The sequence below is a fragment of the Aminobacter sp. HY435 genome, from assembly GCF_027568395.1.
GTDB lineage: Bacteria > Pseudomonadota > Alphaproteobacteria > Rhizobiales > Rhizobiaceae > Aminobacter.
Genome location: NZ_JANKZL010000003.1, coordinates 111533 through 165715, shown reverse-complemented (window position 1 = coordinate 165715; position 54183 = coordinate 111533). Strand labels below are relative to the sequence as shown.

The following is a 54183-nucleotide window of genomic DNA, read 5'->3' as shown; positions in this document are numbered from 1 at the left end:
TTCTTCGCTCAACATCGCCCAGGCCGTGCTGCTCATGTCTTACGAGTGGATGAAGTCGGGCCTGGAAAGCGAGACCCAGACCAATTTTTCGGGTCCGGAAATGGTTCCGGCGACCAAGGAGCAGTTGCAGGGGCTGTTCGATCACCTCGAATCGGCGCTCGACGCACGCGGCTATTTCCGCCCGGCGCCCAAGAAGCCGAAGATGATCGACAATCTTCGCGCGGTGCTGACGCGCGCCGGGTTCTTCGAGCCGGAACTCAAGGTGCTGCGCGGCGTGGTCGCCTCGCTCGACTATTTTTCGCCCAAGGAACCGCGCGGCAAGGGCTATCCCGATCGCAAGGCCAAGGTCGACCAGGCCGCCCATTCGGGCAGCGCAGGCGTAGACGACGGCGAGGAGCCGCCGGTTGGCGGCAAGGGGCTCGACAATGACTGACCGGCCGATCCTGATGTTCGATTCGGGCATCGGGGGCTTGACGGTGCTGCGCGAGGCGCGCGTGCTGATGCCCGACCGGCGCTTCGTCTATGTCGCCGACGATGCCGCCTTTCCCTATGGCAATTGGGAGGAGCCGGCGCTGAAGGAGCGCATCCTCGGCCTGTTCGACGAGTTGCTCGAGCGCTTCAAGCCGGAGCTGTCTGTCATTCCATGCAACACCGCCTCTACGCTGGTCATCGAGGCAATCCGCGAGCGTTTCCCCGGCCATCCGTTCGTCGGCACGGTGCCGGCGATCAAGCCGGCGGCGGAGCGCACGCGCTCGGGCCTTGTCTCGGTGCTGGCAACGCCCGGCACGGTCAAGCGCCAGTATACGCGCGACCTGATCACCCAATGGGGGTCGAAGTGTCACGTTCGCCTCGTCGGCAGCCACCGGCTGGCAGCTCTGGCCGAAACCTACATGCGGGAAGGCTTCGTCGACGAAGATGTGGTGGCCGAGGAAATCGCGCCATGTTTTGTCGAGCAGGACGGGCGCCGCACGGACATTGTCGTGCTCGCCTGCACGCACTATCCGTTCCTGGTCAACCGCATGCGCAAGACTGCCCCTTGGCCCGTCGACTGGATCGATCCCGCCGAGGCCATTGCCCGCCGCGCCCTGTCGCTGCTCAAGCCACGCGATGGTTCGTCGCGCAACGAGGCCCCGGCCTTTGGCCGCGACCTCGCCATCTTCACCTCGGGCAAGCCGCATTTCGCCACGGCCCGGCTGATGCAAGGCTTCGGGCTCAGCTTGGCCTGACCGCGCCGACAAGAGCGATTTTCATGGTGGTTTCTCCATTTCGCCCGCTTTGCCTTGGGCTGCCTGACCGCGCAGGAATCGGAATGCGCCACAGCCTGTGCGCGCCTAGTCTCCGTGGTGGTCGAGGCAAGGAGCGCATCGGATGGAAGCAGAGTTGATTTCGGAGAGTATCGATTGGCAGCGCGTGTTCGCCGAACTCGACGAGTTCGGGGTGGCTCCAACCGGGCCGCTGCTCGACCGCGAAACCTGTCGCCGCCTGCGCTCGCTCTACGCCGCCGACGAACATTTCCGCAGCCGCATCGTCATGCGGCGCCATGGCTTCGGCTCGGGCGAATACAAATACTTCGCCGATCCGCTGCCCGACACGATTTCTGCGCTGCGCCGCAGTTTTTATGGCCGACTCGCGTCCTTCGCTACCAGTTGGAACGAGCGCATGGGCATCGACAGGTGCTATCCGCCCGATCTCGACTCCTTCCTGGCCGAGTGCCATGCAGACGGCCAGACGCGGCCGACGCCGCTGCTGCTCAAATATGGCGCCGGCGACTACAATTGCCTGCACCAGGACGTCTATGGCGCGCATCTCTTCCCCGTGCAGCTGGTGATTCTGCTGAGCGAGCCGGGCGAGGAGTTCGACGGAGGCGAGTTCGTCATGACCGAGCAGCGGCCGCGCATGCAGTCACGCGCCGAGGTCGTGCCGCTGCGCATGGGCTGTGGCGCGCTGTTTGCCGTCAACGACCGGCCCAAGGCTGGAAGCCGCGGCGATTACAGGGTCAAGATGCGCCATGGCGTCAGCCGTATCCGCTCCGGCGAGCGCTTCACCCTCGGCATCATCTTCCACGACGCGAAGTGAGCCGGCTGCGGGCGCGAAGCGTTGACATTCCGGCCCGTTTCCCCTAGTTAGCCGCCAACGCCGGGCCGAAACGCCCGGTGTTTCATTTGACGTGTCCCGTGGACCTTTTCCGCAAAGCGTGCGTGGAAGGTCCTGTCAGGCTCCGAAAACGGGGGCCAGAGGAGGGCGCGTTTTCCTCGCCTGGAACGTGAAGTTCCGGGTGCAACTTTTTGAAGGGAAATGCGATGAGCAAGCGCGAATCCGCTAAGTACAAAATCGATCGCCGTCTTGGCGAAAACATCTGGGGCCGTCCGAAGTCCCCGGTCAACAAGCGTGAATACGGCCCCGGCCAGCACGGCCAGCGCCGCAAGGGCAAGCTGTCCGACTTCGGTCTGCAGCTGCGCGCCAAGCAGAAGCTGAAGGGTCACTACGGCGACGTTTCGGAAAAGCAGTTCCGCAAGACCTACGAAGAGGCCAACCGCCGCAAGGGCGACACCTCCGAGAACTTGATCGGCCTGCTCGAGTCGCGCCTGGACGCCGTCGTCTATCGCGCCAAGTTCGTGCCGACCATCTTCGCGGCCCGTCAGTTCGTCAACCACGGCCACATCAACGTCAACGGCAAGCGCACCAACATCGGTTCGTACCGTTGCAAGGCCGGCGACGTCATTGAAGTTCGCGAGAAGTCGAAGCAGCTGGTGATCGTCCTCGAGTCGGTCGCTCTCGCCGAGCGCGACGTTCCGGACTACATCGAAGTCGATCACAACAAGATGGTCGCAACCTTCGCTCGCGTTCCCGGCCTGTCGGACGTTCCGTACGCAGTGCAGATGGAACCGAACCTCGTCGTCGAATTCTATTCGCGCTAATCCATTCGGATACAGCATCGAATTCCAGAGAGCGGCCGGAAACGGCCGCTCTTTTCGTTTGCGGGCGCAGCCCGGCGCTTACGCCGCCTTGCACCCTGCGCGATAATGCGAAATATGCCGTTCGGGCTGGATGGCGGGCACAGGTCCGCAATCGCCGGCTGGTAAGGAAGGCCTTCATGGGTATTCACGAAGCAGATGCGCTGGCCGAGCCCGCCGAAGGCGCGTTCCCGCTTTACCGCGACGCGCCGTCCTCGGTGGAGTTCAACAAACTGCGCAAGCGCCTGCTCAGGCAGACGCGCCAGGCCATCGAGGACTACGCCATGGCCAGGCCGGGCGAGCGCTGGCTGGTGGCGCTGTCGGGTGGCAAGGACTCCTACGGTCTGCTCGCCGTGCTGCTCGACCTCAAATGGCGCGGCCTGCTGCCGGTCGATCTGCTCGCCTGCAATCTCGACCAGGGCCAGCCGAATTTCCCCAAGAACGTGCTGCCCGACTACCTTGACGCCAATGGCATCGCCCACCGCATCGAATACCGCGACACCTACTCGGTGGTCACCGACAAGATCGCCGAGGGCAACACCTATTGTTCGCTGTGCTCGCGCTTGCGTCGTGGCCACCTCTACCGCATCGCCCGCGAGGAGGGCTGCTCGTCGCTGGTTCTCGGCCACCACCGCGAGGACATCCTCGAAACCTTCTTCATGAACCTGTTTCATGGTGGCCGTCTCGCCGCCATGCCGCCCAAGCTGCTCAACGACGAGGGCGACGTCATGGTGCTGCGGCCGCTGGCCTTCTGCGCCGAGGCCGACATGGCCAAGTTCGCCGACGCCATGAAGTTCCCGATCATCCCCTGCGACCTCTGCGGCAGCCAGGAAGGGCTGCAGCGCAATGCCATGAAGGCAATGCTGGACGACATCGAAAAGCGCATGCCGGGCCGCAAGGACACGATGCTGCGCGCCCTTTCCAACAGTCGTCCGTCGCACCTGCTCGACCGCAAGCTGTTCGATTTCGCCGCGCTGTCGCTGGGTTCCTGATCGGCGAGCGATCGGCGCGAAGCGTTGGTTCTCGGCCCAATGAAAAACCCCATCCCGATGTCTTCGGAATGGGGCTTTTTTGTCTGAAGCGCTGAGGCTTCAGTGTGGTTTCGCCGGAGCGCCCGGAGCGCCGAACAGCTTGCCGCGTTCGGCGATCAGCACCATCACCAGTCCCAGAAGGGCCACGCTGACATAGCCGGCCGCCAGCGGCATCACCGTCCCGTCGAACGACTGGCCGATGAATGCGCCGATCAGGCCGCCGCCAACCGTCTGCATGAAGGCCTGCACGGACGAAGCCGTGCCGGCGATGTGGCCCAGCGGTTCCATCGCGATGGCGTTGAAGTTCGAGCCGATCCAGCCGAACTGGAACATCGCCGCCGCAAACAGCGCCACAAACACCGGGAAGGGCACCCAGCCGGTCAGCGACCATGCGAACCAGATGGCGCTTACGGCGGTGAAGCCAATTAGCGCCCCGTGCGACAGACGCCGCATGCCGAGCTTGACGACCAGCCGCGAGTTCAGGAACGACGACACCGACATCATCGCCGCGATTGCTGCGAAGACGAGCGGGAACCACACGCCGAGCCCGTAGATGCCGACATAGACCTGCTGGGCGGAGTTGATGAAGCCGAACAGCGAGCCGAAGATGATCATCGAGGCGAGCGTGTAGAAGAGCGACACGCGCGTGGTCAGCACGATGCGGAAGCCCCGTGCGATGGACATCAGGTTGAGCGGTCGCCGGTCCCGCGGATGCATCGTCTCGGGTAGCCGCAGCGCCGTCCAGATCGTGATCGCCAGTGCGGACACCGCCATGACCACGAAGATCATGTGCCACTCGGAAAACAGCATCACGAGCTGACCTATGCCCGGCGCCAGCACCGGGATGATCATGAACACCATGAACACCAGCGACATGATCTCGGCCATCTGCCGGCCGCCGTAGCGATCGCGCACGACCGACACAGCAATCACTCGCGTCGATGCCGCGCCGATGCCTTGAATGAAGCGCAAGGCAAGCAGCGTCTCGAAGGTTGGTGCGAAGGCGGCCGCGAAGGCTGCGAGGATGTAGATGGTGAGACCGAACAGCAGCGGCACGCGCCGGCCGAATCTGTCGGACGCCGGGCCGTAGAACAGCAGCGCCAGGCCCATGCCGGCGACATAGGCGGTAATGACGAACTGCCTGTGGTTTTCGCTCTCGACGCCGAGGCTTGCGCCGATCTGCTGCAGGGCCGGCAGCATGATGTCGATGGCAAGCGCGTTGACCGCCATCAGCGCGGCGCAGATGGCGATGAATTCCCAGCGCGGAAGAGGGAACAACGCCTCTATGGCGTCGTCGGGAGTTTTCTGTTCCATTCGATTTTCGGTCCAAACGAAAATGCGCCGGACGGCCGGCGCATCTCAAATGCTGTGAGCCCCGAATGGACCGGAGCCGGTGGTCTTGTCAGGTGTCAGGCGGCGCCCTTGACGCTCACGCCCTTCTCCTGAAGGAACGACTGCAGCTCGCCGGCCTGGAACATCTCGCGGATGATGTCGCAGCCGCCGACAAACTCGCCCTTGACGTAGAGCTGCGGGATGGTCGGCCAGTTGGAGTAGTCCTTGATGCCCTGGCGCAACTCGTTCGAGGTGAGCACGTTGACGCCCTTGTAGTCGACCCCGAGGTAATCGAGGATCTGGACGACCTGACCGGAAAAACCGCACTGCGGGAAGCCGGGGGTGCCCTTCATGAAAAGCACGACGTCCTGGCTCTTCACTTCGCTGCCGATGTATTCGTTGATTCCGCTCATGGCGTCATAAACCTCAATCTGGCCGGAGTGACGCTCCGGCAATATCCGCTAGTCTGCTAGCATTTGCCACTATGTGGTTGCAACTGTCGAGCATTCCAAGCCTCGCGTCGACCCGAAACCGGGAAAAGTGATCTGCGGCGGTCTCGTCGGGGCCTGAGGCCGCGCATCAGGCGCGGCGACGTACCTTCGAGCGCGATCGAACGGTGCGCTTGCGGCTCGTCTGCTTCCTGGCTGGCCTCAAAAGCTTCTCGATCTGGCGCAGCGTGGCCGAGCTCGACGAGGTCGCCGCGCGCTTGCGCCGCCGCGTGCGCTTCGACGTGCCCGTGGTCTTGCGAAGAATGTCCTTCAGGGCGCCGTCGACGACACCTTGCACCAGATCGGAGATCAGCGACACGTTACAGTCACTCCGGTATGCTGGTCTGCAGGGCGAGCGCATGCAGCACGCCGCCCATGTTGCCCTTCAACGCGTCGTAGACCATCTGGTGCTGCTGCACGCGGCTCTTGCCGCGGAAGCTCTCCGACACGACCTCGGCGGCATAGTGGTCGCCGTCGCCGGCGAGATCGCGGATCGTCACCTTGGCGTCCGGAATCCCGTCCTTGATCAGTTTTTCGATGTCGTGGGCGTCCATTGCCATGTCGGTATTCCTGCTCAGTTATCCATGAACCGAGGGAACCAGGATTCGTGAGCCGAGGTCAACTCGTCGACGCTCACGGCCCGTGCCTCGCCCAGCTTCAGTTCCTTGCCGCCGGTCGTCCCGATCCACGGGGCGTGGATGCCGAGCGCCTTGGCTTCGTTCCACAATTCCTGCATCTCGGCGGACTGCGGGTCAAGCTTGACGGTGACCAGGTAGCGTCCCTGGTCCTCGCCGAAGAACACCGGGATCGGGTTGGTGCCGCTGAGGCCCGGAACTGTGGCACCAATTCCGGAGGCCATCGCCATCTCGGCCAGCGCGGTCGCCAGGCCACCATCCGACAGGTCGTGCACGGCGGTGGCCGTGCCGTTGCGGATCAGCTTGCGGACGAAGTCGCCGACCTTCTTTTCGTGCTCGAGATCGACCGCCGGCGGCGGGCCGTCGGTGCGGCCATGCACGTCGCGCATGTAGATGGACTGGGCGAGGTGACTGCCCCACTGGGCGGGGCCGCCAACCAGCAGGATCACTTCGCCTTCCTTGGCGAAGCAGGCCTTGGCCATCTTCGACCAGTCGTCGATCAGGCCGACGCCGCCGATGGTCGGCGTGGGCAGGATGCCCTGGCCGTTGGTCTCGTTGTAGAGCGAGACGTTGCCCGACACGATCGGGAAGCCGAGCGCGCGGCAGGCATCGCCGATGCCGGTCACGGCTTTTACAAACTGGCCCATGATCTCGGGGCGTTCGGGGTTGCCGAAATTGAGGTTGTCGGTCGCCGCCAGCGGCAGGGCGCCGGTTGCGGTCAGGTTGCGCCAGCATTCGGCCACGGCCTGCTTGCCGCCCTCGTAAGGATCGGCCTCGCAATAACGCGGCGTCACGTCGGACGAAAACGCCAGCGCCTTGGTGGCATGGCCCTCGACGCGAACCACGCCGGCGTCGCCGCCGGGGCGCTGCAGCGAGTTGCCCTGGATCATCGTGTCGTACTGCTCGTAGACCCAGCGGCGCGACGACAGGTCCGGTCCGCCGAGCATCTTCAGCAGCGCGTCGGCGACATCGGACTGGGGAACGTCGTCGGCGGCCAGCGGCGCGCGCTTGGCCGGCTCGACCCACGGACGATCATATTCGGGCGCCTCGTCGCCGAGTTCCTTGATCGGCAGGTTGGCGACTTCGACGCCTTGGTGCAGCACGCGGAAGCGCAGGTCGTCGGTGGTCTTGCCGACGATGGCGAAGTCGAGGCCCCACTTGACGAAGATCGCCTCGGCTTCTTCTTCCTTTTCAGGACGCAGCACCATGAGCATGCGCTCCTGGCTCTCCGACAGCATCATCTCGTAGGCGCTCATGCGCTCTTCGCGCACCGGCACCTTGTCGAGGTCGAGCTCGATGCCGAGGTCGCCCTTGGCGCCCATCTCGACGGCCGAGCAGGTCAGGCCGGCGGCACCCATGTCCTGGATTGCGATGACCGCACCCGAGGCCATCAGCTCGAGGCAGGCTTCGAGCAGGCACTTTTCGGTGAACGGATCGCCGACCTGCACGGTCGGACGCTTCTCGTCGATCTTGTCGTCGAATTCGGCAGAGGCCATGGTCGCGCCGCCGACGCCGTCGCGGCCGGTCTTGGCGCCGAGATAGACCACCGGCAAGCCGACGCCCTTGGCCTGCGACAGGAAGATGCCATCGGTCTTGGCGAGACCGGCGGCAAAGGCGTTGACCAGGATGTTGCCGTTGTAGCGGGCGTCGAAATTGACTTCGCCGCCGACTGTTGGCACGCCGAAGGCATTGCCATAGCCGCCGACGCCGGCGACCACGCCCGACACCAGGTGACGGGTCTTGGGATGGTCGGGCGCGCCGAAGCGCAGCGCGTTCATCGAGGCGACGGGCCGCGCGCCCATGGTGAAGACGTCGCGCAGGATGCCGCCGACGCCGGTCGCGGCCCCCTGGTAGGGCTCGATGTAGGAGGGGTGGTTGTGGCTCTCCATCTTGAAGACCACGCAGTCGCCGTCGCCAATGTCGACCACGCCGGCGTTCTCGCCGGGGCCCTGGATGACGACGTCGCCCTTGGTCGGCAGCGTGCGCAGCCACTTCTTCGATGACTTGTAGGAGCAGTGCTCGTTCCACATCGCCGAGAAGATGCCGAGCTCGGTGAAGCTCGGTTCGCGGCCGACGAGATCGAGTATGCGCTGATATTCGTCTGGCTTGAGCCCATGCGCGGCGATGAGTTCGCCGGTGATCTTCACATCGTTCTGAATGGTCATCGGTTTTCCCGTCAGTTCGGCCTTGCGGCCTTCCTAAAGCCTGAAATGCCGTGGTCTGCAACAGCGCTGCTGTCGCACGGCATGGTACTGGATGCTGCTATGCGAGGCGGTGGCGTCCGGCGCCACACCTCAGGCTGCGGCGGCGCAGGACGAGTCGCCCGAACGCCAGCGCGTGATATCCGAGCCGATACGTGCGCCCAGCGGCTCGCTCATCAGCGGGCCGAACACGTCGACCTGGCTGGAAGCGCCCTGCGCCTGCACCACCAGCAGCGGCCGCGCGCCATACTGCTTGGCGGGTACCAGCAGGAAGCGCGGCGTGCCACCGAAATTGTTCAGCTCATTGGCCATCTGATACTTCTTGAAGGCCGGATCCTTGCTGGCGAACCAGCATTTGTGCGCCGCAATCGCCACCTGCTCCATGGCGCGCAGCGAAGCACTCTTGCCCGAAGTAGCCGGCGACGGCGTCTTCGGCCCCGAATTGCAGGCGGCGAGGCCGATGACAGCGGCAGTTGCCGCCAGAATCCGCAGTGACTTCATTCGCCGATGCCCGCCTTTCGCAATGGATGACCTGATGGAGTTCGGAAGTGTCGCTCGTTCAGGCCGCCTTGGGCAGCCCGAGCGCGCTTTCGAACAGGGCACGGCCGTCGCTGCCGCCATGCGCCGCCTCGATCAGGTTTTCCGGATGCGGCATCAGGCCGAGCACGTTGCCCCTGTCATTGATGATGCCGGCGATGTCGTTGATCGAGCCGTTCGGATTGGTGCCCTCGGCATAGCGGAACACCACCTGGCCTTCGCCTTCGACGCGCTTCAGCGTCTCGGGATCGGCGAAATAGTTGCCATCGTGATGCGCGACGGGGCAGCGAATGACCTGGCCGGCCGCATAGTTGCGGGTGAAGGCCGTGTTGGCGTTGGCGACCTCGAGCTTCACTTCGCGGCAAACGAACTTCAGCGAGGTGTTGCGCATCAACGCGCCCGGCAGGAGGCCCGCTTCGACCAGGATCTGGAAGCCGTTGCAGACACCAACGACCTGCACGCCCTTGGCGGCCTTTTCGGCCACGGCGCGCAGCACCGGCATGCGGGCGGCGATGGCGCCGCAACGCAGGTAGTCGCCGAAGGAGAAGCCGCCGGGAATGGCGATCAGGTCGACATCGGGGATTTCGGTGTCGGTCTGCCAGACGGTGACCGGTGCGGTGCCCGAAATCTTGGTCAGCGCCGCGATCATGTCGCGGTCGCGGTTCAGGCCGGGGAGGAGGACGACTGCTGATTTCATTTCGGTTCGTAAGGCCTCTGAGGTTCGGCGAGTTCACGCAGTTCCCAACGACGCTCGATGCGCTCGAGCCGTTCGTCGTGGCGGTCTAGTCGGCGGTTCACGCCAGCCAGCGCTTCTTCCGCACCGGTCATTCTTAGCTTGATCTCCTGGAGGTCGAACTTCATCTCCGAGAGATCGCCGTGCACGCGTTTGAGCAATTCGTACATCAGGTCGTTTGTGACTTGTGCCATTCGGAACCTGCTTGCTCAGGCGCTAAGCGCCTGGACCGCCGCTTTCGTTCTTCAATCCTTGTTCGCCCTTCGGCGAGCTCGATGTTTGTAGTCCGGAGAAGTCTCGATGTCTCCGAAAACGCCAGCTGCAGATCGTCGAGACGAGACTGAAGCCGTTGCAGTTCCTGGAAGAGCATCTCCTTGGTGACTTCCGTCACTGCATCCTCCGATGCAACCTCAGATAAGCGTCACACTATAATTCTCAATCACGGTGTTCGCCAGAAGCTTCTCGCACATGGCGTTGAGGTCGGCTTCGGCCTTGGCCTTGTCGGCGCCTTCGATTTCGACGTCGAAGACCTTGCCCTGGCGCACCGAGCCGACGCCGCCGAAGCCGAGGCCGTCGAGCGCATGTTCGATTGCCTTGCCTTGCGGGTCGAGCACGCCGTTCTTGAGGGTGACGGTGACGCGGGCCTTGATCACGGGCATTTCACTCCGGAGCAGAATTGGAAAACAGTCGGGCGCGAAATTACTCGCGCCCGTGCTTGGATTTGTCAGTGCTTGACGAGAACCGGTCCGGTCGGACGGGGCGTCTCGTTCTCGTTCATGATGCCGAGGCGGCGCGCCACTTCCTGGTAGGCCTCGACCAGCCCGCCCATGTCGCGGCGGAAGCGGTCCTTGTCGAGCTTGTCCTGGGTGGCGACGTCCCACAGGCGGCAGCTGTCCGGCGAAATCTCATCGGCAACCACGATGCGCATCATGTCGCCCTCGAACAGGCGGCCGCACTCGATCTTGAAGTCGACGAGCTGGATGCCGACGCCCATGAACAGGCCGGAGAGGAAGTCGTTGACGCGGATGGCGAGCGCCATGATGTCGTCGATTTCCTGCGGGCTTGCCCAGCCGAATGCCGTGATGTGCTCTTCCGAGACCATCGGATCGTCGAGCGCATCGGCCTTATAGTAGAACTCGATGATCGAGCGCGGCAGGACGGTGCCTTCCTCGATGCCGAGGCGCTTGGCCAGCGAGCCGGCGGCGACGTTGCGGACAACGATCTCGAGCGGGATGATCTCGACTTCCTTGATCAGCTGCTCACGCATGTTGAGCCGGCGGATGAAGTGGGTCGGGATGCCCATCCGGTTGAGATGGTTGAAGATGTGCTCGGAAATGCGGTTGTTGAGCACGCCCTTGCCGTCGACAACCTCGTGCTTCTTCTTGTTGAAGGCGGTGGCGTCGTCCTTGAAAAACTGGATGAGGGTACCCGGCTCAGGTCCTTCATAAAGGATCTTGGCCTTGCCTTCGTAAATGCGTCGGCGTGACTTCATTTGATTGTTTCTCTGGTTGGAAGGGTAGACGGCAACCTACCGGTTCCCTTTCTCACGCCGCAAAGCCGCGGCGGCTGTGGGTTTCAAGGCCGGTCTCTACCTCAATCGGGGCCATTGCTCAATCGCCAATTCCCTGCAATCAACGCCTTTTGGTACGGAAATGCCGCACTGCAACAGCCAAATTGTGCGAAAGAGAGATATTGACCGGGGCACGGGCTTTTGGTTTGAGGAGCCCAACAATAGATACATCGCGTATCGAATCGATTTCCAGCTCGGAGGATTGCCATGAGCAGCATGAAGGACCGCGAAGAAGGCTTCGAGCGCAAGTTCGTCTTCGACGAAGAACTGCGTTTCAAGGCAAATGCGCGGCGCAACAAGGCGTTCGGCCTTTGGGCCGCCGAAAAGCTTGGCAAGTCGGGCGCCGATGCCGACGCCTACGCCAAGGAAGTCGTGGTTTCCGACATCGAGGAAGCCGGCGACCATGACGTGTTCCGCAAGGTTCGCGCTGATTTCGATGCCGCCGGCGTCGACCAGTCGGATCACCAGATCCGCCGCACCATGGACGAGCTGATGGCGCAGGCGATCGAGCAGATCAAGAACACCTGATCCTTCCTGCAGGACAGGGTCCAGTTTCTGGACCAATCAGCCGCCCGGATTCCGGGCGGTTTTTGTTTGCGCAGATGCCTGCTTCCGGTTGAAATGGGCGTCGATTGAAGGAGATCAGCAATGTCGCTTGCTCAGAGACTGCACGCCAACGAGACGATCATCACCGCGTGGTCGGGGGTGCCGGATGCGTTGACCGTCGAAATTCTCGCAGGGCAGGGCTTCGATGCCGTCACCTTGGACATGCAGCATGGCGGGCACAATGAAGACAGCGTTCTGCGTTCATTGTCGACTGTGATGCGCGCCGGCAAGCACGCGCTGGTCCGCGTCCCCGTCGGGCGCTTCGACATGAGCAGCCGCGCGCTCGACTTCGGCGCCGAGGCGGTCATCGCGCCGATGGTCAATTCGGTCGAGGACGCCCAGCGCTTTGCCGCATCGATGAAATATCCGCCGCTCGGCGAGCGCTCCTGGGGCCCGACCTTCGCCGCCCCGCGCCACGGCAGCAAGGATCCGGTCAAATGGCTGCGCGAGAGCAATGCCCGTACCGTGTCCTTCGCCATGGTCGAGACGCATCAGGCGGTGGCCGTCCTCGACGGCATCCTGGCCACGCCTGGCATCGACGGCATCTTCGTCGGGCCGGGCGACTTCTCGATTGCCTGGACCAAGGGCGAGACGGTCAACGCCACGCTGGAAGCGATGATGGAAACGGTGGCCGACATTGCCCGGCGCACGCGCGCCGCGGGCAAGCACGCCGGCATCTATGTCACCGACCCGGCCGTCGCCGGTCGCTTCGTCAGGATGGGTTTTCAGCTGCTGGCCACCGGCTCCGAGCACCAGCTGATCGCCGCGGGCGCGTCCAGCCTGCTCGCCGATCTGAAGAAGTCGATCAGTTAGCCTTCGAGCCGCGACAGGAACTGCGCGAACACCATCGACCCTTCCGGCCACGGTCCATGGCCGGAATCGGCGTTGATGTGGCCTGAATCCCCCGCATTGATGAACAGCGAACCCCAGGCGGCGGCGATGTCTTCGGCAACGTCGAGCGCGCAGTAGGGGTCGTTGCTGCTGGCGACGACGACCGAGGGAAACGGCAGCGGATCGCGCGGGTAGGGGCCGAAGGTCATCAGGTGCTTCGGCTTGATCGCTGCGTTCGACACATCGGGCGGGGCGACGAAAAAGCCGCCCACGACACGCTTCTTGAACCCTGGGATGGCGTGGATGGCGGTCGGGATGCCGAGCGAGTGGGCCACCAGCACCACCGGCTTTTCGGCTGAATTGACGGCGTCGATGACGCGCGCGGTCCAGTCCTCGCGGACGGGCTTCGACCACGCGTCCTGCTCGACGCGGCGCGCGGTCGACAGCTTCTCTTCCCAGCGGCTCTGCCAGTGGGCTGGACCCGAATTGGTGTACCCGGGAACGATGATGATATCGGCGTCTCTTACCTTCATGCCGCGCATGTAGCGTTCCGGTCGGGCCGGTGCAACTCCTCGCTCGATTGTCATGGATTGTCGAACGACCTGTTCGATCATTGCCGGCTTGTGTCAACGATTGCCATCGCCGATCTAGGGAGGGACAAACGCAACAGCCGTGTTGGCCGGAGTGGATTTTGGAACTGACACGACGCAAATTGATTGGCGGCGCTGCATTGCTCGCATTGGGTGCGAATGCCGGCGTCGGCCACACGGAGCCAAGGATGAGCAGGATTCCCTTTGCCGCAACGACCCCGACCAGCGTGTCCCGCGTCGGCCTCAAGGCGCGCGATGCAAATGTGCTGGCAGGCTTTTACCGCGACGTCGTCGGCCTGCAGGAACTCAGGCGCGACGGCGAGACGATCACGCTCGGCGCCGGCAGCCGTGCTTTGCTCGACATCGAATCCGACAAGGCCGCCAAACCGGATGATCCCCGCAGCGCCGGCCTGTTCCACACCGCGTTCCTGCTGCCCGGCCGTGCCGATCTCGGGCGCTGGATCAAGCACGCCATCGACAGGCGTATTCCTGTCGACGGCGCGTCCGACCATCTGGTCAGCGAGGCGCTCTATCTCACCGATCCCGAGGGCAACGGCGTCGAGATCTACCACGACCGTCCGCGCGACAGCTGGAAATGGAACGGCACCCAGGTCGACATGGCCACCAACCAGCTGGACATCGGCTCGATAGTCGCCGAGGTGCCCGAGGGGGACGCCGGTTGGCAGGGCGCGCCCGACAACAGCATCGTCGGCCACGTCCATCTGCGCGTCGGCGATCCGGCTGTCGCAGCGGAGTGGTGGAACAAGGAGTTCGGCTTCGACACGGTGGCCAAGTATGGTCCCAGCGCCGTGTTCCTGTCGTCGGGCGGCTATCACCATCACATCGGCGCCAATTCCTGGCAAAGCCCGCGCGCCGGCCGCCGCGACCCGTCGCTGACCGGCCTTGCCTGGGTCGAGATGCGCTCGGCGGATGCCAAGTCGGTTTCGTCCTATGAAGACCCCTGGGGCACCGTCATTCGCGCGGTTCCTGGCCAGCCGGGCTAAGCTAGTTCGAGGGTCGCGAGATAACCAAAAACAGGGGCCACCGGTGATCCGGTGCTTCAGCCTCATTGGCAATGGAAAAAGACTTGTTAGCGTACGTTTTGTTCGGGAATCTGACAGTAAGAATTTCTGCAGTGACTTTGTCGCAAAAATTCATGATCTGACTGGCGCAGTCCTGGCACCATTTGTCAAAATTTTCAGGCTTTACTTCTGGGGCTATATTGCGCAACGTTGGTAGCGTAAATATCTGTTCGCCTATTTCGCTGATGCTGTTTCCCTGTTGAGGGTGAGCGAAATGCCTGTGCTCGGCGTGGTCATCGAAGTTCGAAAGATCGAAATCTAAGCCGCCTTTCGCGAAGTGGTGGGCGGACATGTTGCGGTATGCCTTCGCGACCAAGAAGCATCTACTGGAGCGGAGGCTTCTTTGGATCACGGGCCCCTCTGCACGGGCCAGCATGACCTTGCCAGATAGGTGGTCGAGCGTGTCAATTGCTTCATACAGCACGCTTGCTAGTTTTCTCGTACTCCATAGCCAGCGTACATATTGCATGGCGGCCAGATCGCGGTTGGCATCACCTGCGTCGACAGGCGCCCTGGCCATGAGCGACCAATAGAAACGAATGTCATTCGTGATGAACGATGACGCTAGAATAAAGTCTCGCTCATTCGAATCCAATGACAGCAGTTCTTCGGTGGTGAGAGACACCACGCCGAAATGCGTGACGTAGCGTCTCTCTTCTTTGGTCACCCAAACACCCGGCTGAAAATCGTGTCGACATGCTTGGTGTGATAGCCGAGGTCGAACTTTTCGCGGATTTCGCTCTCGGGCAGGGCGGCGGTCACTTCCTTGTCGGCCAGCAATTCCTCAAGGAAATCCTTGCCTTCTTCCCACACCTTCATGGCGTTGCGCTGGACCAGCCGGTAGGCGTCCTCGCGGGAAACACCGGCCTGCGTCAGTGCCAGCAGCACGCGCTGCGAATGCACCAGGCCGCGGAACTTGTTCATGTTCTTCAGCATGTTGTCGGGATAGACGACGAGCTTGTCGATGACGTTGGTCAGCCGTGCCAGCGCGAAGTCGAGCGTGACGGTGGCGTCCGGGCCGATCATACGCTCGACCGAGGAGTGCGAGATGTCGCGCTCGTGCCACAGCGCCACGTTTTCCATCGCTGGCGCCGCATAGGAGCGGACCATGCGGGCGAGGCCTGTCAGGTTCTCGGTCAAGACAGGGTTGCGCTTGTGCGGCATCGCCGACGAGCCCTTCTGGCCCGGCGAGAAGTATTCTTCGGCCTCCAGCACTTCGGTGCGCTGCAGATGGCGGATTTCGGTGGCGACGCGTTCGATCGACGAGGCGATGACGCCGAGCGTGGCGAAGAACATGGCGTGGCGGTCGCGCGGGATAACCTGCGTCGATACAGGCTCCGGCTTCAGGCCGAGCTTGGTTGCGACATGCTCTTCGACGCGCGGGTCGATGTTGGCGAAGGTGCCGACCGCGCCCGAGATCGCGCAGGTGGCGATGTCCTCGCGCGCATGCACCAGCCGCTCGCGGCAGCGCGAGAATTCGGCATAGGCCAGCGCCAGCTTGACGCCGAAGGTCGTCGGCTCGGCATGGATGCCGTGGCTGCGGCCGATGGTGACGGTGTCCTTGTGCTCGAATGCGCGGCGCTTCAGCGCCTCCAGCAGCGCGTCGATGTCGGCAAGCAGGATGTCGGAGGCACGCACCAGCTGCACCGACAGGCAGGTGTCGAGCACGTCCGACGAAGTCATGCCCTGGTGGATGAAGCGCGAATCCGGGCCGACGAATTCGGCGAGGTGCGTCAGGAAGGCGATGACGTCATGCTTGGTGACGCGCTCGATCTCGTCGATGCGCTCGACGTCGAACCTTGCAGCACCACCCTTTTCCCAGATCGTCTTCGCCGCTTCCTTGGGGATCACGCCGATCTCGGCCAGGGCGTCGCAGGCATGGGCCTCGATCTCGAACCAGATGCGGAAGCGCGTCTCGGGAGACCAGATTGCGACCATCTCGGGTCGCGAATAGCGAGGGATCATGGCGGGGCTCTTCCAGCTGGGGTTTCGTCGCCGCTCCCCTAACAGAGGTGGGCGCAATGCTCAACGCGAACGGCCGGCAAACCACAGTGCTGCGGCGATTAGGGCTATGAATCCGAGCGGAAAGTACATCCTCACGCCCAAGACGGCGAACTGATAGGCGGCCACCAAGCCGGTGAACACGAATTGGAACGCCCAGGTGAGGGTGAAGGCCGGCGCGTGCCATTCGGCATAATAGCTGCGGTATTGGAGTGCGTAGAGCAAGGCGGTCAGGCCGACGGTCATGGCGGCCAGCGCCACGAAGCACGCTGCAAAGGCAGTCTCGGGCCTGCGCCGGCGCGTCAGCAGCCCGGCCAGCGTCCAGGCGAACGGGAACGCCAATGCTCCGCCGAGGAAAAACAGCAGCGCCACCGTGCGGATCCTGTCCGCCGTTTCCCATTGGTCGAGCATCAGCGATGCGATGGCGCTCGCTCCCATGGCAAGGCCCCATGCCGCTGATCCCGCCACGGCAATGCGCAGCGACGGCGCAGCGGTGCGTAGCCGCCTTGCCAGCCCCGGCGATGCCGGCTCATCGAAGCGGCGCGCGGCGGCGCTCATGGCGGGCGTGCGGCTCACGACCTGCCGGTCACTGCGATCCAGCGATGATCAGGACCTTCGAAGCCATGTCGGATGACCGTGACGAGGACGGCGTAAGACATCTTTCCGTCCGGCGCGAAGAAGGTCTGAACCCCGCCGATGCGGTAGCCGGTCGGACAGGCCCGGCTCTGGGGCACATCCTTGTCTTCCTGCAGGACTTCGCTCTTGCCGTCGACGGTCCTGGTCAGCCTGAAACCCTTCACCGGGCCAATTCCCGGGCAGCGCTCGATTTCGCCCAGATCGATTTCTTCGAGGTTGAACTCCAGTTGCGGATCGATCGGCGGGAAGACCGGACGCGGGTTGACCACCATCTTGTGCGGGTCGGCGCTGTTTTCAGTGACGGCGTTGAAGCCGGCGAGATGGCCGCGGCTTGCAGCGAGGTCGGCATCCCTGGCGATCTTTTCGCCGCGTAGGCGCGCCTCGTCCCGCGCTGCCTGCGCAGACTTGCCCTCGTCTTCCAGCATGACGCGGATCGGCGTGTCGGGTAGGAATTCGTCGGTCGTGGTGTCGATGTAGAAGCGGTTGGCGTAGGGGAAGCCCGAACCATCCTGCACGCCGAACTCTTCGAACGCGAAAGTCTTGCCGTCGGCGCCGAAGCCGAGCACGTTGAGTTCCGCGGCGTCGCCCGCCTGCGCGGTCTGCGCGGCGAGCAGCGACACGCCGGCGAGGCAAAGAAGCTTGATCGATTTCACGGCAATCCCTCTCGTTCCCGGTTGAATCTGTTTTTCAGGTCAAAGCTCTAACATACCGTCAATGAAGGGTTTTGCGTCATCGCCGCGCCTTCCAAACCGGCATGATGTCGCCGGCAGCGGCGGTCGCGGCATGGACGCCGCGCGCGATTGCCCTGGCCATCGTCGAAGTCGCCGCCGCATAAAAGTCGACGATCTCGGCCTGGCCGACGCTGATGCCGCTGGCGCCCGTCGCGAGGCCGAACACCAAATCGCCGTCGAACGGCGTGTGGACTGGCCAGATGGCGCGGGTAAAGCCGTCATGCGCCGAAATCGCCAGCCGCTTGGCGGCGGCCTTCGACAACACCGCGTCGGTGGCGATCACCGCGATGGTCGTATTGGCGACGGCGCTGTTTTCTTCCTCGTATTTCTTGAATACCCGGGCTGCATCCGCGGGCATCGGCGAGGGATAGCCGAGGCCGCCGAATTCGCGGTTCAGCTCGAAAGGCGCCGCCCAGAAATTCCTGGAGCGCCCGACGGTGACCGAGCCTGTCGGGTTGACGGCGACGAGCGCGCCGACGGTCACGCCATTCGGCAGCACGGTCGAGGCCGAGCCGAGGCCGCCCTTCAGGCCGGCGATAAGCGCGCCGGTTCCTGCGCCTGCGCTGCCTATGGCGAACGTGTGGCCGGCGGCCTGCACGGCGTCGAAGCCCAGTTCGCGATAGGGCGGATAGCGCCCCCAGTCCTTGTCGCCGCCGTTCAGCAGGTCGAACAGGATCGCCGCCGGCACGATCGGGATGATCTGGTCGCGCATGGCAAAGCCAACGCCGCGTTCGCGCAGCGCCGCCTGCACGCCTGATGCCGCGTCGAGGCCGAAGGCCGAACCGCCCGACAGCACGACAGCGTTGACCGTCTCGACCGTATTGTGCGCCTCGAGCAGGTCGGTCTCGCGCGTTCCCGGCGCCCCGCCCAGTACCTGCACCGCCGCAGTTGCCGGTGTGTCGCACAACACCACCGTCACGCCGGATTTGACGCGTTCGTCGGCAGCGTTGCCGACGCGCAGCCCGGCGACATCGGTGATCAGGTTCAGCGGTCCAGGCTTCAGTGTCATGGCTTAGTCTACCGGTACGAAATTGGTCCCGTCGAAGCGAAACAGGCGATAAAGGTTCTGGGTGAGGTCGCCCTTGGCGTCGAAGCGGAAACGGCCGATCGCCGTCTGGAACGCGTTGCCGGATAGCACCTCGGTGAGCGGCTTTCCGCCTGTTGCCGCCAGCGCCGATGCCGCGCTGGCGATTTCCACGGCCGCGTAGGCCGGCAAGACGTAGCCTTCGGCCACGATCTTCTCGGCTTCAAGGCGCTGCAGGACCTCGGCTGAGGCGAGGCTGGCCCATTGCGGTGGCGCGATCATCAGCGTCCCGCTGGCAGGCAGCACGGCCAGATCGGCGGTGTTGAGCGTGTCGCCGCCGGCAAATACCATCGCCAGGCCCTGGGCTGCGGCATCGCGGCCCATCACCGCGATGTCTTCGCCGTCGCCGCCGACGAAAACATGCGTCGCGCCCGCCTTGCGCAGGCGGCCGATCAGCGCGACCTGGTTGTCGAGCTGCGGCCTGAACGTGTCGACGAACACCGGTTTCAGCCCGGCCTGCTCGGCCGCGGCCCGCAAGCTCTCCGCAAGCTCGCGGCCATAGATCGTGCCGTCGTCGATGATGGCGAACAGCTCGTTTTGCCACAGCCGCGTCAGGATGGCGGCGGCCGCGTCGCGTTCGCTGTCGCCGCGCGGTCCCAGCCGGAACACTTGCCAGCCGGTCTTGCTGCGGCTGTCGGTCACGCTGTTGGTGCGCACACCTGTGGTGATGACCGGGATGTTGGCGTCCTTGAGGTGCGGCAGTGCCGCTTCCAGCGCTTCGGTACACAGGAAGCCGGTGGCGACGGCCACGCCTGCGGCGATGAATTCTTCGGCGGCGTTGGTCCCGCCTTCGGCCGAGCAGCTGTCGTCGCTGACTGTCAGTACAGCTCCGGTTGCTGCGGCGGCTTGTTCTGCGCCGGCCCTGATCTGTTGTCCGAGGATCGCCTGCGGGCCGGAAAGCGGCGCGGCGACGCCTATCTTGGACGCTTCGGCTTGGGCCGCCAACGCAACAAGCGATGCGCCAAGTGCAGTGATGATACCGGTTGCGGCTCGCATTCGATCCAACAAAAATCCTCTGCGCAGGCAAGCTTACGCGAACTATTTGACCTACTGCGCCGCCCGGCCAAGCGCAATGTGCTTGTGGCTCATTTGCTTGTGGCTTGAACTATGCGGCCATATATAGCGGTCAGGGTTCATTGCAGGAAAAGTTGAGTGCTCAAGAAGTTTGAAGTCGGGCCGCAGGCCTACCGCGATGCGATGAGCCATTTTGCTGGCGCAGTCCACCTGGTCACCACCGATGGCGTGGCTGGCAGACGTGGCGCCACCGTCATCGCGGCCTGCTCGGTGTCCGACACCCCGCCCATGGTGCTTGTCTGCGTCAATCGCGAAAACCCCAAGAACGACGCCTTCGTCGCCAACGGCAATTTCGCGCTCAATACGCTGGCCGCGCGCCACGAACCGCTGGCCGTCGCCTTCTCGGGCGTCACCGGCTTGCCGCCGGAGGAGCGTTTCGCGCTTGCCGAGTGGGAAATGCTGGCATCCGGCGCCCCGACGCTGGGCGACGCGGTCGCGGTATTCGACTGCGAGCTGGTCGACACCAAGGAACTGGCGACGCATCGCGTGATGTTTGGCAAGGTGACAGGGTTGCGCATCGGCGATAACCTCCGCCCGTTGATCTATCACGGCCGCAGCTACCACGTGCTCTAGGCCATCTCCGGAAGCGCCATGACCGATCTTATGTCTCGTCCCATCCCCAGTTCGATCGACGAGACCCTCGCCATGCTCGCCGGCGCCGACTATGTCGCCGACCGGGCGTTGGCGACGGTGCTGTTCCTGAGCCTGCGCATGAATCGGCCGCTGTTCCTCGAGGGTGAGGCCGGCGTCGGCAAGACCGAAATCGCCAAGGTCCTGGCCAGCGCGCTCGGCCGCCGGCTGATCCGTCTCCAGTGCTACGAAGGCCTCGACGTCTCGTCCGCCGTCTACGAGTGGAACTACGCGGCGCAGATGATCGAAATTCGCATGGAGGAAGCGGTCGGCAACGTCGATCGCTCCGACATGGAAAAGAACGTCTTCTCCGAAAAGTATCTGATCCGCCGCCCCGTGCTCGATGCCCTGACCGGCAAGGCCGGTGCTGCCCCGGTGTTCCTGATCGACGAACTCGACCGCACCGACGAGGCGTTCGAAGCCTTCCTGCTGGAGATCCTGTCCGACTATCAGGTGACGGTGCCCGAGCTCGGCACAATCAAGGCGGAGGAGCCGCCGATCGTCATCATCACCACCAACCGCACCCGCGAGATTCACGATGCGCTCAAGCGGCGCTGCCTCTACCATTGGGTCGATTATCCCAATGCGGAGCGCGAGCTGGAAATTGTCCGTCGCAAGGTGCCGCAGGCCAACAAGCGTCTGTCGGCCGAGGTCGTTCGCTTCATCCAGCGCCTGCGCGAAATCGAGCTGTTCAAGGTGCCGGGCGTGGCCGAAACCATCGACTGGGCCGGCGCGCTGACCGAACTCGACAAGGTGGCGCTCGATCCCGAGACGATTTCCGACACGATCGGGGTCCTGCTCAAATACCAGGACGACATTGCACGTATCGAACAGGGCGAGGGCCGCCGGATCCTCAACGAGGTGAAGGCGGAGCTTTCGGCAGCGGAGTAGGTGATGGACGCGCTACGCTCCGCAGCACCCGACGGCCGCATCGCCGACAACATCGTCTATTTCGCCCGCGCCCTGCGCAAGGCCGGCATGCGGGTCGGCCCGGCCTCGGTCATGGATGCCATCGAAGCTGTGCTGGCCTCGGGCATCGGCTCGCGCGACGATTTCTACTGGACGCTGCATGCCGTGCTGGTCAGCCGGCACGAGGATCACGCCATATTCGACGAGGCGTTCCGGCTATTTTGGAAATCGCGCGAGCTGATCGAAAAGATGCTGGCGATGTTTTCTCCGGTTGCGCCCGACCGCCGCGAGAAGCAGAAGCCGCGCACCGCTGAAAACCGCGTCAGCGAGGCGATGTTCGAGGGCCACCAGAAGGCCCAGCCGCCGCGCGAAATCCCCGAGATCGAGGTCGACGCGCGCTTCACGGTGTCTGGCAACGAAATGCTGCGCGGCAAGGATTTCGCCCAGATGACGGCGTCCGAGATTGCGCAGGCCAGGCGCGAGATCGCGGCGCTGCGGCTGCCGTTCGACACTGTCCGCACCCGTCGCTTCAAGCCCGACGCGCATGGCGGCAGGGCCGATCCGCGCGCCATGATGCGGGCGGCGGCGCGCACCGGCGGGCAACTGATCCTGCCGAAGTTCCGCTCGCCCCGTGAGATCCACCCACCGCTCGTCGTGCTCGCCGACATCTCCGGCTCGATGAGCCAGTACACGCGCATCTTCCTGCATTTCCTGCACGCCCTGACGGAAAAGCGCAGGCGCGTGCACACATTCGTCTTCGGCACGCGACTGACCAACCTGACGCGGCAGATGCGCCACAGCGACCCCGACGCGGCACTTGCCGAATGCTCGGCTGCGGTCAAGGACTGGTCCGGCGGAACCCGCATCGGCGACACCATTGGCGAGTTCAACCGGCTTTGGTCGCGTCGCGTCCTTGGCCAGGGCGCGGTGGTGCTGCTCATCACCGATGGGCTGGAGCGCGACGACGTTGCCGGTCTCGGCGAGGAAATGGAGCGCCTGAACAAGTCGTGCCGCCGGCTGATCTGGCTCAACCCGCTGTTGCGCTTCGACGGTTTCGAGGCGCGGGCTCGCGGCGTTCGCGCCATGCTGCCGCATGTCGACGAATTCCGTCCGGTCCACAATCTCAATGCGCTCGGCGATCTCTGCGCGTCGCTCGGCGCTCCCGCTTCGCGCAGGTCCGATCCGCGCCTGTGGCTTGACGGCCTCGGCCGGGCAACCTGAGCCCAAAGGAGGTACCAATGCCCAGCAGTTTCCTGGACGAGGCGCGCGACCCGCTGACCATCGCCGAAAACTGGATGAAGGACGGCAAGGATGTCGCCATCGCCACGGTTGTCGAGACCTGGGGCTCGGCGCCGCGGCCCGTCGGCAGCCATCTCGTCATCGATGCCGACGGAACGTTCCACGGGTCGGTTTCCGGCGGCTGCGTCGAAGGTGCGGTAATTTCGGAAGCCATTGAGGTCATCGGCAGCGGCAAGCCGAAGATGCTGGAGTTCGGCGTCGCCGACGAGACCGCCTGGCAGGTCGGGCTCTCCTGCGGCGGCCGCATCCGGGTTTATGTCGAGCGGCTGGGGTAGGGCGATGGATCCGTTTGCACTGAAGACCCTCAACGCCGAGCGCCGCTCCCGCCGCGCCGCCATCCTCGTCACCGACATGGGCGACGGCCGCGACCGCGTCGTCAAGGAAGGCGATCTCGTTGCCGGCGATCTGGGGCAGGCCATCGCCAAGGCATTCCGCACCGGCCTTTCCGGCAGTGTCGAGGCCGAGGGCCGCCAGTTCTTCCTCAACGTGCACCTGCCGCAACCCCGCCTGGTGGTCATCGGCGCGGTGCACATCAGCCAGGCGCTTGCGCCGATGGCGCGGATCGCCGGGTTCCCAATCGAGATCATCGATCCGCGTACGGCGTTTGCCAGCGCCGAGCGCTTTCTCGAGGGCAGCCTGAACGCTGAATGGCCAGAGGACGTGCTCACCCGTCGCCCGCTGGATCGTTACGCCGCGCTGGCCGCCGTGACGCATGACCCGAAGATCGACGACTACGCGCTCAAGGCCGCGCTCGATGCCGAGTGCTTCTACGTTGGCGCTCTCGGGAGCCGCAAAACGCACGCCAAGCGTGTCGAGCGCCTGCTCGCCATGGGCGCCACGCCGCAACAGATCGAGCGCATCAATGCGCCGATCGGGCTCGACATCGGCGCGGCAAGTCCGGCCGAGATTGCGGTGGCCGTGCTGGCGCAGGTGATATCGGCGTTCCGCTCGCGCGGGCTGGCAGGCAAGGCGAAAGGCGAGGCAGCGTGAAATTCGGCAGGGTTCCTCTCGGCGAGGCCGAGGGCGCTGTTCTGGCGCATGCGACGACGGCCGGCGAGCATCGCTATCGCAAGGCGCACGTCCTTTCAGCCCAGGACATCGACAAGCTCATGGCGGCGGGACTGAGCGAGATCGTCGTTGCGGTACTCGAGCCGGGCGATCTCGGCGAGGACAGCGCCGCCGGGACGATTGCCGCGAGCATGCGCCACCGACATGTCGAGGTCAGGCCGGCCTCGACCGGGCGGGTCAACCTTCATGCCTCCAAGGCCGGTGTCTTCACCGTCGACGCAAGCCTGGTCGACGCCATCAACGCCATCGACCCGGCAATCACCGTGGCGACGCTGGCCCGCCACGATACGGTCGAACAGGGGCAGATGGTCGCCACGGTGAAGATCATTCCCTTCGCCGTGGCTGGACGCCTCGTCGACAAGGCAGTCGAACTGTGCGCCACGCGCGAGATATTCGCCGTGAGCCCTTTTACCGCCAAGCGGGTCGCCGTCATCCAGACGGTGCTGCCCAGCGTCAAGCCAAGCGTTCTCGACAAGACGCTGCGCGTGACCGAGCAGCGCCTGGCCCGCTCCGGCAGCCGGTTGATCGCCGAGCGGCGCACGCCGCACGACGCAGACGTCGTTGCCGATGCGGCGCGCGCGCTTGCCCGTGAGCACGACTTGCTGCTGATCTTCGGCGCGTCGGCGCTCAGCGATTTCGACGACGTCATCCCAGCCGCCATTCGTGCGGCAGGTGGCACGGTCACGCGATCCGGCATGCCTGTCGATCCGGGCAACCTGCTCGTCCTGGGGCACATCGGCGAGACGGCGGTGATCGGCGCGCCTGGCTGCGCCCGCAGTCCCAAGGAGAACGGCTTTGACTGGGTGCTCGACCGGCTGATTTCAGGGCTGGAGGTGACCGCCGCCGACATTGGCGCCATGGGGGTGGGCGGCCTGCTGATGGAGATACCGACGCGACCGCAGCCGCGCGATCTCCCGGCCATTCCCGCCATGCCCAAGGTCCATGCCGTGCTTTTGGCCGCCGGCCGCTCAAGCCGCATGGCAGGCCCCAACAAGCTGATGGCGCTGTTCCAGGGCAAGCCGCTGGTGCGCCGCACCGCCGAGCGCGTGCTTGCGTCGAAGGCGGGGGGAGCCGTCGCTGTCACCGGGCACCAGGTCGCGCGGATCGCCGTGGCGCTTGCCGGACTCGACATTCCGCTCGTGCACAATGCCGATTTCGCCGCCGGCCTTTCCGGTTCGCTGAAGACCGGCGTGGCGGCGCTGCCTGATGACGCCGCCGGCGCGTTGATCGTTCTCGGCGACATGCCGGAGGTGCTGTCTGCCGATCTCGATCGGCTGATCGAAGCCTTCGAGCGTGCCGACGGCCGCGCCGTCGTCCGCGCCACGCACGACGGCAAGCGCGGCAACCCGGTCATCCTGCCGCGGACGCTGTTCGCCGCCGTTGCCCATCTCGAGGGCGACACCGGCGCGCGTCATCTCGTCGAGGCGGAAGGCATCGATGTCATCGACGTCGAGATTGGGGCAGGGGCTGCCGTCGATGTCGACACGCCCGAGGCGCTCGAAACGGCCGGTGGAATGCTGCAGGATTGACAAACAGGCTATTGGCTAGCCAACCCTTGACCATGATCGATTCAACATCGCATTCCTTCACGCCGGCCACTGGCCTGCCGGCCATCTCCGCCACAAGGGGAGCAACCTCGAACGCTTGGTTGCAGGTCAGCTTGCGCCGCTTGGTTCTGCCGCTTGTCCTTGCCACATTTGTTGCTGCTCCCGTCCAGGCCCAAAGCCTCGCGCCCTACAAGGACGATCTCTTCGCCTATCCTGCGATCCTGTCGTCGGAGGGGGAGACATACCGCGTCGTCGACTACCGGGAGATGCGCGACATCAATGAGCGCGACCAGGTGCCGGAGCGCCGGGTCCAGGGCAAATATGTCTCCACTGGCGTCCGCAAGGCGCAAAAGGATCTGGTGCTGAAGACCGACGCCGGCGACATCCGCCACGTGGCTGTCGGCAAGTCGGAGGGCGCGTCGGTCATCGTGCTCTATCTCCACGGACAGGGCGGCAGCCGCAAGCAGGGCGTCGACGATTTCACTTTCGGCGGCAACTTCAACCGCATCAAGAACCTGATGGTTGCCAATGGCGGGCTCTACCTGTCGCCCGACTTTTCCGACTTCGGCGACAGGGGCGTCGCCGAGGTGGCGGCCCTGATCGACCACTATGCGGCGCTGTCGCCTGGCGCCAAGATCGTTGTTGCCTGTGGCTCGATGGGCGGTCAGCTGTGCTGGGGACTGGCGCGCGACGCCAAGGCGGCAAGGCAACTGGGCGGCCTGATGCTGCTCGGCTCGCTGTGGGACGACGGCTTCCTCAAGTCTCCGGCCTATGCCGCCAAGGTGCCTGTTTTCTTCGGGCAGGGCAGCAAGGACCCGGTTTTCCCCGCGGACAAGCAGGAAGCCTTTTTCCGGTCGATCCTCGCCAAGAACAAAAGCTACCCGGCGCGCTTCGTCCGCTTCGAGACGGGCACGCACGGCACCCCGATCCGCATGACCGACTGGCGCCAGACGCTCAACTGGATGCTGGCGGCGAAGTAGCTCACGGCCCGGTGTGGTAGTCGAGCACGGTCTCGGGGTTGATTTCGCCGTCATAGGACGCATCGACGTCGTACTTGATGAGCGAGAACGCGCCGTCGCGGAAGATCCACAGCCCATCGGATGACGCGTCGCCGACGCCGCGCCACTTGGCATGCGAGGCGACCGACATCGTCTTGTCGTCAAAGCCCGAGTTGACCAGCTCTGCTTCGGAGCGATAGCCGATGATGCTCAGGCTCTCGACCTTGCCTTCGGAGTTGTCGTTCTCGTAGCGGATGTCGAGTTCGGGCGTGGCGAAGTGCTGCTGCCTGAGTCCGTCGCTTTCGGTCCACAGATAGTAGACGTGGCTCTCGTTGTAGGCGGCCATGTTGCAGAAGAAGCGGAACAGCCGCGCCTCGCTCGCCGGCGTGTCGGCGGCGTCGGATTTGTTGTGATAGGCGATGGAGTAGGCGAGTGCCGCGTCCTCGCGCTCGTCGCTGGTGTCGCACTGCCCTTGATAATCGAGCGCGAACAATTGCTTGGCGTGGGCCGCGACAGCATCGGTCTCGACCGGCGGCGTGTCGCCGCATTGCTTGGGCAGCGCATCGGCAAGCGTGCCTTCGGCCGGTTGCAACGTGCCCTTTTCCAGCTGGATCGGCGTGAAGGGCGGCTCCTGAATGGCTGCGTTGACCTGGCGCGCGGTATAGCAGCCGGCAAAGACCCTTTCCGCGCCGTCGGTGCCGACGGCGCGGATGGCGACGGGAACATTGTAGAAGATGCTGCCGGCGGCGCCATCGGAGCTGACAGGGCCGGTCTCCAAGTCAACTCGCGCCGTCGTCTCGTAGCCCTTGGCGAAGTCCTGGAAAGTCTTGGCAGGCTTGGTCTCGCCGAAATAGTCCCAGGCGCGGGCATATTCCTGGCGGTTGATCGCATTGTAGAGCGAGCGGACGACGTCGGCCGCATCGGAGCGGTTATCGAAATATGCAGGTTCTGCGGCCACTGCCTCGATCGCGCACAGCCCCGAAAGGACCAGGGCTATGGCTGCGGTGGTCGAATACGTCTTCATCGCGAATCTCCTGCCTGCCGCAATCATGCATCATCGATTGCGGCAGCGCAGTGACGCGTCGGCCATCACGCCTGACGCGTCGACATTTCGCGCGCTATGCGGGGGAAATCGGCCGGCTTGATGCCGATGTCGGACCGGTCGGCGTTGCTCATGGCGTTGAGCAATGCCAGTGCGGCGCGATAGCGCGCCTGTTCCTTCGGGCGCGGGCGGGCGAACAGTTCTGTGTAGAACCCCATAATCCAGGCTCCTGTTGTCCTCCCAGGCTTCGATATAGGTGATTCCACGCTCATTGTGCAGTGCAGCATAAGCATGCCTGCCATGCGCTTGCGGTTTTCGTGCGAGACTTCGCTGATTTGGCCGAGGAAACCGTAAGATGTGGCCAGTTTCGCGAAGCGATTCTTAACCGCCCCTGGCTATGTTCTGGCAGTTTTTGCCGTATCATACGCTTCGTTCGGAGTAGCTTGCGTGGGCCCAGGAACCAATCGCGACTTTGCTTCGCTGCTCGATGATCTGATCGTCGCGTCGGAGCTTGGCGATATTGCGCCGGCTCCCACCATCCCGTTCGACTACCTCGCCGTAGCCGAGGAGCTGCATTCGGGCCGCATCCGCGTCGCCGGCGAAACTGTTGCCGCCGAATATCGCGAGGCCGGGGCCGATCTGGAAGACGAGTTCGTGTCGCTGCTCGATATGGTCAAGGCGCAGCCCGAAACCGTAGCCGCCGAGGAGCCGGCGGCGCCGTCCATCGATCCAGCGGAGATTGCAGCCGAACTCGGCATTGCCGAGGCGCATCCTGGCGACCTCGCCAGGATGCGGCGCAGTTTCGCTTTGGCCAACCATCCGGACCGTGTCGCGCCGCATCTGCGCCAGCGCGCCATGGTGCGCATGCAACTCGCCAACATGATGATCGACGACGCCAAGCGTCGGGCGGCGAAAAAGAAGCCTTGATGCGGCCGCTGCCGTATCAGCCCATTGGCCGCATAAGCAAAACGCCTTATCTACGGCATGCTGTACTTCCACAGCCGGAAGCCATCATGCTCAGGATCCAGAAGATACCGCTCAAGGACATTTACGTTCCAGCGGCCCGCAAGAAGACCCTGCATCCGGAAACCGTCCGGCATCTTGCCGAGGACATCCTCGAAAACGGCATGAAGATGCCGATCCAGGTTCGTCACGACGGCAAGAGATATGTGCTGATCGAGGGGCTTCATCGCCTCGAAGCCGCCAGATGGCTGGGCGAGGCCGAGATCGACGCCTATCTCGTTCATGCCCGCCGCCATTGATTTCGAAGTTTTTTCACGTCGCAGTGTCGGGTGCGGCACATGCCGCTCGTCCTAGGTCCGGAAACTGATCTTTTGGGAGACCACGAATGACCACGATTGTTGAAGCCGCCCCCTTGAGCGAACGCGAACTGGTGCTTGCCCGTATCATCGACGCTCCGCGCGAGAAGGTCTATCGCGCCTGGACCGACGCCCAGTTGCTGCCCAGGTGGTTTGCACCGCTGCCCTGGACGACGTCCAGCGCCAGGCTCGACGTTCGCCCAGGTGGAAGCAGCATGGTCGTCATGCGCAGCCCCGAAGGCATCGACTACCCCAATGCCGGCATCTATCTCGAGGTGGTGCCGAACGAGAAACTGGTCTTCACCGACGCCTTCACCGAAGCGTGGAAGCCGTCCGAGAAACCGTTCATGGCTGTCGAACTGACCTTCGAGGACGCTGGCGGCGGCAAGACCAGATACACGGCGCGCGCCAGGCATTGGACGCTCGAAGACAAGCAAGCGCACGAAAAGATGGGCTTTCACGAGGGCTGGGGCCAATGCACCGAACAGCTCGAAGCCCTTGCCAGGACGATCTGATCGATCACGCGTTCCCGCCGCCGCGGCCAAATGCGTGGCGCGTGCTTTTGCCGTGCCGCCACGCTTGTTGGCCTGCTGCGCGCCCGGCATGATGATCGCCGCCTGTCCCAATTCGGGTCAGGCGGCGGCATCTTTTGTTGCTGGCGGGCACCGGAAAGTGTATCTTCCAACGGCTCTCGAAATGTGCCCGTTCGGGGCTTCGATGCAGCGAACAGCCGGAGACCGGCACGAGGTGTTCGTGGTGCGGCAGTCAGTCCTGGAACTGTCCGCCATGCGTCGCTTCCATTATCGCCAGGCCCGGCCGCATATGCACCTGACGCATCCCGCGGGAGGAAGACGGTCATGGCTATCGCGTTGACAATGCAGGAATATCTCGAAGACAACCACATCCGCTACGATGCCGCAAAGCATGCGCGCACCGGGTGCTCGATGATGACGGCGGAGGCGAGCCACGTACCCGGCAACGCGCTGGCCAAGGGCGTGGTGCTCAAATGGGACGATGGCTATGTGCTGGTGGTCCTGCCGGCATCGCGCCATGTCGACCTGGCTCGCATGCGCGAGATCATCGGCGACAAGGTCCAGCTCGCAAGTGAGGAAGAGGCAAGTTCGCTATTTCCCGATTGCGATGAGGGCGCCGTGCCGATCCTTGGCGTTCCGTATCGCGTCGCCTGCGTGATCGACGAGCAGTTGCGGCGCGGCAGCGATATCTACTTCGAAGGCGGCGACCACCGCACACTGGTGCATGTCACCGGCGACGAGTTTTCGCGGCTTATGTATGGCATGCCGCAGGCTCGCATCAGCTGGTAAGCGCAGCCTCCTGCGGGAAAGCGCGTCCGGGCGGATAGTTGGCCGGACGAGATATTGCCTGTTTGGTGTCATCCAAATGCCATCAGCCGGTCATGCTCGGCAGCTATGGTGCCGCCAGTCGAAAAGGTCATGAAAGGAGGCGACAATGGTCGATCAGCCAGAACTGACGCTTGAAGAATTGCTGCGCGAACCGATGATCCTCACGCTGATGGAGCGTGACGGCTACACAGCGGACGACATCCGTCTTCTGGCGCGACAGGTAACGACGGCGGCCAGCGCCCGCCCGGGGGTGATGCGCAGCCGCATCCCCTATCGTGCAGCGCCAAGCTGGTGCGGCCCTTCCGCTTGCGCTTGACAGAAATTGCCCGGCGCGCCGCTGGAGTTGCGGCCGTGCCGGGCCTGTTGGCCATCGGCCATTCGAATCCCCTCGACAACGCTTCTTGGCCTCCCTATGCCCGGTTTCGCAACCAGGCGAGGGAAACATGTCGATGCAGTACGAAGGTGGATGCATGTGCGGGGCCGTCCGCTACGTGGCTGTCGGTGCGCCCGTCAACGAGCGCATCTGCCACTGCCATAGCTGCCAGAAGGCGATAGGCGCTGCCTTCAACGCCCGGCTGATGTTTCGCGCCGAGGCTGTTTCGCTGAGCGGCCCTTTCAAGACTGCGAACTCTTCGCCCAACGTCCAGCGCGGCTTCTGCCCGGAATGTGGCACGACCGTCTTTTCAGGGCGCGAAAGCGCGGGCGTGCTGGCCGTGACGTCTGGATCGCTCGACGATCCCGAGCAATTCCGGCCGACCATGCACATCTGGATCTCGTCGCGTCAGCCGTGGCTCAAGCTGGATGACGGTCTGCCGCGGTTTTCCGAAGCAGCGCCAGCCTGAGCCCAGGCTTCAGGCCGCGCGGGCGATCGCCGAGCCGTTGGTATCGAACAGCGTCGAACGGGTCGTGTCGATCCTGATGCCGACAGTCTCGCCGATGCTGGCAGGCGTGTCGGCTGGCGCGTTCACGTTGATCAATCCCAGTCTGTCGTTACGCACGAACACGCTTGTGGTGCCGCCGAGATATTCGGCGGCTTCCACGGTGCCGCGGCAATGGCCGTCGGCGGGCGCGACCAGGGTGAGATGCTCCGGACGCGCTCCAAGCTGGGTCGGCGCCGTTCCGTTCGCGAGACGCAGGTCGACGGTGCCTTCGCCCGACAGGTCGAGCGTGGCGTCGCCGCTGCGGCTGCACGGCAGGACGTTCATCTTGGGGCTGCCGATGAACTGCGCGACGAACAGGTTGGCGGGACGCTCATAGAGTTCGTGCGGGCTGCCGTGCTGCATGACGCGCCCTTCTTTGAGCACGACGATGCGGTCGGCGAGCGTCATCGCCTCGACCTGGTCGTGGGTGACATAGATCATCGTCGCATCGAGCGCGCGGTGCAGCTTGGCGATCTCGAGCCGCATGTCGACGCGCAGCGCTGCGTCGAGGTTCGACAGCGGCTCGTCGAACAGGAAGGCGACCGGCTGGCGCACGATGGCGCGGCCGATGGCGACGCGTTGGCGCTGGCCGCCCGAGAGTTGCCTGGGGTAGCGGTCGAGCAATGGCGTGAGCTTCAGCGTCTCGGCGGCGGCGTCCACCTTGGCCTTGATTTGCGCGGCAGGCAGTTTCGCCAGCTTCAGGCCGAAGCCCATGTTCTGGCGCACGGTCATATGCGGGTAGAGCGCATAGGACTGGAAGACCATCGCCAGCTGGCGGTCGACCGGGGCGGCTCTGGTCACGTCCTTGCCGTCGATGATGATCTGGCCCGAGGTCGTCTCCTCGAGGCCGGCGATCATCCGCAGCAAGGTGGATTTGCCACACCCTGATGGGCCGACGATGACGACGAACTCGCCACGGGCGATTTCGAGGTCGAGATCCTTGATGATCTCCGTGCCGCCATAACGTTTGCCGGCCTTGGTGAGTGAAATCGTACCCATGGAACCTCCAGAAGCTCTTTGTTGTGCACAGCGTGCCGCCGAAGGTCCTGAGACCCTTCGGGCCGTTCTGCGTTCAGCCCTTGACCGCGCCGGCAGTCATCGAGCCGCTGATCTGTCGATACATGACGAGGCCGAGCAGCATCGGCGGCAGCGCGCCGACGATCATCACGGCGGAAGCCACGCCCCACTGCACGCCGCCGCCGCTGGCGGCGAAGAAGAACGAGGCGCCGACGGTGATCGGCACGGCCTTCGACGTCGTCAGCATCAGGCCGAACAGGAATTCGTTCCATGCAGTTATGAAACCGAAGATCAGGCTGGTGACGATCGCCGGCCGGCAGACGGGGGCAATGACGCGCAACAGGATTTGCCTGCGCGACGCACCGTCCATCAATGCTGCCTCGTCGAGCTCACCAGGCAAGTCGCGAATGGCGTTGACGAGGATGATCAGGGCGAGCGGCAGGTTGACGATGGTCAGGATCAGCCCAAGCCCAAGGCGGGTGTCGAGCAGCGCCAGCCACTGGAACATCATGTAGAGCGGGATTGCAAAGATGATCAGCGGCACGGCGCGCAGATTGACGATGAACGGCAAAAGCGTGCTTTCGCCGACCTTGCCGCGCGCGATCGCATAGGCGGCCGGCAGCGCCAGCGCCACGGCCAAGCCCGTGCCGAGAGAGGCGACCGCCAGGCTGTTGAGCAGATAGAGGAAGATGTTGAGCCGGTCGGAAACCTGGAAGACGGCGAAGTAGTTCTCCAGCGTTGGCGACTGCACCCACAGCCCGGGATTGGTCGACAGCTCGCGTGCGCTCTTGAACGAGGTCGAGAGCGTCACCAGGATCGGAAAGTTCATCGCGATGGCCGCGACGGCGAAGACAAGCCAGCGAAGCGCCGTAATCATCAGCGGGCTCCCTTACGACGATTGGCGATGTAGTTGAGGCCGTAGAGCACGCTGAACGATAAGACGAACAGGATCACCGAAGCCGCTACTGCCTTGCCGATGGCGCCCTGCTTGAAGAACGCTTCGTAAATGTAGATCGACAGCGAGGCGGTCGAGCCACCGGGGCCACTGCCGGTCAGCACGTAGACGTTGTCGAAGACACGGAAGCCGTCGATGAAGCGGATGAGCAGGGCGACCACGATGGTCGGCGCCATCAGCGGCAGCTCGATGTACCACAGGCGGTGGCGGCGGCGGGCGCCGTCCATGGCGGAGGCCTCGACGATCTCCTTGGGGATCGCCTGGTAGGCCATGTAGAACAGCAGCAGCGCAAATGGTGTCCACTGCAGGGTCTCGACGACGATGAGTGTCCAGAACGCGGAGGCCGGGCCGAGGAACGAGAAGCTCGCGCCGAAATACTCCCAGAGATAATAGGGCACCGGTCCGACGAATTCGTGCAGGACGAGACGATACATCAGGCCGACCAGCGCCGGCGCCACCATCAGCGGCAGCATCAGGATCGCCAGCAGCCAGCTGCGCTTTTCGATCAGCGGCGACAGGAAAATGGCGAGGAACAGGCCGAGCGCGCATTCGAGCAAGGCCGTCAGCACGCCGAAGCGCAGCGAAAACCAGCTGGCCTGCCAGAACGCGCTGTCGTTCCAGACGGCGGCGAAATTGGCAAAACCGGTTATCTGCGGGCTGCGCAGGTTTTCGAAGCTGACTTGCGAGACCGAATAGACGAGGTTGACGATGGCCGGGAAGCCAAGGAACATCAGTAGGAAAACCACCAGCGGCGTCGCCAGCAGCTTGAATTCGGACGAGGGGGCGCGTTGCGAAATCGTTGTCATCAATCGATCTACAGCTGGCTCCACAAGGAAGCATGGGTGGCTGGCCGGAACCCGGCAGCGACGTCGTCGGACAATGCGACAGGGCAGGATCCGCAGCCTCTGACCCGCATGAGGCGATCAATGTGCCCCCGCTGCTCCAGCGAAAGGGAAATGCGGGGAGGCGCCGAATCCTGAACCTGTGGGAACGGCCGATGGCAGCAAGAGCCGCCACCGGCCAGTCCGTTACTTGAGCAGTTCCGTCATGCCAGCTTCGGTGTTCTTCAGCGCATCGTCGAGCGACTGCGCGCCCGACCAGTAGCCGGTGAACTCCTTGGCCTGGAGCTCGTAGACCGAGAGCGCCTTGGCCGAGGTGCCGCCATTCATGACGTAGCCGTATTTGGAGGCGAACTCGCCGAGCTTGACCAGGTCCGGCCGCTCGGTGGCAACCTCCTTGACGACGTCGGGCGTCAGCGCCGGCGCGCCGCTGTTCCTGGCGTAGATCAGCGCTGCGTCCTTCGACGACAGCCACTTGATGAAGGCCTTGGCGCCTTCCTTGTTCTCGGCGTTCTTGTTGAGGCCGAAGCCGAGGCCGTGGATGTGGGTGAAACGACCCTCGGGTCCGGTGGGCGGGGCGACGGTCTCGGTGACCTCGGCGACAGCCGGCGACTTGTCCTTCGAGGTCAGGTCAGAGGCAGCAGCGTTCCACTGCATCATCGCTGCGACCTGGCCGGAGGCGAAAGCCGCGTTGGCTTCGGCGAACTCGTAAGACAGCGAGTCGCGTGGGGTGGCGCCGGCGTCATAGAGCAGCTTGTAGGTCTCGAGGCCCTTGCGGTAGGCGTCGGAATTGACGGTGATCTTGCCGCTGTCGTCCATCCAGTTGGCGCCATAGGCCCGCGGTAGCGACTGGAACACCATCATGTTGAACAGCAGGTTCTTGAGCTGCAGGACGGTGCCGTAGCGGGTCGGGCTGTCGGGGTTGACGGCCTGGGTGAAGTACAGCGCGGTCGCCGCGTAGTCGTCCCAGGTCCACTCGTCCGGGGTTTTCGGCTCGAGCTTCTTGCCGAGGTGCTTTTCGGAAATTTCCGCGAATTTGGCCTTGGCCGCGTCGTCCTTGAGCAGGGCGTCGATCAGGTCGTTGCGGTAGTACATGAAGTGCGCCGAAAGGTCGGTCGGCACGCCGTACTGCTTGCCTTCGTACTGCATGGTCTTCAGCACGGAGTCGCCATAGACGGCCTTGGCTTCGTCCGACAGTTCGACCGGCTCCATGAATGGCGCATAGCGGCCAATGGAGTAGGTCGCCAGCAGGTTGGCGTCGAAGGCCGTGGTGCCGGCGGCGAGATCCGCCTGGACCTTGTCCCAGAAGCCGTCGCGGTTGAAGAACAACAGCTCGACCTTGTCGTTCTCGGCGACATCGGGCTTGGCGTTATAGGCGTCGGCCGCGGCGCGCAGCGCGGTTTCCTCGGGACCGCCGGGCCAGCCCAGCACGGTCACCTTGGCGAATGCGGGGCTTGCCAGCAGGCTGGCAACGGCGAGCGCCAGCAGGCCGCCTTTCCTCATGTTCGCGAATGTCATTTTTCGTTCTCCCTCCAAGTTAACTCTGACGTTTTGCGAGATCCGCAATTCCCACGACGCCAGCGCTCTCGGTGAGGGCTGCGGCGTGAAGCTGCGGGGTGAGCCGTGGCGGCAGGCTTCCCAGAGCCTTTCGCACGGATTCGAGATAGCCCGGCGCCAGACCGATGCCGCCGCCGATGACGATGCGGGCAGGGTCGAGCATGAGCTTGATGTTTCGGCACAACAGCGCCGTCTGGCGCGCCGATGCCTGGATGATGTCCGCGGCCCAGCCTTGGCCTGCGGCGGATGCCGCAAAAACTTCGCGCGCGCTGGCTCCCGCCTGATGCGGCGCGGCCTGCGCTGCGATCCAGTTGCCGGAGACGTGGTCCTCGAGCACGCCTGCATCTTCGTCGAGGCTGCGGAGCAGGCCGAAATGGCCGCCGAGCCCGCCGAGCAGGCTGCCGTTGACGACGATGCCGCCGCCGATGCCGGTCGAGATCGTCAGGAACACCAAGTTTTCCTGCGCGCCGGCGCCGAAGCAGTATTCGCCCCAGGCTGCCGCCTGCGCATCGTTGGCCGCAAACACCGCGTTGCTGCCGGAAAGCCGCTTGACGGTTGCGACAAGAGGAAAGCGCTCGGGAATGTCGAGGGTCTTGCGGTTCAGCGGCGACCAGCAGCCATCGTCGATGATGCCGGTGACAGCCACGCCGACCGTGTCGTAGCGGCCCTTCCAGCCTGAAATCGCGTCGAACAGTGCGGTCAGCCACTGCTCGGGGTCGCCTCCGCGTGGCGTCGGCATCTTGAACGTCTCGACCACGGCGTCGCCACGCACCAGGGCGGCGAGCATCTTGGTGCCGCCGATGTCGAGTGCCAGAACGGTGTCGGGACGCGTCATGGCGATCAGGCTCCCGCCTTGGCCATGGTTTCGTCGAGCGCCGAGCGGAACCAGGCCGTCACATATTCGGGCCGGGTGATCGCGGAGCCGACGACGACCATCGACGCACCCGAGGCCAACGCCTGCTGCGCCAGGACAGGCGTGCGCACATTGCCTTCGGCGACAACATTCTCCGTCAATTGGCGCATCGCGGCGATCAGGTTGAAATCCGGTTTTGTCGGCTCGAGCGGCCCGGTGTAGCCGGCGAGGGTCGAACCAACGATTTCGGCGCCTTCGGCCAAAGCCTGCACGGCGTCGGAGATGATTGAGCAGTCGGCCATCGCGGTGCGGCCATGCGCATGGATGCGTTCGACGAGAGTTTTGGTGTCGATGGGGCGGGTACGTTGCGTCGCGTCGTAGGCGATGATGTCGGCGCCGGCATTGGCGAGCGCGTCGACGTCTTCGAGCCAGGGGGTGATGCGCACCGGACTGTCGTCCAGGTCGCGCTTGATGAGGCCGATGACCGGCTTGTCGGTCGCCTGGCGGACGGCTGCGACATATTCGGCCGACTCGATGCGCAGGCCCGCGGCGCCGCCGTCGATCGCGGCGAGGGCGAAGCCGACGACCATCGCCGCATTGTCCATCGCGCCGCCCTTTACCGGCTGGCACGAAACGATCAAACCATTGTTGAGGGCTTGGATATCAAGCGGCACGCCATGCATCTCCTGTGATGCCTCGACGGTAGCAGCATAAGACCAGATTGCAACAGGCGTTAAACTGGTATTATCGTATCAGTTCGATGACGAAGTCGTAGATATCGCCGCGATATTTGGTCTGGGTGAACTCGACGATCTGGTCGTCGGCGAGGAAGCAGCGGCGCTCCATGATGAGCAGGCTGGCATCGTCGGGCGTGCCCAGCAACCGTCGTTCCTCTTCGCTCGCGGGCTTGGCCTGCATGCGCTGCAGCGAACGGACGGGCAGGGCGCCGGTGGCCTCGAGATATTCGTAGAGCGAGGCCTGTATGGCCTGCGGGTCGGGCACGAAACGGGCAGGCAATGTTGCGGTTTCGATGGCGATCGGGGTGTTGTCAGCCGTACGCAAGCGGCGAAGGCGCACGATCTTTTCGCTGCTGGATATGCCCAGGGCCATCATTTCCGCCGGTGACGGCCGCGAAATCTCGCGTGAAATCCACACGCAGCCAGGTTCCAGCCCACGCGATCGCATGTCTTCGGAAAAGCTGGTCATCGTCGCCAGCGATTTTTCCAGGCGCGAGGAGACCACGGTCTTGGCGCCCTGGCGGCGGTCGAGCAGGCCATCCGAGACCAGCCCGTCGATCGATTTGCGCACTGTCACCCGCGAGATCCCAATTGCCTCGCAAAGCGCGCGTTCGCTGGGGATCACGGCCGCCCGCTTGAGCTGGCCCGAAGCGATCGCTTGCTTGATTGCGTCCTCCAGGCGGCGGTACAGCGGTTCGCCGCTTTCGCCTGAAAGCGCCTTCGCCAGGAAGTCGAGGATTGCCTGATCGCCCATGGAGCCACCTTCCAAAAGATGGCTCTTTATGCTGAATTTTTTTCAGGTGTTAAACTGGTATTGTTCTTGTCGGGTCATTTTCGTTGCAATTCACGCATCCGGGCCGGCCAGGGAGGGGATTTTCGGGCGCCTTGGTGTGCGCCGGGCAGGTCTTCACGTGTCGTCATCGACGCCCCGCCGTCTTTTTCCTCAGTGAGCTAAACGGCAGTGGCAGGCCGTTGAAAGGCCCAATGGCACGAGGTCTGCTGTCAGCCTGGGGCTGCTTCCGTCGCGCGGACGAAACACAAGGCGCGTATTGCACTGTGTAAGGCAAATTGCGGTTTACGTTTCGTTCACCATCGCCTACACCGCGACCCTCTTTGTATCCGCCTCCTGATTTGCGTTCCCCATGCAGAACAAATCCATCCGCTTCCGCGCCCGTTCGTTTGTCGCCTTCGCGCTTGTGCCCGAGGCACCGCTTGAGCAATGGCTGCAGGATCTAGACCGCTGGATCGAGAATTCTCCGGGGTTTTTCAACGGTCGGCCGGTGGTGCTCGACCTGAATACGCTGCGGCCCGAGGTCGGCGAAATCGGCGCGCTGGTGGCGCAGATCGCGGCGCGCGGGATCAGGACTTATGCCATCGAGGCCGGTTATGTCGATTCGCTCGGGCCGGACCTGCCGCCGGTGCTTGCCGGCGCCAAGAAGACGCTTGTCGAGGAGGCGCAGCACGAAGCCGAGCCGGTGGAAAAGGTCGAGCAGCCGCTGGAGGCGCCTAAGCGGGCGTCGAACACGCTGATCGTCGACCAGCCCGTGCGCTCCGGCCAGTCGATCGTCAATCCGCATGGCGACGTGATCGTGATGGGGTCGGCGAGCTTCGGCTCCGAGATACTCGCCGCCGGCTCCATCCACGTCTACGGCACGCTGCGCGGCCGCGCCTTCGCCGGCGCCTGGGGCGACCGCAGCGCCCGCATCTTCTGCCGCCGCAACGAGGCCGAGCTCTTGGCCGTCGACGGCTGGTACCGCACCGCCGAGGACATGGAGCCTGCGATGCATGGCAAGGCGATCCAGGTTCACTTGGACGACAACGCCATTCAGGTCGCGACCCTCAATTGACAAACGGAGACAACAAAATGGGCAAGGTAGTGGTCGTCACATCTGGCAAGGGCGGCGTCGGCAAGACGACCTCGACGGCCGCCCTCGGTGCCGTGCTGGCCCAGTCCGGCAAGAAGGTGGTGCTGATCGACTTCGACGTCGGCCTGCGCAACCTTGACCTGGTGATGGGCGCCGAGCGCCGCGTCGTCTTCGACCTCGTCAACGTCACCCAGGGCCAGGCCAAGCTGGCGCAGGCGCTGATCCGCGACAAGCGCGTCGAATCGCTGTTCCTGCTGCCGGCCTCGCAAACCCGCGACAAGGACGCGCTGACCGAAGAGGGCGTCGCCGGCGTCATCGCCACGCTGCGCGAAAAGTTCGATTACGTGCTGTGCGACAGCCCGGCCGGCATCGAGCGCGGCGCCCAGCTTGCGATGCGCTTCGCCGACGAGGCGGTGATCGTCACCAATCCGGAAGTGAGCTCGGTGCGCGATTCCGACCGCATCATCGGCCTGCTCGATTCGAAGACGCTGAAGGCTGAGCAGGGCGAAAACGTCACCAAGCACGTGCTTGTCACCCGCTACGACGCCGGACGCGCCGCGCGCGGCGAAATGCTGAGCATCGAGGATGTGCTGGAGATCCTGTCGGTACCGCTGCTCGGCATCATCCCCGAGAGCCAGGGCGTGCTGCGTGCCTCCAATGTCGGTTCGCCCGTGACGCTGAACGAGCCGGCCAACGCCGCCGCCCGCGCCTATGCGGATGCTGCCAAGCGGCTGCAGGGCGAGGACGTGCCGATGGTCACGCCGGTCGAGAAGAAAGGTCTCCTTAACCGTCTTCTGGGAAGGAGGGTGGCATGAAACTGCTCGACTTCTTCAAGCGTGGCGGCAGTGCACCGGTGGCGCGCGAGCGGCTGCAGGTGCTGCTCGCCTACGAACGCAACAACCGCAACCAGCCCGATCTCGTCGCGGTGCTGCGCGAGGAGATCATCGCGGTGATCGCCAAGCACGTCCAGATCAGCCAGGACGACGTCAAGATCACCATGGATCGCGGCTCGACCACCTCGACGTTGGAAATCGACATCCACATCCCGAATGCCGGGATCAAGGCAGCGGCGGCGATCTGAGCCACGCGAGATGCGCAGCGCTGCAAGGCGCTGCGCCATCGAGGCCGCGTTGCGGCTTGCCACTTCAGCACCGGCAGCGGAGTTGCGTGCGGTCGCACCTTTTGATGGTCCTTTTGATCCCGCCATGCAGTTGGAGATGGTCGCTCACCTCTGCGAATAGCGTTCTTACCTCTGCGCTGGGTTCTGCCACTGTCCCGCTGCCTGGCCCTGCGTTGCATCCACGCCGCTCCCTGGTGTGCTAAAAACAGTCTCCTGGACTTTGGAACGAACCGGCAAGTGCGGCCGTTATTTTGCAAAGGAGATCTGCCATGTCCGACCATGCTGCGGCGCCAATCCGCTCGGGAAGCTGTCTCTGCCGCGGCGTGACGTTCCGCGTGAGCGGTCAGCCGCTTCGCGTCGGCCTTTGCCACTGCGCCGACTGCAGGAAGAGCAGCGGCGCCCCTTATGCCGCCTATGCCGTTTGGCCGATCGAGGCCTATGACCAGGAAAGCGGCTACACCAGCACCTATGCCAACCGCAGCTTCTGCACGACCTGCGGCGGCCGGGTCGCATGGCTGAGCGAAGGCGAGGCCGAGGTTCCGATTGGCAGCCTGGATGAGGTTCCGACCGGCCTTGCCCCTGAGTACGAGCTCTGGACGACGAGACGCGAACATTGGCTGGGTCCTTTGCCTGAAGCCGGCCAGTTCGTCCAGGACCGGCCCGAGGCGGAGCCGACCGCCGACGCGCAGGCCAGCAACGGCCCCGGATCCGTCCATCTCTAGCTGGCGGGCCGCATCGCTCGTACCGATTGCAGCAAAGCTTCAGGCGCGCCGATGCGCTGCCTTGTTCCTTGCGCGCCCCAGCGCGTGTTCCTCTCAGGCATGGTTGATTTCCGTCGCGTCCAAGACTGTAGCGCCGCGCAGGCATAGAGGTGCCTTGCGGCGGGGAAGCCTGCCATGCGTCGGCAGTGCCGGCTCGCGAGGGAGGTTGGCCAATGGCCGGCAAGGCAAGGTATCCAGCAAAGGCAAGATCGGTGGCGCAGGCCGTTGCTTTGTCGTTGGCGTTGGCCGCCTGCTCGACGACGCAGGAATCGAATTTCGCCGGCCCCGACTATTCCGACGACACGCGCAAGCTTGAAAAACAGATGATGGCGGAGGCGACGGCGCTCGGCACCGCGCAAGGCGTGGCGGGCGCTGCGGCCTCGATGATCCCGATGGGCGCGGGCAGTCTCGTCACCACGACGGCGGGCAGGGCCGCGCGCGACGCGATGATGATCCGCCACGACAAGCTGATGCGCGAGCAGATCGAGCGCGACAACGCCGCCTTCTACAAGCGCTACGGCATCACGGACGCGGACGCCGGCCCGGCGGTGGCGGACCAGAGCGCGGGCGGCCCAAAACGCTGCGCGCGGCGTGGCGGGGTGAGGCGCTGCTGAGGGCGTGCCGGATCCCGGGGGCTTGGCGAGGTCGCGGCGCTCCTGCTCCGCGCCAGGATGACGGGAACTGCGCGCTCAAACCATCAGCCAGGATGAGGTTGAGCGCTCGCAAGAACGGCCCGCTTGGACTCAGCCAAGTAGGGCCGTCTGCATTGCGCGGTGGGCGTTGGGGTGGGGCAGCCGACGCAATACTCACACCTGGGATTTGCGGGATCGCGCCGGCGCACTACCCCACCTTCCCAAGTTCGAATCTACTTTGCGCTAGGAGTGACCCAGACAATTGGCTCATTGGATGGGTGGCTGTAGCTTGTTCGTCTGATGGAGCCTTGGAGGTGAGCTCGATCCGGGCATGGCACAGGATGGCGACACCGATGCCATGGCCGGTCTTCGCCTTGGGGGCGGGTCCATGCCTTATGATCTCTGCGTTCGCAACGTTGGGTCGCCGCGACGTCGCTGCGCTCCGGCTCCTAGGATGATGAATGGGGCGCGCTGATCGGAGAGGGTGCAAGGAGCGCCGTCGGCAGTTGCGGATGGTTCCGCTTCCGCCAATCGCTACCTTCGAATTTTAGCTGCCGCCGTCCCGGCGTTCGTCATCCCAGAGGCTTGACCCGAGGATCTATGCCGTGAGTGTGAGGAATGCGAGGCGGGGAAGATGGGCGCGTTCTGGACCGCTTGAGCATTGCCGGAATGTCACGGCAATGAATCCCAAGGGTTTAGGGAAGGGACGTCAGCAGGTTCGGTAGAGCTTGCGTGCAACTTTGCCGCGACTAGTCTCTCGTCATGACCGGATATGTCTACATGACCGCCAGCCAGAAGGGCGGTACAATCTACATCGGGGTGACGAACGATCTCGCGCGTCGTTTGCCCGAACACAAGTCTGGCGCGGGCACTGGATTCACCGCGCGCTACGGCGTTCATCGCCTCGTCTGGTACGAGGAGCATTTCGACATCCGCGACGCCATCCAGCGCGAGAAGTCGCTGAAGTGATGGCCACGCAATTGGAAGATCGAGTTGATCGAGAAGACCAATCCCGAGTGGCACGAGCTGTTTCGCGGACTTGGGTGGTGAGCCCGGTTGCCGAGGCCTCTCCGCATCGTCATCCTCGGGCTTGACCCGAGGATGAATGCCGTGAGGGTGAGGAATGCGCGGCAGGGAAGGTGGGCGCGTTCTGGACCGCTTGAGCATTGCCTGTCACGGCATGGATTCTAGGGTCTTCGCGACGTCGCTGCGCTCCTGCTCCGCCCTAGGATGACGAAGGGGTGGGGAGCCGCCCCCGATCTTCAATTCTGGCGACTCTCCGCAAATCGCTAAACGTCGAGATTAGCTGCCGCCGTCCCAGCGTTCGTCATCCTCGGGCTTGACCCGAGGATCCATGCCGTGAGGGTGAGGAATGCGAGGCGGGGAAGATGGGCGCGTTCTGGACCGCTTGAGCATTGCCGCAATGTCACGGCATGGATCCTAGGGGCTCCGCGATGTCGCTGCGCTCCTGCTCCGCCCTAGGATGACGAAGGGGTGGGGAGCTGCCCCCGATCTTCAATTCTGGCGACTCGCCGCAAATCGCTAAACGTCGAGATTAGCCGTCCCAGCGTTCGTCATCCTCGGGCTTGACCCGAGGATCCATGCCGTGAGGGTGAGGAATGCGAGGCGGGGAAGATGGGCGCGTTCTGGACCGCTTGAGCATTGCCGCAATGTCACGGCATGGATCCTAGGGGCTCCGCGATGTCGCTGCGCTCCTGCTCCGCCCTAGGATGACGAAGGGGTGGGGAGCTGCCCCCGATCTTCAATTCTGGCGACTCGCCGCAAATCGCTAAACGTCGAGATTAGCCGTCCCAGCGTTCGTCATCCTCGGGCTTGACCCGAGGATCCATGCCGTGAGGGTGAGGAATGCGAGGCGGGGAAGATGGGCGCGTTCTGGACCGCTTGAGCATTGCCGCAATGTCACGGCATGGATACTAGGGTCTTCGCGATGTCGCTGCGTTCCTGCTCCGCCCTAGTATGACGAGGCGTGAGGCGTTCGCCTCGTCATAATCAAGCTTCATAAGAAAATAGGCCGCCGTGAGGCGGCCTATTGTTCATTGTTATTGCCCAGACGGGCTACCCTCAACTACACCCGCTCGTCGCGCCACAGGTGTCGCACTTCTCGCAGGTGCCGTTGCGGACCATGGTGAAGTTCTGGCACTCCGAGCAGGAATTGCCGGTGTAGCCCTGCAGCATCGACTTGGCGCGGCGGTCGGCGGCCAGCTTCTTGGCCTCGGCCGCCTCGTTGGCGGCGGCGTCGGTGAACAGCGATGTCGTGACCGTTTCCTCCGTCGTCTCCTCGATGGTGATCTCCTCGGCCAGTTCCTTGGCGCGTTCCTCGTAGTCGCGCTTGTAGGCGGTCGACGCCTCGGCCGAGGCGGTGGCCTTTGGCGCGAGCGACAGCACATTGGAGCCGGAGAAGGCGGTCACCGGGGTGCTGCGCGCCGGGCTTGCAGCTGCCGAGCCCTTGGGATCGTTGCCGGCGACGCCGGAGACGACCTTGAGCGGGGAGGCGCCGCGGGTCAGGCCCTTGGAGAAGGGCAGGGCCTTGCCTTCGGTGATGCCCTTGCCGAGAGCCGTCTTGTCGAAATCCGACTGGTCGACATGGGCGAGGTCGTGGCGGCCGAGATAGCTGACGGCGAGCTCGCGGAAGACGTAGTCGAGGATCGAGGTGGCGTTCTTGATGGCATCGTTGCCGATGACCATGCCGGCCGGCTCGAACTTGGTGAAGGTGAAGGCCTCGACATATTCGTCGAGCGGCACGCCGTACTGCAGGCCGAGCGAGATCGAGATGGCGAAATTGTTCATCATCGCGCGGAAGGCGGCGCCTTCCTTGTGCATGTCGATGAAGATCTCGCCCAGGCGGCCGTCGTCGAACTCGCCGGTGCGGAGATAGACCTTGTGGCCGCCGACGACGGCCTTCTGGGTGTAGCCCTTGCGGCGGTTCGGCAGCTTCTCGCGCTCGCGGTAGAGCCGTTCGATGACACGCTCGACGATCTTTTCGGTGACCTGCACAGCCTTGGCGGCGGCAGGGGCGGCGATCAAGGCCTCGACGGCCTCGTCTTCGTCCTCGTCCTCATCCGATATCAGCGAGGCGTTGAGCGGCTGCGACAGCTTGGAGCCGTCGCGGTAGAGCGCGTTGGCCTTGAGGGCCAGCTTCCACGACAGCATGTAGGCGCTCTTGCAATCCTCGACCGTCGCCTCGTTGGGCATGTTGATGGTCTTGGAGATGGCGCCGGAGATGAACGGCTGGGCGGCGGCCATCATCAGGATGTGGCTGTCGACCGAGAGATAGCGCTTGCCGATCTTGCCGCACGGATTGGCGCAATCGAAGACGGGCAGGTGCTCGTCCTTCAGGAACGGTGCTCCCTCGAGGGTCATCGCACCGCAGACGTGGATGTTGGCCGCCTCGATGTCTTTCTTGGAGAAGCTCAGCGCCGGCAGCATCTCGAACGCGAAGTCGTCGAGCTGCGCGTCGGTGAAGCCGAGCACGTCCTTGCAGAAGTCTTCGCCCAGCGTCCACTTGTTGAACACGAACTTGATGTCGAAGGCGCTCTTCAGCGCAGCGTTCAGCGTCTCGATCTTCTCGTCGGTGAAGCCCTTGGCCTTCAGCGTCGACGGGTTGATGCCCGACGCCTGGTTGAGGTTGCCGTGGCCGACGGCATAGGCTTCGATCTCGGCGATCTGCGCCTCGGTGTAGCCCAGCGTGCGCAAGGCTTCCGGCACGGCGCGGTTGATGATCTTGAAGTAGCCGCCGCCGGCGAGCTTCTTGAACTTGACCAGCGCGAAGTCGGGCTCGATGCCTGTCGTGTCGCAATCCATGACCAGGCCGATCGTGCCGGTTGGCGCGATCACGGTTGCCTGGGCGTTGCGGTAGCCGTGCTTCTCGCCAAGCTCGATGGCCAGATCCCAGGCGGCGCGGGCGTGGCTCACCAGGTCCAGCTGCTTGAGGTCGGAGGCGACCAGCGGCACCGGATTGACCGAAAGCTGCTCGTAGCCGGCCGCCTCGCCATAGGCGGCGCGGCGGTGGTTGCGCATGACGCGCAGCATGTTTGCGGCATTGCGCTCGTAGTCGGGGAAAGCGCCCAGTTCGGAGGCCATCTCGGCGGACGTTGCGTATGCCACACCCGTCATGATCGCGGTCAGGGCGCCGCAGATGGCGCGGCCCTCTTCGGAGTCGTAGGGAATGCCCGAGGTCATCAGCAGGCCGCCGATATTGGCATAGCCGAGGCCGAGCGTGCGGTACTCGTAGGACAGCTTGGCGATTTCCTTGGACGGGAACTGCGCCATCATCACCGAGATTTCGAGCACCATCGTCCACAGGCGAACGGTGTGCTCATAGGCCGCGATGTCGATGTCGCCTGACACCATGCGGTAGGGCAAAAGGTTGATCGAGGCGAGGTTGCAGGCCGTGTCGTCGAGGAACATGTACTCCGAGCACGGGTTCGACGCGCGGATGGCGCCCGCCGAAGCGCAGGTGTGCCAGTCGTTCATCGTGGTGTTGAAGTGCAGGCCGGGATCTGCCGAGGCCCAGGCGGCGTAGCCGATCTTCTCCCAGAGGTCGCGCGCCTTCAGCGTCTTCAGCACCTTGCCGTCCTTGCGGGCTGTCAGGTGCCATTCGCCGTCGGTCTCGACAGCGCGCAGGAAGTCGTCCTTGAGCGAGACCGAGTTGTTGGAGTTCTGGCCCGAAACGGTGAGATAGGCTTCCGAATCCCAGTCGGTGTCGTAGGTCTTGAACTCGATCGAGGTGTAGCCCTGCTTGGCGAACTGGATGACGCGGTAGATGTAGTTCTCCGGCACCGCGTTCTTCTTGGCGGCCTTGATCTCGCGCTTCAGCGCCGTGTTGATCGCCGGGTCGAAGCAGTCGTCATCCTGGCCTTCGCAGTTGACGCAGGCCGCCATGATCTTGCTGAGGTGCTGGCGCACGATCTTGGAGCCGGTGACGAGAGCCGCCACCTTCTGCTCTTCCTTCACCTTCCAGTCGATATAGGCCTCGATATCGGGGTGGTCGGCGTCAACCACCACCATCTTGGCGGCACGGCGGGTGGTGCCGCCCGACTTGATGGCGCCGGCTGCGCGGTCGCCGATCTTGAGGAAGCTCATCAGGCCGGACGAACGGCCGCCGCCCGACAGCTTTTCACCTTCGCCGCGCAGATGCGAGAAGTTCGAGCCGGTGCCAGAACCGTATTTGAACAGGCGCGCCTCGCGCACCCACAGGTCCATGATGCCGCCCTCGTTGACGAGGTCGTCGGCGACCGACTGGATGAAGCAGGCGTGCGGCTGCGGGTGTTCGTAGGATGACTTCGACTTGGTCAGCTTGCCAGTGAACGGATCGACGTAATAGTGGCCCTGGCCGGGGCCATCGATGCCATAGGCCCAGTGCAGGCCGGTGTTGAACCACTGCGGCGAGTTCGGCGCCACGCGCTGGGTTGCGAGCATGAACGACAGTTCGTCCTTGAAGGCGCGGGCGTCGCCCTCGGACTTGAAGTAGCCGCCCTTCCAGCCCCAGTAGGTCCAGGTGCCGGCAAGACGATCGAAGACCTGACGGGCGTCGGTCTCGGAGCCATAACGCTCGGCCTCGGGCAGACTTTCAAGCTCGACTTCGTCGGGAACCGAGCGCCACAGGAAGGAGGGAACGTCGTTCTCCTCGACCTTCTTCAGGCGGGCGGGCACGCCGGCCTTGCGGAAATACTTCTGCGCCAGAATGTCGGCCGCGACCTGGGAGAATTGCGCGGGGACGTCGATGTTGTCGAGGCGGAAGACCACCGAACCGTCGGGGTTCTTGATTTCGGATAGGGCCTTGCGGAACTCGATCTCCGCATAGGCCGATTGTCCATCCTTGGTGAAACGCCGCTCGATGCGCATCGGTCGATTTCCTTTTGTCTATATATAGCGTCTTTCGCGGGGGATTTCCCCATGCTCGTGCGAAAGCCGCAAGCCCGCTGATACCGGCCGCCCGAACGGCCGATTGCCACTTCCCGCATAGCCCGCCGCCAGACCGGAATTGCCCCGTGCGGAGCGCTGTCCCGTCAGCTTGCGGACCAACTCGGGTCCCTCGAACTGAAACTTTGGTTGCGATTCCCTCACGGAGGGACAACTCACACTATCTAGCGTCCAGGCTGCCTGCAAACACTAAATATAGCGTTAACAGAAGATTTCTGCCAGTCCCGATTTTTTACCCGCCGACCCCTTGGCACCCGCAAGGCGCACGCCTCCGCAACCCGCCTGAGCGGGTGGAAATGCGAGCGATAACTCACGAAGCTGGGAAAAAGGACCGGCCTCTGAACTTTCCGGTCACACGCTCAACAAGCGCGCATGAGTCATAAAAAGCGACTCGGGCGTTAACGTCAAGAAGTCGTTTGTGCAGATTTTGTGACCCCAATATCTTGTGTAGGACAAGTGTGGATAACGGGGAGAAAGCCATGCCCGACGAGACTGTCGCAGGCATGGGCAGAGCCCGAAAAATGTCGGCCGGTGCGGATTCAGGCGGCGACTTTTGCCTGTGCCGCGCCGAAGGCGATGATGAGACGGCAAAGGTCGGGCTCGTTGACCATGCGCGCCGCCTCGGAGGGCGTTACCCATCTGCGGGTGCGCTGTCGCCGCTCTTTCCACTTTTCGGCGACCTTGCGCACCTCGAGAGGATAGACGAGCACCTCGCAGGTCACCTGTTGGCCGTTGCTCAGATCCTTGGTGTAGTAATAGTGCCCGGCGTCGTGCGTCTCGACCGAGCCGCTGAGCCCGGCTTCCTCGCTGGCTTCGCGCGCCGCGGTTTCGCACAGCCGTTCGGCCTCTTCGGGCCACCCCTTGGGCAACACCCAGCGGCCGGTGTCGCGGCTGGTGATCAGCATGATCTCGATGCCTGGGGCGGCACGGCGCCAGGGCAGGGCCGCCACCTGAAGCCTGCACGCCGAGGCTCCGAACAGCCGGCGCAGGCGCTCGACGAGATGGTTGTGATAGACCGGGTTCATCAGCATCGGCAGTCCCACCCAGAAGCAGACTCAGTTGCCGCAATCGCAAATTGTAGGGTTAATCCTCCGTAACAAAAGTAAATAGATTGCTAAACAAAACGCCCGGCGCGTGGCCGGGCGTCGATGCGATCTGGAAACTGGCTGAAAGGGGCTGGTCTCAGCCCTTGTGGTCGTCGGCGATCGGCTTCTGATAGGTGAAGCCCATGTCCCAGGGGAAGTAGATCCAGGTGTCCTGCGACACTTCGGTGACGAAGGTGTCGACCAGCGGACGGCCCTTCGGCTTGGCGTAGACGGTGGCGAAATGCGCCTTGGGCATCATCGCCCGCACGATGGCAGCGGTCTTGCCGGTGTCGGTCAGGTCGTCGACGATCAGGATGCCCTCGCCATCGCCCTCGAGCAGGGAAGGCGTGATCTCCTTCAGCACATGGAGCTGACCCTGCGCGGTGTAGTCGTGGTAGGAGGCGACGCACACGCTCTCGATGACGCGGATGCCGAGTTCGCGCGAAATGATCGCCGCCGGCACAAGGCCGCCCCGGGTGATGCAGACGATCGCCTTCCACTGGCCGTTGACGCCGGCGAGGCGCCAGGCGAGGGCGCGCGCATCGCGATGGAACTGATCCCAGGAGACGGGAAAGGCTTTTTCGGGAAGGGACATCGATACGCACTCCGGCTGGCGCGGCGGACGCGCGCGAAAACTATGGAATGCAGCCGGAATTAGCCGGAAAGCCCCGCTCTTGGCAAGGGCGGGGTGTGGCGGATTCGCCGAGATTCGGCCGATGTTGCGCGCCGAGGCACTGACTTTGGGTCAGCGCGACAAGACGATCGCCACGTCGCCGGCCTGCAGCACGCTCCGAGTGACGCCGCCGAACAGGAATTCGCGCAGCCACGAATGGCTGTAGGCGCCCATCACCAGAAGGTCCGCGCCGGTCTCGACGATCTTGCGGTGAATGACGGCATCGACCGAGCTGCCGCGCGAATCCTGCACGCTGACGCTCACCTTGGCACCGTGGCGGGCGAAGGCTGCCGCGATTTCGGCACCGGCGGTATTCGGGCTCTGGGCGGCGGTATCCAACGGGTCGACGACCAGGATTTCGGTCTGTTCGGCCTCGATGATGAAGGGCAGGGCGTCGAATGCGGCGCGGGTCGCCTCGCGGGAACCGTTCCAGGCGACGAGAACGCGCCGGAAGGTCGAGATCAAGGGCGCCGAATGCGGCACGACCAGCACCGGACGACCGGCCTCATAGATCAGCGAGTCTATGTCGGCCGGAACCGAGTCCTTGGCATCCGAGCCGCCCTGGCCGACGATCACCAGGTCGGCGCAGCGGGCACTATCCACCCCAGACAAGGCGCTGTCGCCGGAAAAGCTTTCGAAGCTGCGCCATTCGAACGATACGCCAGCGTTTTCGATCCGGGCGATGAACGCCTTTTGGATGCGTTCCGCCCGCTCCTTGCAGAACTCGGAATTTGCCTGGATGAACTCGGTATCGGGAAAGCCGACGGCGGTCGTGTAGGGCATGGCCAGCGCTTCGGCGTGCACGCCGATCAAATGGCTCTCGTGTCGGTCGGCGAAAGGAATGGCCACATCGAGCACGCGGACGACGTCGCTCTCGCTCTGGATGATGGCAACGATGGTCTTGACCGGCATGACGACCTCCTTGGCGCGAACACAACTGTTCGATCAGCTAAGAAACAATATCACGCCTTGTCTGGTTCCAATGTGAGCTGGATCAAGTGTTCGGCATCAAGTGCCTGCGTTCATGCCGTTTTTGCGATCTCGGCAAGCATCGCCTCGATCTCGACCCTGGCTGCGTCCATCGCTTCCTGCGAGCGCGAACGCACCACCAGTTCCGTCCAGAACTTGCCGTCGAGATACTTCGGATACGAGCCGATGATCGTGTCGGGATGGGCTTTCTGGATTTCGCCGAGCGGGCCGCCGATGGTGCCTTCGCCATAGGGGCATTGCACGGTGACCGACAAAAGCTTCGTCCCTGTCCTGAGCGTCGGCATGACGGCATCCAGCATGGCCTGGAAGATCGATGGCACGCCAGCCATGACATGGACATTGCCGACGCGGAAGCCGGGCGCGACTGAAACCGGGTTCTCGATCAGTGCAGCGCCGCGGGGCATCCGCGCCATGCGCTTGCGAGCCTCGGAAAACTCCATGCCGCGCGAGGCATAATTGGCTTCCAGCATGGCATAGGCCCGCGGCTCGTATTCGCAGGGCACGCCGAACGCCTTGGAGATCGAGTCGGCGGTGATGTCGTCATGGGTCGGGCCGATGCCGCCGGTGGTGAACACGTAGTCGTAACGGGCGCGCACCGCGTTGACGGCGGCGACGATGTCGTCTTCGTCGTCGGCGACGATGCGGACCTCTCTCAGGTCGATGCCCGACGCCGTCATCATCTCGGCGAGGTGTCCGATGTTCTTGTCCTTGGTGCGGCCCGACAGTATCTCGTCGCCAATGACGACCATTGCTGCGGTGACGATGTCGGCCATGTCGAATGCTCCGTTGCGGCATCGTCAGATACCGCCGCCGGGGCGAACCGGCAATAGTCGCCGTTCTGTGAACGATGCGTCACGTATTGGCATCCTTTTATTGAACGCCGTTTGCTCTACATCTCTCCCAGACGCCGGACCCAAGACGGCGTCACGAGATTTTCCGAGATGGAGCGATGAAATGGCTAAGATTCTTGTTCTCTACTATTCGAGCTGGGGCCACATGGAGCAGATGGCCAAGGCCGCTGCCGAAGGTGCTCGCGCGGCTGGCGCTGATGTGACCATCAAGCGCGTTCCCGAACTGGTTCCCGAGGCTGTCGCCAAGGCCGCCTACTACAAGCTCGACCAGGAAGCCCCGATCGCCGATCCGCTCGAACTGGCCGATTATGACGGCATCATCATCGGCACCGCCACCCGTTACGGCACCATGGCCTCGCAGATGAAGAACTTCCTCGACCAGACCGGACCGCTCTGGGCCAAGGGCGCCTTGCTCGACAAGGTCGGTTCGGTGATGGTTTCGACCGCGACCCAGCATGGCGGCGCGGAACTGGCGCTGATCAACGCCCAGATTCACTTGCAGCACCATGGCATGGTCATCGTGCCGCTGTCTTATGCCTACCAGGGCCAGATGGGCAATGACGTGGTTCGCGGCGGCGCGCCTTACGGCATGACCACCACCTCCGACGGCGACGGCTCGCGCCAGCCCTCGGCGCAGGAGCTGGAAGGCGCCCACTTCCAGGGCAAGCGCGTGGCCGAGATCGCCATCCGCCTGCACGGCAAGGGCGAGAACGCCGTCAAGGAAGTCGCATAACCTGTTTAGATTGCATCGAGTTTGACGAACAGGCGGCCATCTGGCCGCCTGTTTTGCGTTTGGCGGGGCTTTGCCGAAGTTGCCGCCATGGCTAAGCTTGTGGACGAACCCCAGCGGAGTGCCCGACTGTGATTGTGTCGATTCTCGTCTGGCTTGGCACCCTCGTATTTGGCGCGGCCTTCGTGCTCGGCTACTTCTTGCTGGTGACCCGGCGCATCGCAGCCGAGGCTGAGCGTGCGGTTCCGCCATCAGGCAAGTTCCTGGCGTTGGGCAACCATCGCATTCATTATGTCGAGCAGGGCGAGGGCAGGCCGATTCTGTTCATCCACGGTCTCGGCGGCCAGTTGCATCATTTTCGCGGCACGCTTTTTTCGCAGATGGGCGAGGGCTTTCGTCTGATCGCGCTGGATCGTCCGGGATCAGGTTATTCGACCCGGCCGGCGGGCTTTGCCGGCACCCTCACCGAACAGGCCGAACTTGTACGCCAGTTCATCGAGGCAATGGGGCTGGAGAAGCCGCTTGTCGTCGGCCATTCGCTCGGCGGAGCGGTGGCGCTGACGCTGGCGCTCGAGCATCCCGAGATCATCTCGGGCCTGGTGCTGCTGTCGCCGCTGACGCATCTCGAGACCGAAGTGCGACCGGAGTTCCGCTCGCTTTACGTTCGCTCCGGCTGGCAGCGCCGCCTTCTGGCAAACACCGTTTGGGTGCCGACGTCGCTCAAATACGCGCCCCGGACACTTGCCTTCGTGTTCGGGCCGCGGCAGCCGACCAAGGACTATGCCACTGTGGGCGGCGGCCTTTCGGGGCTGCGCCCGAGCCACATCTCCGCGACATCGGCCGATCTGGTGGCCATCGAGCGCGATCTCGGCGCAATCGAGGCGCGCTATGAAGAAATCAGGATGCCGGCAGGCGTGATCGTCGGAACCGCCGACCGCGTCATCGACTACCGGCTGAACGGCCAGTCGCTCGTCGGCCGCGTCGGCGGCATCGAGCTCGAACTGGTCGAGGGGCTGGGCCACATGCCGCAATTTTCCGAGCCGCGGCGCGTGGCCGAACTTGTCAGGCGGATCGCCGGCAGGGCGTTTCCCGCATCTCTGCCGGCCGGGGAGCGCCCGTCCGACGGCCCTTCGGTCGAAATCTGATCTTGCCGGCTAGTCGGAGACTTCCGTCTCCGGGCGGTCGTCGCCCCTGACGACCTCCTCGTGCCAGCGCCCCTCGCTGTCTTCGTATTGAATGCCGTCGGTGCTGCCGGAAACGCGCTGTTCGGCTGCCGCGGTCTCTGCCGCGCGCAACGCATCCTCGTGGCTGGGGAAGGTCTCGGAAAATGTCGCTCCGACTTTGTAGGCCCAGCCGCCGTCATGCGGCACGATCTCATAGATGAGCTTTGCCATCAGTCTTCCTCGCTCGATGTCGATGAATTGTCCTGCCTGACGATCAGCACCTCGGACTCCTTGGCCGCCTCGACAAAGGCGCGGCGCGCGTCCTCGCTCGATCCGCGTCCGTCGAGCACCTCAAGACAGGTGGCTATCGCGTGCTTGTGCCGAAGGCCGCGCTCCAGCGGCCAGACGGTCGCCAGGCATTCGGCGGCGTCGCCGGCCGTTGCGATCCTGCGCGGCGTCGCCGATCGGCCGAATTGCACCACCACCGGGCGCGCGAATGGTTTCGAGGCGGTCATGACCGCTCAAACGTCGCGACGCGCAAATGGTTGCACGCCGGCGGCTAGCTAAATCCGGCGCGCATTGCTCGATGCTGAAGTCTGTTTCTGTGCGTCCGCTATCAGAGCGGCACAACGGCCAGAAGGATCACCCAGGCGCCGCACAGGGCGGCGGCAAGGCCATAGCAGGCGCTACGGTGTTTTTCCCAGAAGTACGGCGCACGTTCCCAATTGTACTGCATACGCAACTCCCCTCTTACTCCCCCACCCTGAAGTTGTATTTCTCCCTGTAACAGTCTGCAATTTTCAGCTGCATGTTTGCCCTGCGAAAAGCGCGCCAAAGTGGCATATTTGCAACGAATCAGCGCCCGGAGCGCCGATGCGGCGGCTTTCGAAAGTTTTTCTGGCGGTTGTCGAGGTCTCTGGGCTGGTGCGGACGGCGGGGATCGAACCCGCATAGCCGAGGCTGAGGGATTTTAAGTCCCTTGCGTCTACCAGTTCCGCCACGTCCGCCTGACCTTCCTTTCAACGACCCAGGCGGTCTCGTCAACTGGAGTTGTGCGCGTCCCGTGAACCCGTGTGCAAAAGTCGGCCGTCTTGCCTCGTCGCCGGCGCATCGGCGTTGGCGCCCGCTGGCAGGCCCCATTTCCGGGATTGATCAGGATCAAGGCCCTCGTCACTGGCAGCGATACCCTGGATAGTATGGGTG

General features: G+C 63.9%; 61 protein-coding genes, 1 tRNA gene and 1 pseudogene (1 of these 63 running past the window's edge). 29 read left to right on the top strand and 34 right to left on the bottom strand.

Annotated features, from left to right (window positions below; translation table 11 throughout):
• From PCJ21_RS04280 to ttcA, 5 genes are all read left to right on the top strand, one after another.
• Nucleotides 1-433: the end of an RNA methyltransferase gene (locus PCJ21_RS04280; RefSeq protein ID WP_269930142.1), read on the top strand. Its footprint begins 443 nt before the window's first position; 433 of the gene's 876 nt are visible here — the last part of the coding sequence; its start codon lies beyond the left edge, outside the window; the stop codon is at nucleotides 431-433.
• Nucleotides 426-1226, top strand: a complete 801-nt coding sequence (murI, locus tag PCJ21_RS04275) for a glutamate racemase (RefSeq protein WP_269930141.1) — start codon at nucleotides 426-428, stop codon at nucleotides 1224-1226. Before PCJ21_RS04280 ends, murI begins: the two co-directional genes overlap by 8 nt.
• Before the next feature lie 142 nt (nucleotides 1227-1368).
• Nucleotides 1369-2076: a 2OG-Fe(II) oxygenase gene (locus PCJ21_RS04270; RefSeq protein WP_269930140.1), complete on the top strand. Its 708-nt coding sequence runs from the start codon at nucleotides 1369-1371 to the stop codon at nucleotides 2074-2076.
• Nucleotides 2077-2300: 224 nt separating this feature from the next.
• A complete protein-coding gene (rpsD, locus tag PCJ21_RS04265) occupies nucleotides 2301-2918 on the top strand; it encodes a 30S ribosomal protein S4 (protein ID WP_269930139.1) in 618 nt (205 codons plus the stop codon).
• Nucleotides 2919-3094: 176 nt separating this feature from the next.
• Nucleotides 3095-3946 carry a tRNA 2-thiocytidine(32) synthetase TtcA gene (ttcA, locus tag PCJ21_RS04260; RefSeq protein ID WP_269930138.1) on the top strand — a complete coding sequence of 284 codons (852 nt, stop codon included), beginning with the start codon at nucleotides 3095-3097 and terminating at the stop codon, nucleotides 3944-3946.
• A 99-nt stretch (nucleotides 3947-4045) separates the two neighbouring features.
• Here ttcA and PCJ21_RS04255 read toward each other — a convergent pair whose 3' ends face one another.
• The 10 genes from PCJ21_RS04255 to purC form a co-directional block, all read right to left on the bottom strand.
• Nucleotides 4046-5299 (bottom strand): multidrug effflux MFS transporter, encoded by a 1254-nt coding sequence (locus PCJ21_RS04255; RefSeq protein WP_269930137.1) that lies wholly within the window; start codon nucleotides 5297-5299, stop codon nucleotides 4046-4048.
• Between the two features lie 95 nt (nucleotides 5300-5394).
• The gene (gene grxD, locus PCJ21_RS04250; protein ID WP_269930136.1) at nucleotides 5395-5730 is read right to left on the bottom strand and encodes a Grx4 family monothiol glutaredoxin; all 336 of its coding nucleotides are present in this window, start codon (nucleotides 5728-5730) and stop codon (nucleotides 5395-5397) included.
• Nucleotides 5731-5896: 166 nt separating this feature from the next.
• Nucleotides 5897-6124 carry a hypothetical protein gene (locus PCJ21_RS04245; RefSeq protein ID WP_442865957.1) on the bottom strand — a complete coding sequence of 76 codons (228 nt, stop codon included), beginning with the start codon at nucleotides 6122-6124 and terminating at the stop codon, nucleotides 5897-5899.
• A 7-nt stretch (nucleotides 6125-6131) separates the two neighbouring features.
• Nucleotides 6132-6365 (bottom strand): BolA family protein, encoded by a 234-nt coding sequence (locus PCJ21_RS04240; protein WP_269930134.1) that lies wholly within the window; start codon nucleotides 6363-6365, stop codon nucleotides 6132-6134.
• Nucleotides 6366-6379: 14 nt separating this feature from the next.
• Entirely contained in the window at nucleotides 6380-8605 is a 2226-nt protein-coding gene (gene purL, locus PCJ21_RS04235; RefSeq protein ID WP_269930133.1) for a phosphoribosylformylglycinamidine synthase subunit PurL, read from the bottom strand.
• A 129-nt stretch (nucleotides 8606-8734) separates the two neighbouring features.
• Entirely contained in the window at nucleotides 8735-9142 is a 408-nt protein-coding gene (locus PCJ21_RS04230; RefSeq protein WP_269930132.1) for a hypothetical protein, read from the bottom strand.
• A 58-nt stretch (nucleotides 9143-9200) separates the two neighbouring features.
• Entirely contained in the window at nucleotides 9201-9875 is a 675-nt protein-coding gene (gene purQ, locus PCJ21_RS04225; protein ID WP_269930131.1) for a phosphoribosylformylglycinamidine synthase subunit PurQ, read from the bottom strand.
• Nucleotides 9872-10105 (bottom strand): hypothetical protein, encoded by a 234-nt coding sequence (locus PCJ21_RS04220; RefSeq protein ID WP_269930130.1) that lies wholly within the window; start codon nucleotides 10103-10105, stop codon nucleotides 9872-9874. Before PCJ21_RS04220 ends, purQ begins: the two co-directional genes overlap by 4 nt.
• A gap of 216 nt (nucleotides 10106-10321) precedes the next feature.
• Nucleotides 10322-10564 carry a phosphoribosylformylglycinamidine synthase subunit PurS gene (purS, locus tag PCJ21_RS04215; protein WP_108609867.1) on the bottom strand — a complete coding sequence of 81 codons (243 nt, stop codon included), beginning with the start codon at nucleotides 10562-10564 and terminating at the stop codon, nucleotides 10322-10324.
• Between the two features lie 71 nt (nucleotides 10565-10635).
• A complete protein-coding gene (gene purC, locus PCJ21_RS04210; RefSeq protein ID WP_269930129.1) occupies nucleotides 10636-11403 on the bottom strand; it encodes a phosphoribosylaminoimidazolesuccinocarboxamide synthase in 768 nt (255 codons plus the stop codon).
• Nucleotides 11404-11688: 285 nt separating this feature from the next.
• On the opposite strand from purC, the gene PCJ21_RS04205 reads away from it, so the two are divergent.
• Both PCJ21_RS04205 and PCJ21_RS04200 read left to right on the top strand, forming a co-directional pair.
• A complete protein-coding gene (locus PCJ21_RS04205) occupies nucleotides 11689-12009 on the top strand; it encodes a DUF1476 domain-containing protein (protein WP_269930128.1) in 321 nt (106 codons plus the stop codon).
• 120 nt (nucleotides 12010-12129) lie between these two features.
• Nucleotides 12130-12900, top strand: coding sequence for an HpcH/HpaI aldolase family protein (locus tag PCJ21_RS04200; protein ID WP_269930127.1), 771 nt, complete (start codon nucleotides 12130-12132; stop codon nucleotides 12898-12900).
• On the opposite strand, the gene PCJ21_RS04195 is transcribed toward PCJ21_RS04200, so the two are convergent.
• Nucleotides 12897-13451 (bottom strand): RBBP9/YdeN family alpha/beta hydrolase, encoded by a 555-nt coding sequence (locus PCJ21_RS04195; protein WP_269930276.1) that lies wholly within the window; start codon nucleotides 13449-13451, stop codon nucleotides 12897-12899. The two genes, PCJ21_RS04200 and PCJ21_RS04195, sit on opposite strands and share 4 nt — an antisense overlap.
• Before the next feature lie 158 nt (nucleotides 13452-13609).
• Here PCJ21_RS04195 and PCJ21_RS04190 point away from each other — a divergent pair, with 158 nt between their 5' ends.
• Nucleotides 13610-14512 (top strand): VOC family protein, encoded by a 903-nt coding sequence (locus tag PCJ21_RS04190; RefSeq protein ID WP_269930126.1) that lies wholly within the window; start codon nucleotides 13610-13612, stop codon nucleotides 14510-14512.
• 1 nt (nucleotide 14513) lies between these two features.
• Here the strand turns inward: PCJ21_RS04190 and PCJ21_RS04185 are convergent, their stop codons facing one another.
• From PCJ21_RS04185 to PCJ21_RS04160, 6 genes are all read right to left on the bottom strand, one after another.
• Nucleotides 14514-15257 (bottom strand): hypothetical protein, encoded by a 744-nt coding sequence (locus PCJ21_RS04185; RefSeq protein WP_269930125.1) that lies wholly within the window; start codon nucleotides 15255-15257, stop codon nucleotides 14514-14516.
• A complete protein-coding gene (purB, locus tag PCJ21_RS04180; RefSeq protein ID WP_269930124.1) occupies nucleotides 15254-16555 on the bottom strand; it encodes an adenylosuccinate lyase in 1302 nt (433 codons plus the stop codon). The genes PCJ21_RS04185 and purB overlap by 4 nt, the downstream gene beginning before the upstream one ends.
• A 60-nt stretch (nucleotides 16556-16615) precedes the next feature.
• A complete protein-coding gene (locus PCJ21_RS04175) occupies nucleotides 16616-17167 on the bottom strand; it encodes a hypothetical protein (protein WP_269930123.1) in 552 nt (183 codons plus the stop codon).
• Nucleotides 17164-17880: a DUF2259 domain-containing protein gene (locus tag PCJ21_RS04170; RefSeq protein ID WP_269930122.1), complete on the bottom strand. Its 717-nt coding sequence runs from the start codon at nucleotides 17878-17880 to the stop codon at nucleotides 17164-17166. Before PCJ21_RS04170 ends, PCJ21_RS04175 begins: the two co-directional genes overlap by 4 nt.
• Before the next feature lie 76 nt (nucleotides 17881-17956).
• Nucleotides 17957-18967 carry a P1 family peptidase gene (locus PCJ21_RS04165; protein ID WP_269930121.1) on the bottom strand — a complete coding sequence of 337 codons (1011 nt, stop codon included), beginning with the start codon at nucleotides 18965-18967 and terminating at the stop codon, nucleotides 17957-17959.
• A 3-nt stretch (nucleotides 18968-18970) separates the two neighbouring features.
• Nucleotides 18971-20038, bottom strand: coding sequence for a branched-chain amino acid ABC transporter substrate-binding protein (locus PCJ21_RS04160; protein ID WP_269930120.1), 1068 nt, complete (start codon nucleotides 20036-20038; stop codon nucleotides 18971-18973).
• Nucleotides 20039-20194: 156 nt separating this feature from the next.
• Here PCJ21_RS04160 and PCJ21_RS04155 point away from each other — a divergent pair, with 156 nt between their 5' ends.
• The 7 genes from PCJ21_RS04155 (at nucleotide 20195) to PCJ21_RS04125 (ending at nucleotide 26549) form a co-directional block, all read left to right on the top strand.
• Nucleotides 20195-20689 carry a flavin reductase family protein gene (locus PCJ21_RS04155; protein WP_269930119.1) on the top strand — a complete coding sequence of 165 codons (495 nt, stop codon included), beginning with the start codon at nucleotides 20195-20197 and terminating at the stop codon, nucleotides 20687-20689.
• A gap of 18 nt (nucleotides 20690-20707) precedes the next feature.
• On the top strand, nucleotides 20708-21637 hold the full coding sequence (locus PCJ21_RS04150; RefSeq protein ID WP_269930118.1) for an AAA family ATPase: 930 nt from the start codon (nucleotides 20708-20710) through the stop codon (nucleotides 21635-21637).
• A 3-nt stretch (nucleotides 21638-21640) separates the two neighbouring features.
• The gene (locus PCJ21_RS04145; protein ID WP_269930117.1) at nucleotides 21641-22876 is read left to right on the top strand and encodes a vWA domain-containing protein; all 1236 of its coding nucleotides are present in this window, start codon (nucleotides 21641-21643) and stop codon (nucleotides 22874-22876) included.
• 17 nt (nucleotides 22877-22893) lie between these two features.
• On the top strand, nucleotides 22894-23229 hold the full coding sequence (locus tag PCJ21_RS04140; RefSeq protein ID WP_269930116.1) for an XdhC family protein: 336 nt from the start codon (nucleotides 22894-22896) through the stop codon (nucleotides 23227-23229).
• A gap of 4 nt (nucleotides 23230-23233) precedes the next feature.
• Nucleotides 23234-23944, top strand: coding sequence for an XdhC family protein (locus tag PCJ21_RS04135; RefSeq protein WP_269930115.1), 711 nt, complete (start codon nucleotides 23234-23236; stop codon nucleotides 23942-23944).
• Complete coding sequence (locus PCJ21_RS04130) at nucleotides 23941-25551, top strand: molybdopterin-binding/glycosyltransferase family 2 protein (RefSeq protein WP_269930114.1); 1611 nt, start codon at nucleotides 23941-23943, stop codon at nucleotides 25549-25551. The genes PCJ21_RS04135 and PCJ21_RS04130 overlap by 4 nt, the downstream gene beginning before the upstream one ends.
• 131 nt (nucleotides 25552-25682) lie before the next feature.
• Nucleotides 25683-26549, top strand: coding sequence for an alpha/beta hydrolase family protein (locus tag PCJ21_RS04125; protein ID WP_442865956.1), 867 nt, complete (start codon nucleotides 25683-25685; stop codon nucleotides 26547-26549).
• A 1-nt stretch (nucleotide 26550) separates the two neighbouring features.
• Here PCJ21_RS04125 and PCJ21_RS04120 read toward each other — a convergent pair whose 3' ends face one another.
• Nucleotides 26551-27591 carry a DUF1176 domain-containing protein gene (locus tag PCJ21_RS04120; protein WP_269930113.1) on the bottom strand — a complete coding sequence of 347 codons (1041 nt, stop codon included), beginning with the start codon at nucleotides 27589-27591 and terminating at the stop codon, nucleotides 26551-26553.
• 65 nt (nucleotides 27592-27656) lie between these two features.
• Nucleotides 27657-27827 carry a DUF1127 domain-containing protein gene (locus PCJ21_RS04115; RefSeq protein ID WP_108608394.1) on the bottom strand — a complete coding sequence of 57 codons (171 nt, stop codon included), beginning with the start codon at nucleotides 27825-27827 and terminating at the stop codon, nucleotides 27657-27659.
• Nucleotides 27828-28056: 229 nt separating this feature from the next.
• Here PCJ21_RS04115 and PCJ21_RS04110 point away from each other — a divergent pair, with 229 nt between their 5' ends.
• From PCJ21_RS04110 to PCJ21_RS04085, 6 genes are all read left to right on the top strand, one after another.
• Nucleotides 28057-28536 carry a hypothetical protein gene (locus tag PCJ21_RS04110; RefSeq protein ID WP_269930112.1) on the top strand — a complete coding sequence of 160 codons (480 nt, stop codon included), beginning with the start codon at nucleotides 28057-28059 and terminating at the stop codon, nucleotides 28534-28536.
• Nucleotides 28537-28622: 86 nt separating this feature from the next.
• Nucleotides 28623-28871 (top strand): ParB N-terminal domain-containing protein, encoded by a 249-nt coding sequence (locus PCJ21_RS04105; protein ID WP_269930111.1) that lies wholly within the window; start codon nucleotides 28623-28625, stop codon nucleotides 28869-28871.
• An 86-nt stretch (nucleotides 28872-28957) separates the two neighbouring features.
• Nucleotides 28958-29443 carry an SRPBCC family protein gene (locus tag PCJ21_RS04100; RefSeq protein WP_269930110.1) on the top strand — a complete coding sequence of 162 codons (486 nt, stop codon included), beginning with the start codon at nucleotides 28958-28960 and terminating at the stop codon, nucleotides 29441-29443.
• A gap of 342 nt (nucleotides 29444-29785) precedes the next feature.
• Entirely contained in the window at nucleotides 29786-30250 is a 465-nt protein-coding gene (locus tag PCJ21_RS04095; RefSeq protein ID WP_269930109.1) for an aminoacyl-tRNA deacylase, read from the top strand.
• Nucleotides 30251-30395: 145 nt separating this feature from the next.
• Nucleotides 30396-30605 carry a hypothetical protein gene (locus PCJ21_RS04090; protein ID WP_269930108.1) on the top strand — a complete coding sequence of 70 codons (210 nt, stop codon included), beginning with the start codon at nucleotides 30396-30398 and terminating at the stop codon, nucleotides 30603-30605.
• A gap of 127 nt (nucleotides 30606-30732) precedes the next feature.
• Nucleotides 30733-31131, top strand: a complete 399-nt coding sequence (locus PCJ21_RS04085; protein WP_269930107.1) for a GFA family protein — start codon at nucleotides 30733-30735, stop codon at nucleotides 31129-31131.
• A gap of 9 nt (nucleotides 31132-31140) precedes the next feature.
• On the opposite strand, the gene PCJ21_RS04080 is transcribed toward PCJ21_RS04085, so the two are convergent.
• The 7 genes from PCJ21_RS04080 to PCJ21_RS04050 all read right to left on the bottom strand — a co-directional run bounded on the left by PCJ21_RS04080 (nucleotide 31141) and on the right by PCJ21_RS04050 (nucleotide 37921).
• Nucleotides 31141-32208, bottom strand: a complete 1068-nt coding sequence (locus tag PCJ21_RS04080) for an ABC transporter ATP-binding protein (protein ID WP_269930106.1) — start codon at nucleotides 32206-32208, stop codon at nucleotides 31141-31143.
• Nucleotides 32209-32281: 73 nt separating this feature from the next.
• Nucleotides 32282-33103 (bottom strand): carbohydrate ABC transporter permease, encoded by an 822-nt coding sequence (locus tag PCJ21_RS04075; RefSeq protein ID WP_269930105.1) that lies wholly within the window; start codon nucleotides 33101-33103, stop codon nucleotides 32282-32284.
• Nucleotides 33103-33987, bottom strand: coding sequence for a carbohydrate ABC transporter permease (locus PCJ21_RS04070; RefSeq protein ID WP_269930104.1), 885 nt, complete (start codon nucleotides 33985-33987; stop codon nucleotides 33103-33105). Before PCJ21_RS04070 ends, PCJ21_RS04075 begins: the two co-directional genes overlap by 1 nt.
• A 222-nt stretch (nucleotides 33988-34209) precedes the next feature.
• On the bottom strand, nucleotides 34210-35538 hold the full coding sequence (locus PCJ21_RS04065) for an extracellular solute-binding protein (protein WP_269930103.1): 1329 nt from the start codon (nucleotides 35536-35538) through the stop codon (nucleotides 34210-34212).
• A gap of 19 nt (nucleotides 35539-35557) precedes the next feature.
• Complete coding sequence (locus tag PCJ21_RS04060; RefSeq protein ID WP_269930102.1) at nucleotides 35558-36412, bottom strand: ROK family protein; 855 nt, start codon at nucleotides 36410-36412, stop codon at nucleotides 35558-35560.
• 5 nt (nucleotides 36413-36417) lie between these two features.
• Entirely contained in the window at nucleotides 36418-37104 is a 687-nt protein-coding gene (locus tag PCJ21_RS04055) for an N-acetylmannosamine-6-phosphate 2-epimerase (protein WP_442865955.1), read from the bottom strand.
• Between the two features lie 70 nt (nucleotides 37105-37174).
• A complete protein-coding gene (locus PCJ21_RS04050) occupies nucleotides 37175-37921 on the bottom strand; it encodes a GntR family transcriptional regulator (protein ID WP_269930100.1) in 747 nt (248 codons plus the stop codon).
• Between the two features lie 388 nt (nucleotides 37922-38309).
• Between PCJ21_RS04050 and minC the strand changes: the two genes are divergently transcribed.
• The 6 genes and pseudogenes from minC (at nucleotide 38310) to PCJ21_RS04020 (ending at nucleotide 42595) form a co-directional block, all read left to right on the top strand.
• A complete protein-coding gene (gene minC, locus PCJ21_RS04045) occupies nucleotides 38310-39014 on the top strand; it encodes a septum site-determining protein MinC (protein WP_269930099.1) in 705 nt (234 codons plus the stop codon).
• A gap of 17 nt (nucleotides 39015-39031) precedes the next feature.
• A complete protein-coding gene (gene minD, locus PCJ21_RS04040) occupies nucleotides 39032-39847 on the top strand; it encodes a septum site-determining protein MinD (protein WP_269930098.1) in 816 nt (271 codons plus the stop codon).
• Nucleotides 39844-40113: a cell division topological specificity factor MinE gene (minE, locus tag PCJ21_RS04035; protein WP_269930097.1), complete on the top strand. Its 270-nt coding sequence runs from the start codon at nucleotides 39844-39846 to the stop codon at nucleotides 40111-40113. The genes minD and minE overlap by 4 nt, the downstream gene beginning before the upstream one ends.
• 308 nt (nucleotides 40114-40421) lie before the next feature.
• Nucleotides 40422-40874, top strand: a complete 453-nt coding sequence (locus PCJ21_RS04030; RefSeq protein WP_269930096.1) for a GFA family protein — start codon at nucleotides 40422-40424, stop codon at nucleotides 40872-40874.
• 212 nt (nucleotides 40875-41086) lie between these two features.
• Entirely contained in the window at nucleotides 41087-41527 is a 441-nt protein-coding gene (locus PCJ21_RS04025; protein WP_269930095.1) for a hypothetical protein, read from the top strand.
• Nucleotides 41528-42307: 780 nt separating this feature from the next.
• A pseudogene (locus PCJ21_RS04020) lies at nucleotides 42308-42595 on the top strand (GIY-YIG nuclease family protein).
• A gap of 1032 nt (nucleotides 42596-43627) precedes the next feature.
• On the opposite strand, the gene PCJ21_RS04015 reads toward PCJ21_RS04020, so the two are convergent.
• The 5 genes from PCJ21_RS04015 to PCJ21_RS03995 form a co-directional block, all read right to left on the bottom strand.
• Nucleotides 43628-47410 carry a vitamin B12-dependent ribonucleotide reductase gene (locus PCJ21_RS04015; protein ID WP_269930094.1) on the bottom strand — a complete coding sequence of 1261 codons (3783 nt, stop codon included), beginning with the start codon at nucleotides 47408-47410 and terminating at the stop codon, nucleotides 43628-43630.
• A 617-nt stretch (nucleotides 47411-48027) separates the two neighbouring features.
• The gene (locus PCJ21_RS04010; protein WP_269930093.1) at nucleotides 48028-48519 is read right to left on the bottom strand and encodes an NUDIX hydrolase; all 492 of its coding nucleotides are present in this window, start codon (nucleotides 48517-48519) and stop codon (nucleotides 48028-48030) included.
• A gap of 151 nt (nucleotides 48520-48670) precedes the next feature.
• On the bottom strand, nucleotides 48671-49168 hold the full coding sequence (gene gpt, locus PCJ21_RS04005) for a xanthine phosphoribosyltransferase (RefSeq protein WP_269930092.1): 498 nt from the start codon (nucleotides 49166-49168) through the stop codon (nucleotides 48671-48673).
• Between the two features lie 150 nt (nucleotides 49169-49318).
• Nucleotides 49319-50158, bottom strand: a complete 840-nt coding sequence (locus tag PCJ21_RS04000; protein WP_269930091.1) for a universal stress protein — start codon at nucleotides 50156-50158, stop codon at nucleotides 49319-49321.
• A gap of 110 nt (nucleotides 50159-50268) precedes the next feature.
• Entirely contained in the window at nucleotides 50269-51009 is a 741-nt protein-coding gene (locus PCJ21_RS03995; protein WP_269930090.1) for a competence/damage-inducible protein A, read from the bottom strand.
• 181 nt (nucleotides 51010-51190) lie between these two features.
• Here PCJ21_RS03995 and wrbA point away from each other — a divergent pair, with 181 nt between their 5' ends.
• Complete coding sequence (wrbA, locus tag PCJ21_RS03990; RefSeq protein ID WP_269930089.1) at nucleotides 51191-51820, top strand: NAD(P)H:quinone oxidoreductase type IV; 630 nt, start codon at nucleotides 51191-51193, stop codon at nucleotides 51818-51820.
• 128 nt (nucleotides 51821-51948) lie between these two features.
• Nucleotides 51949-52962 (top strand): alpha/beta fold hydrolase, encoded by a 1014-nt coding sequence (locus PCJ21_RS03985; protein ID WP_269930088.1) that lies wholly within the window; start codon nucleotides 51949-51951, stop codon nucleotides 52960-52962.
• Between the two features lie 9 nt (nucleotides 52963-52971).
• Here PCJ21_RS03985 and PCJ21_RS03980 read toward each other — a convergent pair whose 3' ends face one another.
• The 3 genes from PCJ21_RS03980 to PCJ21_RS03970 all read right to left on the bottom strand — a co-directional run bounded on the left by PCJ21_RS03980 (nucleotide 52972) and on the right by PCJ21_RS03970 (nucleotide 53987).
• Nucleotides 52972-53211 (bottom strand): DUF2188 domain-containing protein, encoded by a 240-nt coding sequence (locus tag PCJ21_RS03980; protein ID WP_269930087.1) that lies wholly within the window; start codon nucleotides 53209-53211, stop codon nucleotides 52972-52974.
• Nucleotides 53211-53495 (bottom strand): DUF982 domain-containing protein, encoded by a 285-nt coding sequence (locus PCJ21_RS03975; protein WP_269930086.1) that lies wholly within the window; start codon nucleotides 53493-53495, stop codon nucleotides 53211-53213. Before PCJ21_RS03975 ends, PCJ21_RS03980 begins: the two co-directional genes overlap by 1 nt.
• 407 nt (nucleotides 53496-53902) lie before the next feature.
• Nucleotides 53903-53987 (bottom strand) — tRNA-Leu (locus tag PCJ21_RS03970).
• Nucleotides 53988-54183 lie beyond the last annotated feature (196 nt).

What these genes read in the sequence shown, in the direction of transcription:
- murI (WP_269930141.1), top strand. Translation starts at nt 426, where the DNA reads ATGACTGACCGGCCGATCCTGATGTTCGATTCGGGCATCGGGGGCTTG.
- PCJ21_RS04270 (WP_269930140.1), top strand. Translation starts at nt 1,369, where the DNA reads ATGGAAGCAGAGTTGATTTCGGAGAGTATCGATTGGCAGCGCGTGTTC.
- rpsD (WP_269930139.1), top strand. Translation starts at nt 2,301, where the DNA reads ATGAGCAAGCGCGAATCCGCTAAGTACAAAATCGATCGCCGTCTTGGC.
- ttcA (WP_269930138.1), top strand. Translation starts at nt 3,095, where the DNA reads ATGGGTATTCACGAAGCAGATGCGCTGGCCGAGCCCGCCGAAGGCGCG.
- PCJ21_RS04255 (WP_269930137.1), bottom strand. Translation starts at nt 5,299, where the DNA reads ATGGAACAGAAAACTCCCGACGACGCCATAGAGGCGTTGTTCCCTCTT.
- grxD (WP_269930136.1), bottom strand. Translation starts at nt 5,730, where the DNA reads ATGAGCGGAATCAACGAATACATCGGCAGCGAAGTGAAGAGCCAGGAC.
- PCJ21_RS04240 (WP_269930134.1), bottom strand. Translation starts at nt 6,365, where the DNA reads ATGGCAATGGACGCCCACGACATCGAAAAACTGATCAAGGACGGGATT.
- purL (WP_269930133.1), bottom strand. Translation starts at nt 8,605, where the DNA reads ATGACCATTCAGAACGATGTGAAGATCACCGGCGAACTCATCGCCGCG.
- PCJ21_RS04230 (WP_269930132.1), bottom strand. Translation starts at nt 9,142, where the DNA reads ATGAAGTCACTGCGGATTCTGGCGGCAACTGCCGCTGTCATCGGCCTC.
- purQ (WP_269930131.1), bottom strand. Translation starts at nt 9,875, where the DNA reads ATGAAATCAGCAGTCGTCCTCCTCCCCGGCCTGAACCGCGACCGCGAC.
- PCJ21_RS04220 (WP_269930130.1), bottom strand. Translation starts at nt 10,105, where the DNA reads ATGGCACAAGTCACAAACGACCTGATGTACGAATTGCTCAAACGCGTG.
- purC (WP_269930129.1), bottom strand. Translation starts at nt 11,403, where the DNA reads ATGAAGTCACGCCGACGCATTTACGAAGGCAAGGCCAAGATCCTTTAT.
- PCJ21_RS04205 (WP_269930128.1), top strand. Translation starts at nt 11,689, where the DNA reads ATGAGCAGCATGAAGGACCGCGAAGAAGGCTTCGAGCGCAAGTTCGTC.
- PCJ21_RS04200 (WP_269930127.1), top strand. Translation starts at nt 12,130, where the DNA reads ATGTCGCTTGCTCAGAGACTGCACGCCAACGAGACGATCATCACCGCG.
- PCJ21_RS04195 (WP_269930276.1), bottom strand. Translation starts at nt 13,451, where the DNA reads ATGAAGGTAAGAGACGCCGATATCATCATCGTTCCCGGGTACACCAAT.
- purB (WP_269930124.1), bottom strand. Translation starts at nt 16,555, where the DNA reads ATGATCCCTCGCTATTCGCGACCCGAGATGGTCGCAATCTGGTCTCCC.
- PCJ21_RS04165 (WP_269930121.1), bottom strand. Translation starts at nt 18,967, where the DNA reads ATGACACTGAAGCCTGGACCGCTGAACCTGATCACCGATGTCGCCGGG.
- PCJ21_RS04160 (WP_269930120.1), bottom strand. Translation starts at nt 20,038, where the DNA reads ATGCGAGCCGCAACCGGTATCATCACTGCACTTGGCGCATCGCTTGTT.
- PCJ21_RS04150 (WP_269930118.1), top strand. Translation starts at nt 20,708, where the DNA reads ATGACCGATCTTATGTCTCGTCCCATCCCCAGTTCGATCGACGAGACC.
- PCJ21_RS04145 (WP_269930117.1), top strand. Translation starts at nt 21,641, where the DNA reads ATGGACGCGCTACGCTCCGCAGCACCCGACGGCCGCATCGCCGACAAC.
- PCJ21_RS04140 (WP_269930116.1), top strand. Translation starts at nt 22,894, where the DNA reads ATGCCCAGCAGTTTCCTGGACGAGGCGCGCGACCCGCTGACCATCGCC.
- PCJ21_RS04135 (WP_269930115.1), top strand. Translation starts at nt 23,234, where the DNA reads ATGGATCCGTTTGCACTGAAGACCCTCAACGCCGAGCGCCGCTCCCGC.
- PCJ21_RS04120 (WP_269930113.1), bottom strand. Translation starts at nt 27,591, where the DNA reads ATGAAGACGTATTCGACCACCGCAGCCATAGCCCTGGTCCTTTCGGGG.
- PCJ21_RS04115 (WP_108608394.1), bottom strand. Translation starts at nt 27,827, where the DNA reads ATGGGGTTCTACACAGAACTGTTCGCCCGCCCGCGCCCGAAGGAACAG.
- PCJ21_RS04105 (WP_269930111.1), top strand. Translation starts at nt 28,623, where the DNA reads ATGCTCAGGATCCAGAAGATACCGCTCAAGGACATTTACGTTCCAGCG.
- PCJ21_RS04100 (WP_269930110.1), top strand. Translation starts at nt 28,958, where the DNA reads ATGACCACGATTGTTGAAGCCGCCCCCTTGAGCGAACGCGAACTGGTG.
- PCJ21_RS04095 (WP_269930109.1), top strand. Translation starts at nt 29,786, where the DNA reads ATGGCTATCGCGTTGACAATGCAGGAATATCTCGAAGACAACCACATC.
- PCJ21_RS04090 (WP_269930108.1), top strand. Translation starts at nt 30,396, where the DNA reads ATGGTCGATCAGCCAGAACTGACGCTTGAAGAATTGCTGCGCGAACCG.
- PCJ21_RS04085 (WP_269930107.1), top strand. Translation starts at nt 30,733, where the DNA reads ATGTCGATGCAGTACGAAGGTGGATGCATGTGCGGGGCCGTCCGCTAC.
- PCJ21_RS04080 (WP_269930106.1), bottom strand. Translation starts at nt 32,208, where the DNA reads ATGGGTACGATTTCACTCACCAAGGCCGGCAAACGTTATGGCGGCACG.
- PCJ21_RS04075 (WP_269930105.1), bottom strand. Translation starts at nt 33,103, where the DNA reads ATGATTACGGCGCTTCGCTGGCTTGTCTTCGCCGTCGCGGCCATCGCG.
- PCJ21_RS04070 (WP_269930104.1), bottom strand. Translation starts at nt 33,987, where the DNA reads ATGACAACGATTTCGCAACGCGCCCCCTCGTCCGAATTCAAGCTGCTG.
- PCJ21_RS04065 (WP_269930103.1), bottom strand. Translation starts at nt 35,538, where the DNA reads ATGACATTCGCGAACATGAGGAAAGGCGGCCTGCTGGCGCTCGCCGTT.
- PCJ21_RS04060 (WP_269930102.1), bottom strand. Translation starts at nt 36,412, where the DNA reads ATGACGCGTCCCGACACCGTTCTGGCACTCGACATCGGCGGCACCAAG.
- PCJ21_RS04050 (WP_269930100.1), bottom strand. Translation starts at nt 37,921, where the DNA reads ATGGGCGATCAGGCAATCCTCGACTTCCTGGCGAAGGCGCTTTCAGGC.
- minC (WP_269930099.1), top strand. Translation starts at nt 38,310, where the DNA reads ATGCAGAACAAATCCATCCGCTTCCGCGCCCGTTCGTTTGTCGCCTTC.
- minD (WP_269930098.1), top strand. Translation starts at nt 39,032, where the DNA reads ATGGGCAAGGTAGTGGTCGTCACATCTGGCAAGGGCGGCGTCGGCAAG.
- minE (WP_269930097.1), top strand. Translation starts at nt 39,844, where the DNA reads ATGAAACTGCTCGACTTCTTCAAGCGTGGCGGCAGTGCACCGGTGGCG.
- PCJ21_RS04030 (WP_269930096.1), top strand. Translation starts at nt 40,422, where the DNA reads ATGTCCGACCATGCTGCGGCGCCAATCCGCTCGGGAAGCTGTCTCTGC.
- PCJ21_RS04025 (WP_269930095.1), top strand. Translation starts at nt 41,087, where the DNA reads ATGGCCGGCAAGGCAAGGTATCCAGCAAAGGCAAGATCGGTGGCGCAG.
- PCJ21_RS04015 (WP_269930094.1), bottom strand. Translation starts at nt 47,410, where the DNA reads ATGCGCATCGAGCGGCGTTTCACCAAGGATGGACAATCGGCCTATGCG.
- PCJ21_RS04010 (WP_269930093.1), bottom strand. Translation starts at nt 48,519, where the DNA reads ATGCTGATGAACCCGGTCTATCACAACCATCTCGTCGAGCGCCTGCGC.
- gpt (WP_269930092.1), bottom strand. Translation starts at nt 49,168, where the DNA reads ATGTCCCTTCCCGAAAAAGCCTTTCCCGTCTCCTGGGATCAGTTCCAT.
- PCJ21_RS04000 (WP_269930091.1), bottom strand. Translation starts at nt 50,158, where the DNA reads ATGCCGGTCAAGACCATCGTTGCCATCATCCAGAGCGAGAGCGACGTC.
- PCJ21_RS03995 (WP_269930090.1), bottom strand. Translation starts at nt 51,009, where the DNA reads ATGGCCGACATCGTCACCGCAGCAATGGTCGTCATTGGCGACGAGATA.
- wrbA (WP_269930089.1), top strand. Translation starts at nt 51,191, where the DNA reads ATGGCTAAGATTCTTGTTCTCTACTATTCGAGCTGGGGCCACATGGAG.
- PCJ21_RS03980 (WP_269930087.1), bottom strand. Translation starts at nt 53,211, where the DNA reads ATGGCAAAGCTCATCTATGAGATCGTGCCGCATGACGGCGGCTGGGCC.
- PCJ21_RS03975 (WP_269930086.1), bottom strand. Translation starts at nt 53,495, where the DNA reads ATGACCGCCTCGAAACCATTCGCGCGCCCGGTGGTGGTGCAATTCGGC.